Annotated in this window: 51 protein-coding genes, 1 rRNA gene and 1 pseudogene (1 of these 53 cut by a window edge); 26 read left to right on the top strand and 27 right to left on the bottom strand. The window is 70.2% G+C overall.

Annotation, left to right across the window (positions count from 1 at the left end; genetic code table 11):
• Window positions 1-378: the 3' portion of a hypothetical protein gene (locus ACZ4N5_RS27010; protein ID WP_467759630.1), read on the top strand. The gene continues 222 nt to the left of window position 1, outside the view; the window shows 378 of its 600 coding nt (coding positions 223-600); its start codon lies off the left edge, out of view; its stop codon occupies window positions 376-378.
• 327 nt (window positions 379-705) lie between these two features.
• The gene (locus tag ACZ4N5_RS27005; protein WP_467759629.1) at window positions 706-1404 is read left to right on the top strand and encodes a class F sortase; all 699 of its coding nucleotides are present in this window, start codon (window positions 706-708) and stop codon (window positions 1402-1404) included.
• Between the two features lie 21 nt (window positions 1405-1425).
• Here ACZ4N5_RS27005 and ACZ4N5_RS27000 read toward each other — a convergent pair whose 3' ends face one another.
• Both ACZ4N5_RS27000 and ACZ4N5_RS26995 read right to left on the bottom strand, forming a co-directional pair.
• A complete protein-coding gene (locus ACZ4N5_RS27000; protein ID WP_467759628.1) occupies window positions 1426-1932 on the bottom strand; it encodes a GNAT family N-acetyltransferase in 507 nt (168 codons plus the stop codon).
• Window positions 1933-2119: 187 nt separating this feature from the next.
• Window positions 2120-2365: pseudogene (locus ACZ4N5_RS26995) on the bottom strand (winged helix-turn-helix domain-containing protein); the annotation flags it as partial.
• 225 nt (window positions 2366-2590) lie between these two features.
• On the opposite strand from ACZ4N5_RS26995, the gene ACZ4N5_RS26990 reads away from it, so the two are divergent.
• The 5 genes from ACZ4N5_RS26990 (at window position 2591) to ACZ4N5_RS26970 (ending at window position 10769) form a co-directional block, all read left to right on the top strand.
• A complete protein-coding gene (locus ACZ4N5_RS26990) occupies window positions 2591-4567 on the top strand; it encodes an APC family permease (RefSeq protein WP_467759777.1) in 1977 nt (658 codons plus the stop codon).
• Window positions 4568-4762: 195 nt separating this feature from the next.
• Window positions 4763-6322 (top strand): Na+/H+ antiporter, encoded by a 1560-nt coding sequence (locus ACZ4N5_RS26985; protein ID WP_467759627.1) that lies wholly within the window; start codon window positions 4763-4765, stop codon window positions 6320-6322.
• 184 nt (window positions 6323-6506) lie between these two features.
• Window positions 6507-8465, top strand: coding sequence for an APC family permease (locus ACZ4N5_RS26980; protein WP_467759626.1), 1959 nt, complete (start codon window positions 6507-6509; stop codon window positions 8463-8465).
• A 120-nt stretch (window positions 8466-8585) separates the two neighbouring features.
• Window positions 8586-9308: a response regulator transcription factor gene (locus ACZ4N5_RS26975; protein WP_467759625.1), complete on the top strand. Its 723-nt coding sequence runs from the start codon at window positions 8586-8588 to the stop codon at window positions 9306-9308.
• On the top strand, window positions 9309-10769 hold the full coding sequence (locus tag ACZ4N5_RS26970; RefSeq protein ID WP_467759624.1) for a HAMP domain-containing sensor histidine kinase: 1461 nt from the start codon (window positions 9309-9311) through the stop codon (window positions 10767-10769).
• A gap of 161 nt (window positions 10770-10930) precedes the next feature.
• On the opposite strand, the gene ACZ4N5_RS26965 is transcribed toward ACZ4N5_RS26970, so the two are convergent.
• Window positions 10931-11677, bottom strand: coding sequence for an FMN reductase (locus tag ACZ4N5_RS26965; protein WP_467759623.1), 747 nt, complete (start codon window positions 11675-11677; stop codon window positions 10931-10933).
• Window positions 11674-12765, bottom strand: coding sequence for an LLM class flavin-dependent oxidoreductase (locus tag ACZ4N5_RS26960; RefSeq protein ID WP_467759622.1), 1092 nt, complete (start codon window positions 12763-12765; stop codon window positions 11674-11676). Before ACZ4N5_RS26960 ends, ACZ4N5_RS26965 begins: the two co-directional genes overlap by 4 nt.
• 103 nt (window positions 12766-12868) lie before the next feature.
• Here ACZ4N5_RS26960 and ACZ4N5_RS26955 point away from each other — a divergent pair, with 103 nt between their 5' ends.
• Window positions 12869-13684 (top strand): DUF6597 domain-containing transcriptional factor, encoded by an 816-nt coding sequence (locus ACZ4N5_RS26955; RefSeq protein ID WP_467759621.1) that lies wholly within the window; start codon window positions 12869-12871, stop codon window positions 13682-13684.
• Window positions 13685-13786: 102 nt separating this feature from the next.
• Complete coding sequence (locus tag ACZ4N5_RS26950; RefSeq protein ID WP_467759620.1) at window positions 13787-15172, top strand: MFS transporter; 1386 nt, start codon at window positions 13787-13789, stop codon at window positions 15170-15172.
• A gap of 13 nt (window positions 15173-15185) precedes the next feature.
• On the opposite strand, the gene ACZ4N5_RS26945 is transcribed toward ACZ4N5_RS26950, so the two are convergent.
• Window positions 15186-16076, bottom strand: a complete 891-nt coding sequence (locus ACZ4N5_RS26945) for an NADP-dependent oxidoreductase (protein ID WP_467759619.1) — start codon at window positions 16074-16076, stop codon at window positions 15186-15188.
• Between the two features lie 122 nt (window positions 16077-16198).
• Between ACZ4N5_RS26945 and ACZ4N5_RS26940 the strand changes: the two genes are divergently transcribed.
• Window positions 16199-16612, top strand: coding sequence for a winged helix-turn-helix transcriptional regulator (locus tag ACZ4N5_RS26940; protein WP_467759618.1), 414 nt, complete (start codon window positions 16199-16201; stop codon window positions 16610-16612).
• Here the strand turns inward: ACZ4N5_RS26940 and ACZ4N5_RS26935 are convergent.
• Entirely contained in the window at window positions 16585-17088 is a 504-nt protein-coding gene (locus ACZ4N5_RS26935; protein ID WP_467759617.1) for a MarR family winged helix-turn-helix transcriptional regulator, read from the bottom strand. The genes ACZ4N5_RS26940 and ACZ4N5_RS26935 overlap by 28 nt on opposite strands.
• Window positions 17089-17475: 387 nt before the next feature.
• Between ACZ4N5_RS26935 and ACZ4N5_RS26930 the strand changes: the two genes are divergently transcribed.
• The 4 genes from ACZ4N5_RS26930 to ACZ4N5_RS26915 all read left to right on the top strand — a co-directional run bounded on the left by ACZ4N5_RS26930 (window position 17476) and on the right by ACZ4N5_RS26915 (window position 20679).
• The gene (locus ACZ4N5_RS26930; RefSeq protein ID WP_467759616.1) at window positions 17476-17814 is read left to right on the top strand and encodes a YnfA family protein; all 339 of its coding nucleotides are present in this window, start codon (window positions 17476-17478) and stop codon (window positions 17812-17814) included.
• A 97-nt stretch (window positions 17815-17911) separates the two neighbouring features.
• The gene (locus ACZ4N5_RS26925) at window positions 17912-18679 is read left to right on the top strand and encodes an SDR family NAD(P)-dependent oxidoreductase (protein ID WP_467759615.1); all 768 of its coding nucleotides are present in this window, start codon (window positions 17912-17914) and stop codon (window positions 18677-18679) included.
• Window positions 18679-18849 (top strand): hypothetical protein, encoded by a 171-nt coding sequence (locus tag ACZ4N5_RS26920; protein WP_467759614.1) that lies wholly within the window; start codon window positions 18679-18681, stop codon window positions 18847-18849. The genes ACZ4N5_RS26925 and ACZ4N5_RS26920 overlap by 1 nt, the downstream gene beginning before the upstream one ends.
• Before the next feature lie 321 nt (window positions 18850-19170).
• Entirely contained in the window at window positions 19171-20679 is a 1509-nt protein-coding gene (locus tag ACZ4N5_RS26915) for a recombinase family protein (protein WP_467759613.1), read from the top strand.
• 96 nt (window positions 20680-20775) lie between these two features.
• Here the strand turns inward: ACZ4N5_RS26915 and ACZ4N5_RS26910 are convergent, their stop codons facing one another.
• Window positions 20776-21969 carry an RtcB family protein gene (locus ACZ4N5_RS26910; protein WP_467759612.1) on the bottom strand — a complete coding sequence of 398 codons (1194 nt, stop codon included), beginning with the start codon at window positions 21967-21969 and terminating at the stop codon, window positions 20776-20778.
• A gap of 201 nt (window positions 21970-22170) precedes the next feature.
• Between ACZ4N5_RS26910 and ACZ4N5_RS26905 the strand changes: the two genes are divergently transcribed.
• From ACZ4N5_RS26905 to ACZ4N5_RS26895, 3 genes are all read left to right on the top strand, one after another.
• Window positions 22171-23031, top strand: coding sequence for a DUF3558 domain-containing protein (locus ACZ4N5_RS26905; RefSeq protein ID WP_467759611.1), 861 nt, complete (start codon window positions 22171-22173; stop codon window positions 23029-23031).
• A gap of 146 nt (window positions 23032-23177) precedes the next feature.
• Window positions 23178-24083 carry a DUF3558 family protein gene (locus ACZ4N5_RS26900; RefSeq protein ID WP_467759610.1) on the top strand — a complete coding sequence of 302 codons (906 nt, stop codon included), beginning with the start codon at window positions 23178-23180 and terminating at the stop codon, window positions 24081-24083.
• A gap of 163 nt (window positions 24084-24246) precedes the next feature.
• The gene (locus tag ACZ4N5_RS26895) at window positions 24247-25653 is read left to right on the top strand and encodes a DUF2637 domain-containing protein (RefSeq protein ID WP_467759609.1); all 1407 of its coding nucleotides are present in this window, start codon (window positions 24247-24249) and stop codon (window positions 25651-25653) included.
• Between the two features lie 93 nt (window positions 25654-25746).
• Here the strand turns inward: ACZ4N5_RS26895 and lysS are convergent, their stop codons facing one another.
• Window positions 25747-27513 carry a lysine--tRNA ligase gene (gene lysS / locus ACZ4N5_RS26890; protein ID WP_467759776.1) on the bottom strand — a complete coding sequence of 589 codons (1767 nt, stop codon included), beginning with the start codon at window positions 27511-27513 and terminating at the stop codon, window positions 25747-25749.
• 157 nt (window positions 27514-27670) lie between these two features.
• Here lysS and argS point away from each other — a divergent pair, with 157 nt between their 5' ends.
• Complete coding sequence (gene argS, locus ACZ4N5_RS26885; protein WP_467759608.1) at window positions 27671-29440, top strand: arginine--tRNA ligase; 1770 nt, start codon at window positions 27671-27673, stop codon at window positions 29438-29440.
• Between the two features lie 142 nt (window positions 29441-29582).
• Complete coding sequence (locus ACZ4N5_RS26880; protein ID WP_467759607.1) at window positions 29583-30461, top strand: DUF4253 domain-containing protein; 879 nt, start codon at window positions 29583-29585, stop codon at window positions 30459-30461.
• 69 nt (window positions 30462-30530) lie between these two features.
• Here ACZ4N5_RS26880 and ACZ4N5_RS26875 read toward each other — a convergent pair whose 3' ends face one another.
• Both ACZ4N5_RS26875 and ACZ4N5_RS26870 read right to left on the bottom strand, forming a co-directional pair.
• Window positions 30531-31739, bottom strand: a complete 1209-nt coding sequence (locus ACZ4N5_RS26875; RefSeq protein ID WP_467759606.1) for an aminotransferase-like domain-containing protein — start codon at window positions 31737-31739, stop codon at window positions 30531-30533.
• A gap of 140 nt (window positions 31740-31879) precedes the next feature.
• Window positions 31880-32782, bottom strand: coding sequence for an SAM-dependent methyltransferase (locus tag ACZ4N5_RS26870; protein WP_467759605.1), 903 nt, complete (start codon window positions 32780-32782; stop codon window positions 31880-31882).
• A 283-nt stretch (window positions 32783-33065) separates the two neighbouring features.
• Here ACZ4N5_RS26870 and ACZ4N5_RS26865 point away from each other — a divergent pair, with 283 nt between their 5' ends.
• From ACZ4N5_RS26865 to ACZ4N5_RS26855, 3 genes are read left to right on the top strand one after another with little or no spacing between them, the layout of a single operon-like run.
• On the top strand, window positions 33066-33941 hold the full coding sequence (locus ACZ4N5_RS26865) for a heavy metal-binding domain-containing protein (protein WP_467759604.1): 876 nt from the start codon (window positions 33066-33068) through the stop codon (window positions 33939-33941).
• 1 nt (window position 33942) lies between these two features.
• The gene (locus ACZ4N5_RS26860; protein WP_467759603.1) at window positions 33943-34806 is read left to right on the top strand and encodes a heavy metal-binding domain-containing protein; all 864 of its coding nucleotides are present in this window, start codon (window positions 33943-33945) and stop codon (window positions 34804-34806) included.
• Window positions 34799-35191: a hypothetical protein gene (locus ACZ4N5_RS26855; protein ID WP_467759602.1), complete on the top strand. Its 393-nt coding sequence runs from the start codon at window positions 34799-34801 to the stop codon at window positions 35189-35191. The genes ACZ4N5_RS26860 and ACZ4N5_RS26855 overlap by 8 nt, the downstream gene beginning before the upstream one ends.
• 99 nt (window positions 35192-35290) lie before the next feature.
• Here ACZ4N5_RS26855 and hemB read toward each other — a convergent pair whose 3' ends face one another.
• Window positions 35291-36283 (bottom strand): porphobilinogen synthase, encoded by a 993-nt coding sequence (gene hemB / locus ACZ4N5_RS26850; RefSeq protein WP_467759601.1) that lies wholly within the window; start codon window positions 36281-36283, stop codon window positions 35291-35293.
• Window positions 36284-36522: 239 nt separating this feature from the next.
• On the bottom strand, window positions 36523-37401 hold the full coding sequence (locus tag ACZ4N5_RS26845) for a helix-turn-helix domain-containing protein (RefSeq protein WP_467759600.1): 879 nt from the start codon (window positions 37399-37401) through the stop codon (window positions 36523-36525).
• A gap of 314 nt (window positions 37402-37715) precedes the next feature.
• Here ACZ4N5_RS26845 and ACZ4N5_RS26840 point away from each other — a divergent pair, with 314 nt between their 5' ends.
• Entirely contained in the window at window positions 37716-37940 is a 225-nt protein-coding gene (locus tag ACZ4N5_RS26840) for a DUF397 domain-containing protein (protein ID WP_467759775.1), read from the top strand.
• A 91-nt stretch (window positions 37941-38031) separates the two neighbouring features.
• On the opposite strand, the gene ACZ4N5_RS26835 is transcribed toward ACZ4N5_RS26840, so the two are convergent.
• From ACZ4N5_RS26835 to ACZ4N5_RS26815, 5 genes are all read right to left on the bottom strand, one after another.
• Window positions 38032-39735 (bottom strand): bifunctional uroporphyrinogen-III C-methyltransferase/uroporphyrinogen-III synthase, encoded by a 1704-nt coding sequence (locus ACZ4N5_RS26835; RefSeq protein WP_467759599.1) that lies wholly within the window; start codon window positions 39733-39735, stop codon window positions 38032-38034.
• Complete coding sequence (gene hemC, locus ACZ4N5_RS26830; protein WP_467759598.1) at window positions 39732-40691, bottom strand: hydroxymethylbilane synthase; 960 nt, start codon at window positions 40689-40691, stop codon at window positions 39732-39734. The genes ACZ4N5_RS26835 and hemC overlap by 4 nt, the downstream gene beginning before the upstream one ends.
• A complete protein-coding gene (locus tag ACZ4N5_RS26825) occupies window positions 40688-42403 on the bottom strand; it encodes a glutamyl-tRNA reductase (protein WP_467759597.1) in 1716 nt (571 codons plus the stop codon). Before ACZ4N5_RS26825 ends, hemC begins: the two co-directional genes overlap by 4 nt.
• Window positions 42400-43158, bottom strand: coding sequence for a redox-sensing transcriptional repressor Rex (locus ACZ4N5_RS26820; RefSeq protein WP_467759596.1), 759 nt, complete (start codon window positions 43156-43158; stop codon window positions 42400-42402). Before ACZ4N5_RS26820 ends, ACZ4N5_RS26825 begins: the two co-directional genes overlap by 4 nt.
• Before the next feature lie 341 nt (window positions 43159-43499).
• Entirely contained in the window at window positions 43500-43799 is a 300-nt protein-coding gene (locus ACZ4N5_RS26815) for a glutaredoxin family protein (RefSeq protein WP_467759595.1), read from the bottom strand.
• Between the two features lie 186 nt (window positions 43800-43985).
• On the opposite strand from ACZ4N5_RS26815, the gene ACZ4N5_RS26810 reads away from it, so the two are divergent.
• The 3 genes from ACZ4N5_RS26810 to ACZ4N5_RS26800 all read left to right on the top strand — a co-directional run bounded on the left by ACZ4N5_RS26810 (window position 43986) and on the right by ACZ4N5_RS26800 (window position 47693).
• Window positions 43986-44927 carry an HAD family hydrolase gene (locus ACZ4N5_RS26810; RefSeq protein WP_467759594.1) on the top strand — a complete coding sequence of 314 codons (942 nt, stop codon included), beginning with the start codon at window positions 43986-43988 and terminating at the stop codon, window positions 44925-44927.
• 511 nt (window positions 44928-45438) lie between these two features.
• Window positions 45439-46209, top strand: a complete 771-nt coding sequence (locus ACZ4N5_RS26805) for an ECF subfamily RNA polymerase sigma factor, BldN family (RefSeq protein ID WP_037627370.1) — start codon at window positions 45439-45441, stop codon at window positions 46207-46209.
• Between the two features lie 254 nt (window positions 46210-46463).
• Window positions 46464-47693: a DUF5667 domain-containing protein gene (locus ACZ4N5_RS26800; protein ID WP_467759593.1), complete on the top strand. Its 1230-nt coding sequence runs from the start codon at window positions 46464-46466 to the stop codon at window positions 47691-47693.
• 104 nt (window positions 47694-47797) lie between these two features.
• On the opposite strand, the gene ACZ4N5_RS26795 is transcribed toward ACZ4N5_RS26800, so the two are convergent.
• The 10 genes from ACZ4N5_RS26795 to rrf form a co-directional block, all read right to left on the bottom strand.
• Window positions 47798-48850, bottom strand: coding sequence for a lysophospholipid acyltransferase family protein (locus ACZ4N5_RS26795; RefSeq protein WP_467759592.1), 1053 nt, complete (start codon window positions 48848-48850; stop codon window positions 47798-47800).
• Window positions 48851-48864: 14 nt separating this feature from the next.
• Window positions 48865-49926, bottom strand: coding sequence for an NAD-dependent epimerase/dehydratase family protein (locus ACZ4N5_RS26790; protein WP_261704804.1), 1062 nt, complete (start codon window positions 49924-49926; stop codon window positions 48865-48867).
• A 436-nt stretch (window positions 49927-50362) separates the two neighbouring features.
• Window positions 50363-50461, bottom strand: coding sequence for a 30S ribosomal protein bS22 (locus ACZ4N5_RS26785; RefSeq protein WP_003948845.1), 99 nt, complete (start codon window positions 50459-50461; stop codon window positions 50363-50365).
• Window positions 50462-50603: 142 nt separating this feature from the next.
• Window positions 50604-50813, bottom strand: coding sequence for a helix-turn-helix domain-containing protein (locus ACZ4N5_RS26780; protein WP_093781815.1), 210 nt, complete (start codon window positions 50811-50813; stop codon window positions 50604-50606).
• Between the two features lie 129 nt (window positions 50814-50942).
• Complete coding sequence (locus tag ACZ4N5_RS26775) at window positions 50943-51758, bottom strand: phosphatase (RefSeq protein WP_467759591.1); 816 nt, start codon at window positions 51756-51758, stop codon at window positions 50943-50945.
• Window positions 51759-52012: 254 nt separating this feature from the next.
• Entirely contained in the window at window positions 52013-53185 is a 1173-nt protein-coding gene (locus ACZ4N5_RS26770) for an acetoin utilization protein AcuC (RefSeq protein ID WP_467759590.1), read from the bottom strand.
• Window positions 53136-54359: an MFS transporter gene (locus ACZ4N5_RS26765; RefSeq protein WP_467759589.1), complete on the bottom strand. Its 1224-nt coding sequence runs from the start codon at window positions 54357-54359 to the stop codon at window positions 53136-53138. The genes ACZ4N5_RS26770 and ACZ4N5_RS26765 overlap by 50 nt, the downstream gene beginning before the upstream one ends.
• Before the next feature lie 83 nt (window positions 54360-54442).
• The gene (locus ACZ4N5_RS26760; protein WP_467759588.1) at window positions 54443-55186 is read right to left on the bottom strand and encodes a VC0807 family protein; all 744 of its coding nucleotides are present in this window, start codon (window positions 55184-55186) and stop codon (window positions 54443-54445) included.
• 134 nt (window positions 55187-55320) lie between these two features.
• Window positions 55321-55965: an HAD family hydrolase gene (locus tag ACZ4N5_RS26755; protein WP_467759587.1), complete on the bottom strand. Its 645-nt coding sequence runs from the start codon at window positions 55963-55965 to the stop codon at window positions 55321-55323.
• 68 nt (window positions 55966-56033) lie between these two features.
• Window positions 56034-56125: ribosomal RNA gene (gene rrf / locus ACZ4N5_RS26750) — 5S ribosomal RNA — on the bottom strand; the annotation flags it as partial.

Here is a 56125-nt window from a genome sequence, read left to right as displayed (position 1 = left end):
AAGGACAGCGACCACGACAAGGGCTCCTGGAGCCACGAGAAGCCGGAAGGCGGCATGCACACCGGCGGCGGTGCGCTGACGTCCATCAAGACGGACGACTCGTCCAAGGGCGACAAGAAGTACGACCCGGAGACCTACAAGGACAAGGGCTCCTCCAGCTCCGACAGCGGCAGCGGTTCCTGGGACTCCGGGCAGGACAAGGGCTCATGGGACTCGAGCAGCAAGGAGGAGGACAAGCCGCACGGCGGCATGCACACCGGTGGCGGCGGTCTCGCCACGTCGTCGGGCGTCACGGCCGGCGGAGTCGGGGTCCTGGGCCTCGCGGCCGCGGGCGTGTACATGCTGCGCCGTAGAAGCGCGCAGGGCGGTGTGGCCTGACCATGCCTGACGACATAGCGGTCCGGGCCGCCACCCACTCACCCCCTGGCGGCCCGGCCGGTCTCCCTCTCCCACCCCGGCCCGATCCCTCTCTCCCACCCCGGCCCGATCTCCCTCTCCCGACCCCCGTTCCAGTCGCCGACCCGCCTCCTACGGCTCCTGCTCGTCCCGCCTCGGCTTCTCCCACCGCTTCTGACGCTTCTCCTGCTTTCGCTGCTTTCGCTGCTTTCGCTGCTCTTACTGCTTTTGCTGCTCTTACTGGTCTTGCTGTTCCCGCTGTTTCCGCCCAGTCCGCTCTGCTGCCCCGACCCGATGAGGTGGTGCCCGATGGCAGCCCGGTTGTCCTCTCCTGCCGAGACCCCGTACCCGTCGCCCGAGCGGAACTTCCGGCGTCGTATGACGTGGGTCGTGTGGTGCGCCGGTGTCGCGGTTCTGCTGGCCACGAACATGCTCCACCGCGACGACGAACCGTCCGGCCCCTCCCCCACTTCCCGTGCCGCCGCGGCCCCCGCGCCCTCGCACTCGGCCGCGTCCTCCGCCTCGCCCTCGAACGATCGCCCGGCCGGGAAGCATCTCCCGCGGTCCGAGCCGACCCGGCTGCTCATCCCGAAGATCTCGGTGGACGCGCCCTTCACCGAACTCGCCATCGACGACACGGGCAAACTCCAGCCCCCGCCCGCGGGCGACACGAACCTGGTCGGCTGGTACGCCAAGGGCGTCTCTCCCGGTGAGACGGGTGCGGCGATCATCGCCGGGCACGTCGACACGACGACCTCCGCCGCCGTGTTCGCCGGTCTCGGCGAGCTGAAGAAGGGCGACAAGTTCAGCGTCGAGCGGTCCGACGGCAGGACGGCGTCCTTCGTCGTCGACAGCGCGGAGACCTTCGCGAAGGACGACTTCCCCGACGACCGGGTGTACGCCGACACACCCGACGCCGAGGTCCGCCTCATCACGTGCGCCGGCACCTACGACCGCAGCGTCAGGGACTACACCGACAACCTGGTGGTCTTCGCCCACCTCGTCTGACCGGACGGGCGCGGGGGCCGCTCACGGGCTCCCGAGGCCGATCCAGAAACGGTCCTCACCCTGCGAACGGCCGTCGGGGACACCCCCGTTGGCCAGAATCACGCGACGGGAGCTCTCGTTGTCGGCGGCGCAGGTCAGCAGCACGCTGTCGAGTCCGAGGCGGCGGCATTCGCCGAGGCCCGCCGCGAGCATCCGGGTGGCGTGGCCCTGACGGCGCCACGGGGTGACCACGTGGTAGCCGACATGGCCGCCGACCTCGGCCAGTTCCGGGGTGAGGTCGTGCCGGACGACGAGGCCGCCGAGGTAGTGCGCGCCGGAGACGTACCAGAACAGGGTGGACGGAACGCCCCAGCGGGTCCGCACACCACGCCGTTGCTCGACGAAGGCCGCGAAGTCGTCGGCTGCGGGGCCGATCCACTCCGTGCTCCTGCCCTCGGCCGCGCAGTCGGCCCGCTCACCGGCCAGATACGAGTCCCGCACCGCCGTCGTGGGCTGGACGAGGCGGGGTGGCGTCATGAGTTCGGTCATGCGCCCGAGTCTCCAACCACCCCGGCCGCGGCACCTCCCCTTTTTTTCCCGAGGCCCGCACCACCGAGGCCCGCACCACCGACGCCCGCACCACCGACGCCCGCACCACCGAGGCCCGCTCCCTCGACGCCCTCACCCTCGCCCGCCCTCCGCCGCCGCCCAACCCCGGCCCGCCCCGCCCCGACCCTCACGCCTCGAAGCGGTAGCCCATGCCGGGCTCGGTGATCAGATGGCGCGGGTGGGACGGGTCCGCCTCCAGCTTCCGTCTGAGCTGGGCCATGTACACCCGCAGGTAATTGGTCCTGTTGCCGGCCGAGACACCCCACACCTCCTGGAGGAGCCGGCGCTGAGTGATGAGCCGGCCCGGGTTGCAGACCAGGATCTCCAGCAGTTGCCACTCGGTGGGCGTCAGGCGGATGTCGCACCCGGCGCGGGGACGAGGACGCCCGGGTCTCCGCGCTGCGCGGCTCCCTCGCCTGCGGGGAGACGGCGCTGCGCCGCGTCTCGGAGCGGATCGACCGTGAGACGGCGCGGACGGTGTTCAAGGTGTCGGGACTGGACTGAGTGTCGGGGCTGTCCGCACCCCCCTTCCCGGGCATAGCCTCCGCCCGTGCTCAACGTGACGGAGATCCTCAAGCGCCTGGTGATCGGCCGCGCGATGCGCAGCGAGGAACTGCACGAGACACTGCTGCCCAAACGGCTGGCGCTGCCGATCTTCGCCTCCGACCCGCTGTCGTCCGTGGCGTACGCGACGCAGGAGATCCTGCTCGTCCTCACCCTCGGCGGACTGGCGTATCTGCACTTCACGCCATGGATCGCGGGCGCGGTGGTGGCACTGATGGCCATCGTGGTGCTGTCGTACCGGCAGGTGGTGCACGCCTATCCGAGCGGCGGCGGCTCCTTCGAGGTCGCGTCGACGAACCTGGGCCCCTCGACCGGTCTCGTCGTCGCCGCCTCGCTCCTGGTCGACTACGTCATGACGGTCGCCGTCTCGGTCGCCTCAGGCGTCGACAACATCATCTCGGCGATCCCCGGGCTCGCCCACGAACGCGTCCCGATGGCGCTCGTCTTCGTGGCCCTCCTCGCGGCCGTCAACCTGCGGGGGGTGCGCGAGTCGGGGCGGGCCTTCGCCGCGCCGACGTACCTGTTCATCGGCGGTGTGCTGGTCATGGTGGTCACCGGCCTGATCCGGTACGCCCTCGGGGACGCGCCGGTCGCCGAGAGCGCCGCCTACGGTGTCACCCCGGACCCCGCCGACGCGCACCTGACGGGCCTGGCCCTGGTGATGCTGGTGCTGCGCGCGTTCTCCTCCGGCTGCACGGCGCTGACCGGCGTGGAGGCGATCTCCAACGGCGTCCCGGCGTTCCGCAAGCCCAAGGCAACCAACGCGGCCACCACGCTGGCGGCGATGGGCAGCCTCGCGATCGTCATGTTCGTCGGCGTCACCGCGCTGGCGCTGATCTCGAAAGTGCACATCACCGACGACGCGTGCCGGCTCACCGGGCTGAGCGGCGACTGCGCCTCCTACACCCAGCGCACGGTCATCGCACAGGTCGCGGCGGCCGTGTTCGGCGGGGAGCACAGCTTCGGCTTCTACTTCATCCAGGCGGCGACGGCTCTCGTTCTGGTCCTGGCCGCGAACACGGCCTTCAACGGCTTTCCTTCACTGTCCTCGATCCTCGCCCAACACCGTTATCTGCCACGCCAGTTGCACAACCGGGGCGACCGACTGGCCTTCTCCAACGGCATCCTGGCCCTCGCGATCGTCGCGGGCCTGCTGCTGTGGGGCTACAAGGCCAACGTCACCAGCCTCATCCACCTCTACATCCTCGGCGTGTTCACCGCTTTCACGCTCTCCCAGCTCGGCATGGTGCGGCACTGGAACCGCGAACTGCGCGGCGAGCCCGACGTGGCCACGCGCCGGCGCCACCACACGGCGCGCGTGATCAACGCGGTGGGCGCGGTCGTCACCGGACTCGTCCTCCTCATCGTCCTGACCACCAAGTTCACCCAGGGCGCGTGGCTGGCCGTCCTCGCGGCGGCCGTGCTGTGGGTGACCATGCGCGCGATCAGGCGCCACTACGACACGACGGCGGCGGAGCTGGCGGTGACCGACCCCCACGGCGAACTCGTACCGCCCAGCCGGGTGTTCGCGATCGTGCTCGTGTCCACACTGCACAAGCCGACGCTGCGGGCCCTCGCCTACGCGCACGCCACCCGCCCCGACCGGTTGGAGGCACTGACGGTCTCCGTCGACCCGGACGAGACGACCGATTTGCGCAGGCGCTGGGAGGAGTACGGCATCGACGTACCGCTGAAGATCGTCGACTCCCCCTACCGCGAGATCACCAAGCCGGTCGTCGGGTACGTCCGCGCGGTGCGCCGCGAAAGCCCGCGCGACATCGTCGCCGTCTTCGTCCCCGAGTACGTCGTCGGCCACTGGTGGGAGAACCTGCTCCACAACCAGTCCGCCCTGTGGCTCAAGAGCCGTCTGCTCTTCACCCCGGGCGTGATGGTGACGAGCGTGCCCTGGCAGCTCAGCTCCTCGGCCCACGCCGACCGGCCGGCGGCCCGGGCGGCGGGGTCCGTCCGCCGGGGGGAGCCGCCGGTGGCGCCGCGGCCACGGAGCAGGTAGGCGCGGGCCCGGTCGAGGGCGAAGGCGTCCATCGCCCCGGCCGGCACCCGCGACACCACCAGGACATTGACACTGCCTTGACGGGCTCCGGGCCGATAGGGTGAAAGAGGTGTGCCGGGAAGTCTGGTCGGCGGGGAGTCACACGGGCTCCCACGGGAATCCCCCCGGGGTTCCCCGAGTGACCAGGGGGACGGCATGCGCAGCGTAGGAACAGTCCTGGCTCTGGTCGTACTCGCCACCCTGGTGGCGACGTTCGCCCGCCGGTGGCGCATCCCCGCCCCCTCCCTGCTCGTCGTCGCGGGCCTCGCCGTCGCCCTGCTGCCCGGCACCCCGCAGATCGAGATCAATCCCGGGATCATCGGGCTCGTCGTCCTGCCGCCGCTGCTCTACGCGAGCGCCGAGGAACTCTCCTGGCGCGAACTGCGCGCCGTGTGGAAGCCGGTCGGAGTCCTGTCCACGGGGCTGGTACTGGCCTCGGCGGCCGCGGTGGCCTGGGTGGCCTCGCTCGTCACACCGCTGCCGTGGCCGACGGCCTTCGTGCTGGGCGCGGTCCTCGCCAGCACCGACCCGGTGGCGGTCACCGCCCTCGGCAGACGGCTCGCGCTGCCGCCCAAGGTGCAGGTCCTCGTCCAGGCGGAGAGCCTCTTCAACGACGCCACGTCGCTGGTGCTCTTCCGGGTGGCGGTGAGCATCGCGGTGGCGACCGCCGCCGTGGGCTGGGGCACCGCGGGCGGGGAGTTCCTGCTGCTCGCGGGCGGTGGCACGGTCATCGGCGCGGCCGTCGCCGGCGTCGTCGCGCTGATCCGGCGGCGTACCGAGGACCCCGTCCTGGAGACGGTGATCGCCCTGGTCACCCCGTACGCGGCGTACGTCCTGGCCGAGGGCGCGCACACCTCGGGCGTCACCTCGGTCGTGGTCGCCGGAGTCGTCCTCGGCGGACGGGGCGACCGCCTCACCAACGCGCGCATCCGCCTCCAGCTGCACGCCGTCTACGGCACCGTCGTCTTCCTCCTGGAGAGCGTCGTCTTCAGTCTCATCGGGCTCGCCCTGCCGGCGCAGGTACGGGCGCTGTCCGACACCGACCGGGCCTGGCCGCTGTACGCGCTCGCGGTGGCGGGCACGCTCGTCGCCGTACGGCTGCTGTGGCTGGTGCCGCTGTCGGCGGTGGTGCAGCGCGAGGGCGGCATCAGCCGCATGAACTGGCGGGTCCCCTTGGTGCTCACCTGGGCGGGCACCCGGGGTGTGGTCCCGCTGGCGGCGGCCCTGTCGGTACCGGAGTCGCTCGCCGGACGTCCTCTGATCCTGGTGCTGACCACCTCGGTCGTGGTCGTCACGCTCGTCGTCCAGGGCTTCAGCCTCGCCTCCGTCGTCCGGCGCTCGGGCATCGCCCTGGAACCCGCCCACACGGAACGCGAGGAAGCCTCGGCGCGCTGCCGGCTGGCCAACGCCGGACTGGACCGACTGGACGAACTGTCGGAACTGGAGGCCGTCCCCGACGTCGTCCTCGACCGGCTGCGCCGCGGCCTGACGGCCCGTCTCGACGATGCCCGCGACCGCCTCGCCGAACCCGACGAGGGCACCGCCACCGGCACCGAGTCCGCCGACGTCGTCTACCGGCAGTTGCGCCGCGACCTGATCGCCGTCGAGGGCGCCGAACTCCAGACCCTGTACGACGAACACAGCATCAGCGACACCACCCGCAGGCGGTTGCGGCGGTCCCTGGACCTGGAGGAGGCCAGGCTGACCGACGCCTGATCCGGAATTCAAGACTCCACCTCTTGGCGCCCCCGTGATGCGCGACCAGCCGGTCTTAACGCAAGCTTGACGCCTGGAGCCCCAGGACGCGTGGGCCCAGGGATCACTCTCTGCATACGCTGATGGGCGCCGTCTCCTCGATGGCCGGAACCGTTCGAAGAGCCGTACGTCAGGAGAGTCACCGATGGCCAGCACCGAGCCCGCCCCGCCGAGCCGCTTGCGGGCGTGGATGCTGGAAGGCCTGTCCGACATGGGCAAGACCAAGGGCCGCCAACTGCCGCGCCCGGCCGAGCCCGCGCCCGTGCACAAGGGGCAGCGCTGGTGGCGCGTCATGTGCCTGACCGGCGTCGACTACTTCTCCACCCTCGGCTACCAGCCCGGCATCGCCGCCCTCGCGGCCGGACTGCTGTCCCCCGTGGCGACCGTCGTGCTCGTCATCGTCACCCTGGCGGGCGCACTGCCCGTCTACCGCCGCGTCGCCGAGGAGAGCCCGCACGGTGAGGGCTCCATCGCGATGCTGGAACGCCTGCTCTCCTTCTGGAAGGGCAAGCTGTTCGTCCTCACCCTGCTGGGCTTCGCCGCCACCGACTTCCTGATCACCATCACCCTCTCGGCGGCCGACGCCTCCACCCACCTGGTGGAGAACCCCCATCTGAACGACGCGCTGCACGACAAGCAGATGGTGATCACCCTGTTCCTGGTGGCCCTGCTGGGCGCGGTCTTCCTCAAGGGCTTCCTGGAGGCGATCGGCGTCGCGGTGGTGCTGGTGGGCATCTACCTCGCGCTCAACGTCGTGGTCGCCGTCTCGGGACTCTGGGAGGTGATCACCCACGAGCACCTCGTCACGGACTGGACCACCGCGCTGACCGCCGAACACGGGAACGTCCTGGCCATGATCGGGGTGTCCCTGCTGGTCTTCCCGAAACTCGCGCTCGGCCTGTCCGGCTTCGAGACCGGAGTCGCGGTCATGCCGCACGTGGAGGGCGAGGCCAGCGACACCGAGCAGAAGCCGACCGGGCGGATCCGCGGCGCGAAGAAACTGCTGACCACCGCCGCCGTGATCATGAGCATCTTCCTGATCGTCACCAGCTTCATCACCACCGTGCTGATCCCGCCGAAGGAGTTCCAGCCGGGCGGCCAGGCCAACGGCCGCGCCCTCGCCTATCTGGCCCACGAGTACCTCGGCAACGCCTTCGGCACGGTCTACGACGTCTCCACGATCTGCATCCTGTGGTTCGCCGGCGCCTCCGCCATGGCCGGGCTGCTCAACCTCATGCCACGCTATCTCCCGCGCTACGGCATGGCCCCGCACTGGGCCCGCGCCGTCCGCCCCATGGTGATCGTCTTCACTCTGATCGCGTTCCTGGTCACCTGGATCTTCGACGCCGACGTCGACGCACAGGGCGGCGCGTACGCGACCGGTGTCCTCGTCCTGATCAGCTCCGCCGCCATCGCCGTCACCATCGCCGCCCACAAGGCCGGCCAGAAGCACTGGACCGTCGGCTTCGCCGTCATCTCGGCCGTCTTCCTCTACACGACCGTCGTCAACGTCATCGAACGCCCCGACGGTGTGAAGATCGGCGCCTGCTTCATCGCCGGCATCATCCTCGTCTCCCTGCTCTCCCGGCTCGCCCGCGCCTTCGAACTGCGGGTGACCGGTATGAGCATGGACGACATGTCCGAACGGTTCGTACGCGACATCGCGAGCCGGCGGATCCGGTTCGTCGCCAACGAACCCGACAAGCGCGACGTCACCGAGTACCGCGAGAAGATCGAGCAGATCCGCGCCGACCACGACCTCCCGCCCCAGGAGGACTTCGTCTTCCTGGAGGTCACCGTGGGCGACCCCTCGGAGTTCGAGTCGGTCATGAACGTACGCGGCGAAGTGCTGCACGGCCGCTACCGCGTCCTCACGCTGGAGTCCGCCTCCATCCCCAACGCCCTCGCCGCCCTGCTGCTGTACGTCCGCGACACCACGGGCCGCATCCCGCACATCTACTTCGAGTGGACCGAGGGCAACCCCTTCACCAACTTCCTGCGCTTCTTCCTCTTCGGCCAGGGCGAGGTCGCCCCGGTCACCCGGGAAGTCCTGCGCGAGGCCGAGCCCGACCGCGCACGACGGCCGAGGGTGCACGTCGGCTGAGACCCGGGACCTTTCCGGGCACGTCCGACACACCGGAAAGGGGTGAGAGGCCGGTAAGAAGGCCGGTCGCGGACCCGTTCACCAGGTCGCATGCCACCTACGGCTTGGCAGACTGGTCGGGTGCCCCAGAATGTACTGCTCGCCGAGGACGACCGCGCCATCCGCCATGCCCTGGAAAGGGCACTGACACTGGAGGGCTACGAGGTGACGGCCGTGGCCGACGGGGTGGAAGCGCTGGCCCAGGCCCACCGCACCCCACCGGACGTCCTCGTCCTCGACGTCATGATGCCCGGCATCGACGGCCTCCAGGTGTGCCGCGTGCTGCGCGCCGAGGGCGACCGCACCCCGATCCTGATGCTCACCGCGCTCGTCGAGACCGCCGACCGCATCGCCGGCCTCGACGCGGGCGCCGACGACTACGTGGTCAAGCCGTTCGACGTCGAGGAGGTCTTCGCCCGGCTGCGCGCCCTGCTGCGCCGCACCGGGAACGGCGCCTTCGACGACGTACCGGCGACCGCGCCCCGGGAACCCCAGACGTCCAGCGCGCAGATCTCCGCGGCCGGGCTGCGCATGGACATCCAGGCGCGCCGGGCCTGGCGCGGGCAGCGCGAACTCGAACTGACCCGGACCGAGTTCGAGCTCCTCGAACTGCTCGTCCGCAACGCCGGCATCGTCCTCGACCACTCCACCATCTACGACCGGATCTGGGGCTACGACTTCGGCCCCGGCTCCAAGAACCTCGCCGTGTACGTGGGCTATCTGCGGCGCAAGCTCGACGAGCCGGGCGGACCGGCGCTGATCCACACCGTGCGAGGCGTGGGGTACGTCCTGAGGGAGGACTGAGTGCAACGACGGCTGCGGCAGGTGTCCTCCCTGCGGGCCACCTTCACCGTGTCCTTCGCGGCCGTCGCCGCCGCCGTCACGGTCCTGGTCGGGTTCCTGAGCTACGACGCCGCCGCCCGGCTGGTGCGGGTCGACCAGCAGACGGTCTTCGCAGAAGTGGTGCAGGACCTGCGCGACCAGGTGCGCGAGCACGCGCTGCACACGAACGACTTCGCCTCCTCCGACCCCGACCACGACGGACCCCTCGACGACATCATCCGGCCCAGCCGCACCGACGTTCAGGTGCTCGGGCCCAAGGGCGTGGTCGTCGACCACGGCGTTCCTCCCCTGCCCGTGGACAGCCACGACCGGGCGATCGCCGACGACGGCACGGCGGGCAGGCTGGAGCAGCACAAGGACGTCAACGTGGCCGGCGACCGCTACCGGCTGGCGACCGTCGCGCTCGGCAGCGGACGGGGCGCGGTGCAGGTCGCCCAGCAGTTCAGCGACACGGAGGATCTGCTCCGGGAGCTCCAGCAGCGGACCGTCCTGCTCGTCGGGGCCGTCGTGATCGCCGCCGGGCTCTTCGGCTGGTGGCTGGCCCGGCGCATCACCCGACGCCTGGTGCGGCTCGCCGGGGCCGCCGAGGACGTGGCGCGCACCGGTCGCCTCGGCATCCAGGTGCCGGTCACCGGGTACGACGAAGTGGCCCGGCTCGGCCGGTCCTTCGACCGGATGCTCGGCCGCCTCGCCCAGTCCGAGGAGGACCAGCGCCGCCTGGTCCAGGACGCGGGACACGAGCTCCGTACGCCGCTGACCTCGCTGCGTACGAACATCTCCATGCTCCGCCGGATCGACGAACTGCCGCCCGACGCCCGTGAGGAACTCGTCGCCGACCTGGCCCTGGAGTCCCGGGAACTGACCGACCTGGTCAACGAACTGGTCGCCCTCGCGGCCGGCCAGTCGGACACCGAGCCCGTACGGCCACTCGACTTCGCCGAACTCGCCGAGGACGTCGCGATCGTCGCGCGCCGCCGCACCGGCCGGGACATCACCGTCCGGGCCACCGGCGACACCTCGGTCGACGGCCGCCCGAGCGCCCTCCAGCGCGCGGTCTCCAACCTCGTGGAGAACGCCACCAAGTTCGACCGGGGCGGAACGGCGCCGATCGAGGTCGTCGTGACGGGCCCCGCCCCGCAGTCCGGCGGCGGGCACTCCGGTGACTCCGGCGTCGGCGCGAGCTCGGGGGGCCACCGCGGGCCGGTCCGCGTCGAGGTGCTCGACCGAGGCCCCGGCATCGACGACGACGACCTCGTACGCGTCTTCGACCGCTTCTACCGCGCCGCCGACGCCCGCAGCCTCCCCGGCTCGGGCCTCGGCCTGTCGATCGTCCGCGAGGTCTCCACAGCCCACGGAGGCACCCCGTTCGCCTACCCGAGGAAGGGCGGCGGCACGGTGATCGGCTTCACCGTGGAGAGCTAGGCCCGCTCTGCGAATGAGATGCCCGCGATCGCGAGCTCCAGCCCGCCCGACCCACCCTTCGACCACGGGGGCGAAATTCAGCCCCTCCGGCGTTTGAGGAGCGGGGTCTGGGGCGGAGCCCCAGGTACGGGCAGGGCAGGGGCGGAGGGGGCGAAAACCCGCTACACCCGCAGCGCCGCGAGCTGCTCCTCGAACGGGACCACGTGGAAACCGTCCGCACGCAGGGCCACAGGTCGGACCGGAACAGCCGCCTCGGACACGCCCTGGGCAGGGACAGCCGCCCCGGGCTCCGCCTGAGCCGAAGCCGAGGCCGCAGCCGGGACCTCAACCGAGGTCGAGGTCGAGGCCGCAGCCGCAGCCGAGGCCGATGCGCTGGACGCCGAGTGTCCGGTGAGGGCGGTCATCAAGGCCGCCAGTTCGCCCGCCGCCCGCTCGATCCGCTCGGCAAGCCCCTCCGCCCCCCAGTCCTCCGAAGCCGCGTACACCCCGGTAGGGACGATCACCGCCCGCAGATACGCGAACAGCGGCCGCAGCGCGTGTTCGAGGACGAGCGAGTGCCGCCCGGTCCCCCCGGTCGCCGCGATCAGCACGGGCTTGCCCGCCAGCGCGTCCTTGTCGAGCACGTCGAAGAAGGACTTGAACAGGCCGCTGTAGGACGCGGAGAAGACCGGCGTCACGACGATCAGCCCGTCCGCGGAGGTCACATCGTCGATCGCGGCGGACAGCGCCCGCCCGGGGAAGCCGTTGGTGAAGTTGTGGGCGATCTCGACGGCGAGGTCGCGCAGTTCGACGACCCGCAGGTCCACCGCGCCGGACGCCCGGCCGGCGGTCGCCGCCGCCAGCCGGTCGGCCAGCAGCCGCGTAGACGACGGAACGCTCAGCCCCGCCGAGACGACGACGAGCTTCATGCGACGGTCACCTCCTCCTTGGCGGCGGCCACCCTGGCCGCGTGGGTCGGCGCGTCCGGCACCTCGGCCGGCCGCCCCTTGGCGAACTCCTCGCGCAGCACCGGCACGACCTGTTCGCCGAGCAGGTCGAGCTGCTCCAGGACGGTCTTGAGCGGCAGCCCGGCGTGGTCCATCAGGAACAGCTGGCGCTGGTAGTCACCTGCGTACTCGCGGAACGCCAGCGTCTTCTCGATGACCTGCTGCGGCGAGCCGACGGTCAGCGGGGTCTGCTCGGTGAAGTCCTCCAGCGACGGCCCGTGTCCGTAGACCGGCGCGTTGTCGAAGTACGGCCGGAACTCCCGTACGGCGTCCTGCGAGTTGGGCCGCATGAAGACCTGGCCGCCGAGGCCGACGATCGCCTGCTCGGCCGTGCCGTGTCCGTAGTGCGCGTACCGCTCGCGGTAGAGCTCGACCATCTTCTTGGTGTGGTCGGCGGGCCAGAAGATGTTGTTGTGGAAGAAGCCGTCGCCGTAGTACGCGGCCTGCTCGGCGATCTCCGGCGAGCGGATGGAGCCGTGCCACACGAACGGCGCGACACCGTCCAGCGGGCGCGGCGTCGCCGTGAAGGACTGGAGCGGCGTACGGAACTTGCCCTCCCAGGTCACCACGTCCTCGCGCCACAGGCGGTGCAGCAGCGCGTAGTTCTCGACGGCGAGGTTGATGCCCTGCCGGATGTCCTGCCCGAACCAGGGGTAGACGGGCCCGGTGTTGCCGCGGCCCATCATCAGGTCGACCCGGCCGTCCGCGAGATGCTGGAGCATCGCGAAGTCCTCGGCGATCTTCACCGGGTCGTTGGTGGTGATCAGGGTCGTGGACGTGGACAGGACGAGCTTCTCGGTGCGCGCCGCGATGTAGCCGAGCATGGTGGTCGGGGACGACGGCACGAACGGCGGGTTGTGGTGCTCGCCGGTCGCGAAGACGTCGAGGCCGACCTCCTCGGCCTTCAGCGCGATGGCGACCATGGCCTTGATGCGCTCGTGCTCGCTCGGCTCCCGGCCCGTGGTCGGATCCGGAGTCACATCGCCGACGCTGAAGATCCCGAACTGCATGGTCGCTCATCCTCCATGTTGTTGACTATTCAACTATACCTCCGAACCACCACCTCTTCCCAGGTATTCCGCGACTGTCAGTACCGCGTCCTACGATCCCCTCATGGCCGCCCCACGCCGTGACACCCGAGGCATCGTCGACGCCGCGGAGCTCTTCGCGCGCGTCCGCTTCCGCCGCCATGAGCCCGCCGAGCCGCTGCGCCCCTACCTGGAGCACTACTGGCTGATCGACTGGGACCTCACCCAGCCCTACGCCTCGCACGTGGTCCCGCACCCGTCGGCCAACATCGTCTTCCAGCGGTACGCGGGACAGGACCCCTTCGGCGAGGTCGCCGGCATCGGACTCGACCTGTTCACCCAGAAACTGGAGGGCCGGGGCAGGGTCTGCGGGATCCAGTTCCGCCCCGGCGGCTTCCGCCCCTTCGCGCCGGACCGCTCCCTGTCGACCCTCACCGGACGGCGGCTCCGCCTCCCGGAGGTCCTCCCCGGCTCCGGGCGCGCGGTCGCGGCCGTCCTCGACCCGGACGACGAGCAAGCCCGGGTGGCCGCCCTCGACGCCTTCCTCCTGGACCTGGACCCGCGGCCGGACCCGCAGGCCACCCTCGCGATCTCCCTGGTCGAGCGCATCCGCACCGACCGCACGATCCGTCACGTCGGCGAGTTCGCCGAGGCGCACGGCATGACGGTCCGCGCCGTGCAACGACTCTTCTCCGCGTACGTCGGCGTCGGGCCGAAGTGGATCATCCTGCGCTACCGCATCCACGAGGCACTGGAGCGCGCCGAGACCTCCGAGCCGGTGAACTGGGCCGCCCTCGCCGCCGACCTCGGCTACGCCGACCAGGCCCATCTGGTCCGGGACTTCACGGCCACGGTCGGCGTCCCGCCCACGGCCTACGCGAGCAGCCACCAGCCCTCCTGATCACCCCGGCCCCTCTGCCCCGGTAATCCCACTTGACCGCACCGCACTCCATGCCCGACATTTATCTGCGTGACACAGACACTGCATGACACACACGAAACGTTGCACCCTCCCGCCCGCACCCGCTGGGCGATCCTCGGCGTCGTCCTCGCCGCCGACGTCCTGGACCTCCTCGACGGCACCATCACGAACATCGCCGCCCCGACCATCAGCCACGACCTCGGCGGCGGCACCGCCCTCATCCAGTGGCTCGGCGCGTCCTACGCCCTCGCGCTCGGCGTCCTGCTCGTCCTCGGCGGACGGCTCGGCGACAAATACGGCCGCCGCAGGCTCTTCCTGACCGGCCTCGCCGGCTTCACCGCCGCCTCGGCCCTCTGCGGCCTCGCCCCGACGCCGGGCACCCTCGTCGCCGCCCGCCTCGCCCAGGGCGCGTTCGGCGCGCTCGTCATCCCCCAGGGCTTCGGCATCCTCGGCGCGACCTGGCCCCGGGACCAGATCGGCAAGGCGTACAGCCTGTTCGGACCGGTGATGGGCCTGTCCGCCGTCGGCGGCCCGATCCTCGCCGGACTCCTCATCGACGCCGACGTCGCCGGCCTCGGCTGGCGCCCGATGTTCCTCATCAACATCGCCCTCGGCGGCGCCCCGCTCCTCGCCGCCGCCCGCCTGCTCCCCCGCGACACCGGCGACCGGACGACCACCGTGGACATCCCCGGTTCCGCCCTCCTCGGCGCCACCATGCTCGCGCTCCTCACCGGCCTCATCGAGGGCTCGGCCCACGGCTGGAGCGCGCTCCCCGTCCTCCTCCTGCTCGCCGGCCTCGCCCTCTTCGCGGCGTTCTGCCACCGCCAGCGCACCGCGCCCGACCCCCTGATCCGTCCCTCCCTCCTGCACAACCGCGGCTTCACCTCGGGGCTGGTGATCGGCATCGTCTTCTTCGCCGCGGTCGCCGGCCTCCTCTACGTCGTCTCCCTCTTCCTCCAGCAGGGCCTCGGCCGCTCCCCCGCGGCCGCCGCGCTCGCCCTGATGCCCCTGTCCGCGGGCATCGTCATCGCCTCGATCGCCTGCTACCGCCTGATCGCCCGCCTGGGCCGCCGTCTCGTCCTCATCGGCTTCCTCGTCACGCTCGCCGGAACGGCCCATCTCCTGATCCTGGTCGCCGTCTCCGGCACGGACACCGGAAGCTGGGCCCTGGTCCCCCCACTGCTCGTCATCGGCCTCGGCATGGGCGCCTGCTTCGGCTCGCTCTACGACGTCACCATCGGCGACATCGCACCCGCGGAGGCCGGCAGCGCGGGCGGCTCACTGGCCGCGGTCCAGCAGCTCGCCAACGCGATCGGAGCCGCCGCCGTCACCACCGTCTACTTCCGCGCCGGCGGCGGCCAGACCCACGCCACCACCGTGAGCCTCGCCGTCGTGGCCGCCATCACCCTCCTGTGCTGCCCCCTCGTACGCCTGCTGCCGCTCAAAGCACCGGAGCAGCACCACTAGGACTGCGGGGCCGCTAGGGAACGAGGACCAGCCGGCCCCGCAGCCCGCCCTGCGCAAGCCGCGCGTGCGCCTTGACGGCCTCGTCGAGCGCGTACGTCTCGGCGACCCGGGTCGTCAGCACCCCCGCGTCGACGAGCGCCACCAGCTCCGCGAGCCGCGCCCCGTCCGCGGCGACCTCGACAGCGTCGGTCCGCACCCCGCGCACGGACGCCGGATGGGCTCCCGGAATGACCCCCATGAAGGCGCCCCCGTCCCGCACCCACTCCAGCGCGTCCGCGCCCAGGATCGCCGCGTCCAGCACCGCGTCCACGCTTCCCGGAGCCACTCCGTCCGACACGAACCGGTCCGCCCCCAGGGACCGTACGAGCTCCTCGTCGCCCTCCCGGGCCAGCGCGGTCACGTGCACGCCGAGCCGGGCGGCGAGCTGCACGGCGAACCCGCCGAGCGCCCCCGCGGCCCCGGTGACCAGCAGGCTCTGCCCCGGCTCCAGGGCCAGCCCGTCCAGTGCGCGGTCCGCGGCCAGGGCGTTGAGCGGCAGACTCGCCGCATGCACCGCGTCGACCGAGCGGGGCGCCGCGGCCACCGCCTCGGCGTCGACCACCACGTGGTCGGCGTGCGTACCGAGAGACTTGACCGGCCCGTACGCCAGCGCCACCACCTCGTCGCCCACGTTCCACCCCGAGGCGGCCCCCGCCGCGTCCACGACCCCGGCCACGTCCCAGCCGAGCCCCAGCCGCTGCCCCGCGCCCCCGAAGACGCCCGCCCGCACTCCGGCGTCCACGGGATTGACCCCCGCGGCCGCCACCTTGATCCGCACCTGCCGGTCCCCCGGCTCCGGCACGGCGACCTCGACGATCTCGACAGCTTCCGGACCGCCGAACTCCGTCACCACCGCAGCACGCATAGCAGCTCACTCCATCAGTAGGTCGTTCACGGGTCTCTTTCCCGCTGCAACAACCCTAGGAAGAGTTACTATCCATTGGTAAGTAGGCACCTGAAGGTGCGTACGTCACCCGGAGGTGCGTCATGGCGACCACGACGGCGGCCGAGCGGCGCCAGCAGGCCCGCGTCGAGTACGACGCGTTCCTCAAGAACTGCCCCACCAACCAGCTCCTGGACCGCATCAGCGACAAATGGGTCAGCCTGATCGTGAGCGCGCTCGCCGACGCGGGCGGCCCGATGCGGTACAGCGGCCTGGGCCGCAAGATCGCCGGAGTCAGCCCCAAGATGCTGACGCAGACCCTGCGTTCACTGGAGCGCGACGGCATCGTCTCCCGCACGGTCACCCCGTCCGTGCCGGTCCGCGTCGACTACGAACTCACGCCGCTGGGCGCGAACTTGAGCTGCCTGCTCACCGCCGTCAAGGACTGGGCAGAGCACCACATCGAGGAGGTCGCCGAAGCCCGCGAGCGTTACGACGCCTCGCCCGAGGCCTCCTGAAGCTCCCCGGACCGCAGCCGCGCGACCTGCTCGGCACTGAAGTCGACCGTGCGCCGCATGTGCCCGATGATCAGCGCGACCTCGGCGTCGTCGAGCCCGTCGAACAGGGCGTACCAGCCGCCGCCCAGCCGCTCCCACATCCGCCCGAACTCGGCGATCTTCTCCGGCACGGTCGCCACCAGGACGCGCCGCCGGTCGACCACATCGCGCTCCCGCACGACATAGCCGGCCTTCTCCAGCCGGTCCACCAGCCGCGTGGCCGATCCGGTCGTCAGCCCCGTCATCTCGGCGATCCGCCCGGTGGTCACCGGCCCCGCCTCCAGGCTGAGCAGATTCACACACTGCACATCCGTCGGATGCAGCCCGACATGGTCGGCGAGGGCCTGGTTGAACAGCGCGTACGAGGCCATGTACCGCCGCGACACGACCGCCAGCTCCGCCAGCAGCCGCTCCCGCGCTTCCCCAGCCGTGGCCATACGGCCCCCTTCCACCAGCCCAGCCAAATCGTACGTCGCACCGCCCCCACCCCCGGAAACCGGCGTCCGCCCCACAAGCGTCCTTCGCCCCCACCGCCCCTGCCCGACCCGTACCTGGAGCTCCGCCCCGGACCCCGCTCCGCAAACGCCGGAGGGGCTGAAACCTTCCCCGGCCGGGGCTGAAATAGGGACCGGCCACCACGACGCACCCGCGCCCGGCCTCGCGCAGGAGGGGACGTGCCGGTACATCAAATGCCCGCGGGCCGGACGGATCAGCACCCACCCGCACCTCGAAACGCCGGGGGGATCCGTTCGGATGCGGGCGGATGTACCGGCGCGGCCCCGACCCACCCACCGGCCCGAACCGCGTCCTGACACAGTGACCGCATGCTGATCGCCCGCTCCGCGCTTCTCTTCGCCCTCGCCGCACTCCTGGAGATCGGCGGCGCCTGGCTCGTCTGGCAAGGCGTGCGCGAACACCGAGGCGCCCTCTGGATCGGAGCAGGCGTGATGACGCTGGGCCTGTACGGCTTCGTGGCCACCTTGCAGCCGGACGCCGAGTTCGGCCGTGTCCTCGCCGCGTACGGCGGAGTCTTCGTGGCCGGCTCCCTCGCCTGGGGCGTGGTCGCGGACGGCTACCGCCCCGACCGCTGGGACATCACCGGCGCCCTGATCTGCCTGGCCGGAGCGGCCGTGATCATGTACGCACCCCGGGGCGGCAGCTGACCCGCCACCGGCCACCCCGCCGCCGCCCGCCGTCCCACCCACCTGGCCCCCGCCTATCCTGGCCGGAGACACCCAGACACCGCCAAGGAGCAGCCGTATGACCCCCGCCGCCGCGTCCCGTATCGCCGTCATCACCGGTGCAAGCAGCGGAATCGGCGCCGCGACGGCCCGGCAGCTCGCCGCCGAGGGCTACCGCGTCGTCCTCACCGCCCGCCGCAAGGACCGCATCGAGGCGCTGGCGGAGGAGATCACCGCGGCGGGCGGCCAGGCGACCGCGTACGCCCTGGACGTCACGGACCGCACCGCGGTCGACGAGTTCGCGACGGCGTTCAAGACGATCGGCGTGCTGGTCAACAACGCGGGCGGCGCGCTCGGCGCCGACCCGATCGCCACGGCCGACCCGGCCCAGTGGCGCCAGATGTACGAGACGAACGTCATCGGCACCCTGAACGTCACCCAGGCCCTCCTCCCGGCGCTGACCGCCAGCGGCGACGGAACGGTCGTCGTCCTCTCCTCCACGGCGGGCCACAGCACGTACGAGGGCGGCGGTGGCTACGTGGCCGCCAAGCACGCCGAGCACGTCCTCGCGGAGACGCTGCGCCTGGAGATCGTCGGCACGCCGGTCCGGGTCGTCGAGATCGCCCCCGGCATGGTCAAGACCGACGAGTTCGCCCTGACCCGCTTCGGCGGCGACACCGAGAAGGCCGCCAAGGTCTACGCGGGCGTCGCCCAGCCGCTCACCGCCGACGACGTGGCCGAGACCATCACGTGGGCGGTCACCCGCCCCAGCCACGTGAACATCGACCTCCTCGTCGTCCGCCCCCGCGCCCAGGCGTCCAACACGAAGGTCCACAGGGAGCTGTGATGACCGATCCGGCGTCACCCACGCAGCCGACTCCCCCCGACGGCGAGCAGGCCCGCCTGGCCCTGGAGAAGAAGCGCGAACGCTACGTCTGGTACTACCTCGCGTACTTCCTCTTCGGCATCCACATCGTGGCCTTCGTCATGATCTACGCAGTCCTGCACGCGAAGTGACCCACCCGGTCGAGGGCAACGCCACACCCAGCAGCCCCGCAGATAACTCACAAGGGTGAACCAACTCGATCACCCGCACGTCCACCGAACTCCCGACCTAGGCTCGCGCCACAACATCAAACACGACGGCCCCCGGCCGGGACTGCCATCCCTGCCGAGGGCCTGACCACCCAGGAAGATCGGACCTTCCCCGTGGCTGACCGTGACACTAGCGCGCGCTCGAAAACACCTACCAAGCAACGTACGAGAACGAGGCCTCCGGCCTCGGATGTAGCCCTCCTGCTCAACAACCTCCGTGGCATTCCTCAAGGCACCCCGCCGGTGCCGGAGGTGCTGGCTCTCAGGGAAGCCGGGCGACGCACGGTTGTCTTCTACTGTCGCATCTCCTTCGACCGGCACAGAGGAGATGGCCATGGCGTCGAGGACCAAGCACGGCACTGCGCACGCATCGCGGCGCAACATCACATGATCGCCGTCCATCACTACATCGACAACGACAAGACTGCTTCCAAGATCGGTGTCCAGCGACCTGAATTCGAGGCAATGCTCGCCGCCTTGGAGAGCGGAGCAACGACCGAGGGATACCCGGTCGATGGGGTCGTGTGCGTCTCCGACGACCGGCTCTATCGGGATGTGCACACCTTCGAGCGCTTCCTCAAATCATTCACCGCCCACCCCGCCCGTACATATGCCGACGAGCTCGGCGCGTACGACTTCTACGGCGAAGCCGGAACCCAGCGCGCCCTATTGGGGGCCGCCGCGTCGTGTGCCGAGAGCAAGAAGCAGCAACAGCGCGCGAAATTGAACCATCGCGCCCGCGCGGAGCGGGGAGAGTCGGTCGCATCACGTCGCCCCTTCGGGTGGAACAGCGACAAAATCACGTTGCACCCCAGCGAGTCAGAAGTGGTTCGACATGGGGTGCGAAGCCTTCTGGCCGGGAAAACCCTCACGGCCGTCACACAGGATTTCGTCGCATCAGGCCACACCAGCTCGCTGGGCAACCCATGGCAGCGTCAGACCGTCAAGCAGATTCTCCGCAATCCGCGCATTTGCGGATATCGCAAGCTCCACGGGGAGTTGATCTGTGGTCCCGACGGCAGCGCCGTAGTGGGCCAGTGGGATCCCATCGTGCATCCGGACGAGTGGCGAGCCGTAACGGACCTGCTGGACGGAAAACGTCACCCCGGCGGATGGAACAGGACTGGCGGACATGCGCAGGGCCCCGGCAGGTATCTGCTCACAGGACTCGCTCGATGCGGCAGGCTGCTTGCTGGCGGGCTGCGGTGTGACACGCCGATGCAGGGCCATCCCACCAGCACGTCTTACGTCTATCACTGCCGCCCCGCAGTGGACGGAGGCTGCGGTCGCGTGAGCCGACAGGGGCCCGCAGTGGACGAACTGATCGTTGAGTACGTCCTCAAAGCAATGGCCCGACAGACCGTTCCTCGTGCACTCCAACCCGACACATGGCCAGGCGAAACGAGGCTGGAGGCCCTTCAGCAGCGAAAGGCGTCACTTCAGGAACGGTGGCATGCAGAGGAGATCAGCGACTCGCTGTACTTCTCGGAACTGGTCTCGGATGAGGCCGAGTTCAAGCAGCTCGTCAACGACCGGAAAGCCTGGGCCGTCAGACAACAGTCCGAGGTACAGCGACACATCGATGTACGAACCGTCTGGGACGCAGCAAGTCCGGACGAGAAGCGCGGAATCCTCTTCAGCCTGCTCAAGTCCGTGATCATTCTCCCGGGCACGAAGGGGTCACATCGCTTCGACCCCTCCACGGTTGTCCCCGTCTGGCAAGCAGCCGAGACGACGTTGCCGGGCAAGTGACAGCAGCGACACCGCGAACAGAGAGGGCCCCGATGCGCTACGCCTCGGGGCCCTCTCCAAACGCTGACGCAGGGCCTTTGCGCCTGACTCCACGCTTCAGCCCTTCACGCAGACGACCTGCTTCAGCTTCGCCACGACCTCCACGAGGTCGCGCTGCTGCTCGATGACCTGCTCGATCGGCTTGTAGGCACCCGGGATCTCGTCCACGACGCCGGAGTCCTTGCGGCACTCCACGCCCTGCGTCTGGTCCTCCAGGTCCTTCGTCGAGAAGCGCCGTTTCGCCGCGTTGCGGCTCATGCGCCGACCCGCCCCGTGCGAGGCCGAGTTGAAGGACATCTCGTTGCCGAGGCCCTTCACGATGTACGACCCGGTTCCCATCGAGCCCGGAATGATGCCGAACTCTCCGGCCCGCGCGCTGATGGCCCCCTTGCGCGTGACGAGCAGGTCCATGCCGTCGTAGCGCTCGATGTTGACGTAGTTGTGATGGCAGCTGACCTCCGGCTCGAAGGTCGGCTTCGCCTTCTTGAACTCCTTGCGGACCACGTCCTTCAGGAGCGCCATCATGAGCGTGCGGTTGTGCTTCGCGTACTCCTGGGCCCAGAACAGGTCGTTGCGGTACGCCGCCATCTGGGGCGTGTCCGCGATGAAGACGGCGAGGTCACGGTCGACCAGGCCCTGGTTGTGCGGGAGCTTCTGGGCGACACCGATGTGGTGCTCGGCCAGTTCCTTGCCGATGTTCCGCGACCCGGAGTGCAGCATCAGCCAGATGGAACCGGTCGTATCCGTGCAAACTTCGACAAAATGATTCCCCCCGCCGAGCGTTCCCATCTGCTTGACTGCCCGATCCTGACGGAACTTGACCGCTTCAGCGACCCCGTCGAACCGTCCCCAGAAGTCGTCCCACCCGGCGGTGGCCAGGCCGTGGAAGCCGTTCGGGGTGACCGGGGAGTCGTGCATCCCCCGGCCCACCGGGATCGCCTCCTCGATCTTCGAGCGGAGTCGCGAGAGGTCGCCCGGCAGGTCGTTGGCGGTCAGCGAGGTCCGGACCGCGGACATTCCGCAGCCGATGTCGACGCCGACCGCCGCCGGGCACACCGCGTCCCGCATCGCGATGACGGAGCCGACCGTCGCGCCCTTGCCGTAATGGACGTCCGGCATGACGGCGAGCCCCTTGATCCAGGGCAGGGTCGCCACGTTCTGGAGCTGGCGGAGTGCGACATCCTCGACCGACGCCGGGTCGGTCCACATGCGGATGGGAACCTTCGCCCCCGGCACCTCTACGTACGACATATCGCCCTCTATCCCCAGAAAAACAACAGAAGTCTTAAATCGCAAAACCGGCGCCTAGGTCGACGTATGGGACAACGGACCGGCGTCCACGGCTGTGCGTGCGATACACATTGTCTCCAGGGGTCGCCCCCGTGCGGCAACCGAATAACCACAGGACACCCGGGCCGAAGCGCCGTCGGGACCGTCGAGAGGAGCCTGACCGTGCAGCGGAAGGCGTACGTATCTGGCGCCGCCGTGCTCCTCGCGGCATTGCTGGCGGGCTGCACGGGCGGTTCGGGCGTGGGGAGTTCGGCTCCGGACTCCAAGGGCGGCGACACCGGCACCACGGCCCCGGCCGCCCAGCCGGGCAAGTACCGCACCCTCCCGGAGGCGTGCGGCGCGGCCGATCACGACACGCTCGACTCGCTGCTGCCCGGCATCCAGCAGATCACCGACGAGACGCAGCAGGAGAAGGAGTACGAGGGCGACGCCACGCTCACGTACGACACGGACCGGCGCGACGGCTGCAACTGGAAGGTGGAGTCCGCCTCCGGCACCGATCACCTCTTCGTCGACTTCGAGCGCGTGGTCTCGTACGACAACGCGGTGAGCGACGACAGCAAGGCCGAGGAGCTCTACGCGGCCAAGCAGACGGCGGCCGACCTTCCGGAGCCGGCCACGTCCGCGTCAGCGCCCGCTTCCGGCGACGCGAGTCCGAGTCCGAGCGGCAGCGCCACCACCCCGGCCGACGACAACACCGGTGCTGGCGGCGACAACGGCGACGCCTCCGGCGCCCCTTCGGCGCCCACCGCCTCCGCGTCCGTCTCGGAGACCCCGGCCGCTCTCCAGCCGCGCGTTCTCGACGACCTCGGCGACGAGGCGTTCATCGACGACAAGCTGAGCACCGGCTCGTCGACGACCCAGCAGCGCACGGTGACTGTGGTGTTCCGCACGTCGAACGTGATCGTGACGATCGAATACGCCGAGCAGCCGACGGCTTCCGCGAACACCCCGGACAGCAAGGAAATGCAGGACAGGGCGCGGAAACTGGCCGGGAAGCTGGCCGACAAGCTCAACGGCTAGCGGCCCCGCGGCACCTGGGGCACCCCGGCGCAAACCCCCCGAACGGGAACCGCCCAGGCGCCCCACCGCGTACCGTGGCCCCTCGGACCCGACCGGTCGCACGCCCCATGTGCGGCCGTACCACGAGCGCCACGAGTGAAGGAACCATGCACCGACCAGTACAGCGAGTAGGCCGAGAAGCGCGACTCACCCGCATCCTTGTCAGCGCAGCAGCCGTCCCGGTGATGCTCGTCGCCGCGGGCTGTTCCTCGGACTCCGGCTCCGGCGACGACGCGCAGAAGAGCGCGAGCGCGGCCCCGGGAGCGACGGCGCCGGCGAGCTCATCGGCCCCTGCCGTCCAGCCCGCCGCGTACGCGACGCTTCCCAAGCCGTGCTCGGTGCTGCCGAAGAAGACACTGGGCGAACTGGTCCCGAAGGGCTCCAAGTCGGGCAAGTCCGGCAAGTTGGACGACCCGGCGCAGCGCGGCAACTGCAACTGGAGCAGCCTCGACAACAACGGGGTCAAGGGGTCTCAGTTCCGCTGGCTGAACGTGTCGCTGCTGCGTTTCGATTCGGACGCGCGCGGCACGGGCAACGAGCAGGCGCACGATTACTTCCAGAAGCAGGTCGCGGGCGCGCAGTCGGTGACGGGCGCGCTGGGCACCAAGGCGGAGCAGGTCGCCGGGACGGGCGACGAGGCGACGGCCGTGCGGTACGGCCTGAAGAAGAAGGAAGGCTCCTTCAAGCAGCAGACGATCGTGGCGCGCGTGGAGAACGTGGTCGTCACGGTCGACTACAACGGTGCCGGTCTCGCGGGTGAGAAGACCCCGGACGCGGCCGGCCTGCTGAAGGCCGCCGAGAAGGCCACGAAGGAGGCGGTGGCCGCGGTGTCCGCCGCGAACGGCGACGGCGGCGCGAAGAGCACGGCCTCGCCGGATCCGGCCTCGTCGTCGAAGGCGCCGTCCGCCTCCAAGACCCCGTCGGCCTCGCCGTCCAAGAGCGCCGCCAAGAGCTCGTCCAAGACCGCCTCCGAAAGCGCCTCGCCGTCGCAGTCGGCGGCAACGAAGAACTGACCCGGTTTCGACCGGGTCCGGGGCTCAAGTCACGGCTCCGGCAGGACAGTTAAGGGGGCCCGGTTCCTTCGGGGACCGGGCTCCGCCCATACCGCGCATCCGTACGCCACACACATGTGCCACTCTGTTGCGCGCAACAACACGCAAGGGGAGGGGAGTACAGGTGGCCGCGCCCATACAGCTGACACGGATGCACAAAATTCTCATCGGCGTGGTCGTCGCCGGTGCGCTCGTCATCGCCGGGATCGGCTTCGCCGGTTCGTACGCGGCGGTCCGTGAGCTGGCGATCAAGAAGGGCTTCGGGAACTTCTCCTACGTCTTCCCGATCGGCATCGACGCGGGTATCTGCGTCCTGCTCGCTCTGGACCTGCTGCTGACCTGGATCCGCATCCCGTTCCCCCTGCTGCGCCAGACCGCGTGGGTGCTGACGGTGGCGACGATCGCCTTCAACGGCGCGGCGGCCTGGCCGGACCCGCTGGGTGTCGGCATGCACGCCGTCATCCCGGTCCTGTTCGTGGTCTCGGTCGAGGCGGCCCGCCACGCGACCGGCCGAATAGCCGACATCACCGCCGACAAGCACATGGAGGGCGTCCGCCTCACCCGCTGGCTGCTCTCCCCGCTCCCCACGTTCCTGCTGTGGCGCCGGATGAAGCTGTGGGAGCTGCGCTCCTACGAACAGGTCATCAAGCTGGAGCAGGACCGACTCGTCTACCAGGCCCGCCTGCACTCCCGTTTCGGCCGCGCCTGGCGCCGCAAGGCCCCCGTCGAGTCGCTGATGCCGCTGCGCCTGGCACGCTACGGCGTCCCCCTCTCGGAGACGGCCCCGTCGGGTCTGGCGGCCGCGGGCATCGAGCCCGCGCTGCTGCCGCCGGCGCCCGCGCCCGCCCTGGCGCCGGCCGACGGGTCCGCGAACGGTCGCATCCCCGAGCCCGCGGCGGCCCCTCAGCTCCAGCCCGTCGAGCAGCGCCCCGCTCCCCAGGGCAGCGAACGCCCCGCGTCGCCGGACTACGCCGAGCCACAGAATCCGTGGCTCCAGGCGCGGGACCCCCAGTCCATCGCATACCAGGGCGGCTACGACCCGGACGCGGCGTACCAGCAGTGGTTCGAGGAGCAGCAGCAGGCCGAGCTTTTTCAGGAACAGCAACAGCAACAGTTCCAGGAACAACAGCAGTTCCCGTCCCGGCAGCAGTTCCAAGACGAACAACGGTTCGAGGAGCAGCAGAGGTTCGAGGAGCAGCGGCGGTTCGGGCAGCAGTACGAGGAGCCGCCGGCCCCCGCACCCGAGCCCGCCCCGGAGCCCTCTCCGGAGGACACCGGTACCTTCCCGATCCCGTCCGGCCCGGGCCGTACCCGTGGGCTGGGTGTGGGCGGCAGCACGGAGCCGACCGAGGAGGACTACTACCTGGTCTTCAAGAAGTCGATAGACGGCAGCTACCCGACCTCGGGCCAGTTCAGGGGTGACGTGGAGGCGACGTACCGCATCACGCTTCCGCAGCGCGAGGCCGACCGCATGGTCCACCGCTTCACCAACCGCCACACGGCGGAACTCCAGGAGGACCACATCGCCTAGGCACGTCGGCGCGCGAGCGTGTCGGCGAGTACGAGGAAGGGGCGCCCGGTGGTCACCGGGCGCCCCTTCCTCGTACTCCGTACGGCTGTGCGGTTACGCGCTGAGCAGCTTGCGCACCCGGTCCTGTCCGACGGCGAGCAGCAGCGTGGGCAGGCGCGGCCCGGTGTCGCGGCCGACGAGCAGGTGGTAGAGCCGGGCGAAGAAGGTGCGCTGGGCGACCTTGATCTCGGCGGGGAGTTCCTTGGCGGTGGCGTCGGCGGGGAAGCCCGCCTGGACCTTGGGAACGCCGTAGACGAGGTGGGTGAGGCCGTCCAGGGACCAGTTCCGCTCCAGTCCGTCGAGGAGCAGGCGCAGCGACTCGCGGCCCTGGTCGTCGAGGGACTTCAGGAGCTCGACGTCGGGCTCGTCGCGGACGACGGTGCGCTCCTCGGCCGGTACCTGGGTGTTGATCCAGGTCTCGGCCTTGTCGAGCCGGGGCCGGACCTCGTCCAGAGACGTGAGCGGGTTCTCGGGGTCGAGCTCGCTCAGGATGCGCAGGGTCTGGTCCTCGGCGCCGGCGGTGATGTCGGCGACGGAGGCGAGGGTGCGGTACGCCATCGGGCGGGGGGTCCTGGGCAGTTCCCCGGCGGCGGTGCCGACGGCGCGGGCGTACGCGGCGGCGTCGGCCGGAAGGGCCGAACCGTCGGCGACCTTGCCGGCGAGCTTGTCCCACTCGTCGTAGAGCCGCTGGATCTCCTGGTCGAAGGCGATCTTGAAGGACTGGTTGGGGCGGCGGCGGGCGTACAGCCAGCGCAGCAGCTGCGGCTCCATGATCTGGAGCGCGTCGGCCGGGGTGGGGACCCCGCCCTTGCTGCTGGACATCTTGGCCATGCCGGAGATGCCGACGAAGGCGTACATCGGTCCGATGGGCTGCTTGCCGCCGAAGATCCCGACGATCTGCCCGCCGACCTGGAAGGACGATCCCGGGGAGGAGTGGTCGACGCCGCTCGGCTCGAAGACGACGCCTTCGTAGGCCCAGCGCATGGGCCAGTCGACCTTCCAGACCAGCTTGCCGCGGTTGAACTCGCTGAGCAGGACGGTCTCGGTGAAGCCGCAGGCGGAGCAGGTGTACGACAGCTCCGTCGTCGCGTCGTCGTAGGCCGTGACGGTGGTCAGGTCCTTCTCGCACTGCCCGCAGTAGGGCTTGTACGGGTAGTACCCGGAGGTGGAGCTGCCGTCGTCCTCGGCGGCGGCGCCGGATCCCTCGGCGGCTTCGAGCTCGGCCTCGTCGACCGGCTTCTGGCCCTGCTGCTTCTTGGCGGGGGCCTTCTTGGTCCGGTACTGGTCGAGGATCGCGTCGATGTCACCGCGGTGCTTCATCGCGAACAGGATCTGCTCGCGGTAGGTGCCCGCGGTGTACTGCTCGGTCTGGCTGATCCCGTCGTACTCGACGCCGAGCTCGTCCAGCGCCGCCGTCATGGCGGCCTTGAAGTGCTCGGCCCAGTTCGGGTAGGCCGAACCGGCGGGGGCCGGGACGGAGGTCAGCGGCTTGCCGATGTGCTCGGCCCAGGAGTCGTCGACGCCCGGGATGCCGAGCGGAACCTTGCGGTAGCGGTCGTAGTCGTCCCAGGAGATCAGGTGGCGCACGGTGTACCCGCGGCGGCGGATCTCGTCGGCGACGAGGTGCGGGGTCATGACCTCGCGGAGGTTGCCCAGGTGGATCGGGCCGGAGGGGGAGAGCCCGGACGCGACGACGACAACCGGTGCGGCGGCACCCGAGTGTTTCGCGCCCGGGGCCCGACGCTCCGACTCTTCGATGACCTCATCCGCGAAACGGGAGACCCAGTCGGTGGTCTCGGTGCTCTGAGCCACGATCGGCACGTCCTTCTTTCTCATACGCGAGTACGGCTGACGCGACCATTCTCCCAGCTCGGGCCTCAACCGCGAAAACGGCTTTTCACCGCGTGGGATACTGGCTTTCCTTGTACTCACCTTGTAGTCAGAAACTCCGGAACCCGAGCAGAACGGCAGCCACTCCATGGCCTCGGTCACGTCCCTCACCGCTTCCGTCCATCAGCGCCTCGCGGACGCCCTCTCGGCAGCCCTGCCGGAGGCCGGTTCCGCTGACCCGCTGCTGCGCCGAAGCGACCGGGCCGACTTCCAGGCCAACGGGATCCTGGCCCTCGCCAAGAAGGCGAAGGCGAACCCGCGCGAGCTGGCGACGCAGGTCGTGTCCCGGGTCGAGTCGGGTGACGTGATCAAGGACATCGAGGTCTCCGGGCCCGGCTTCCTGAACATCACGATCACCGACCGGGCGATCGTCGCGAACCTGGCGGAGCGGTACGCGGACGGCGCGCGCCTCGGCGTGCCCCTCGCGGAGCACCCGGGCACGACGGTGATCGACTACGCGCAGCCGAACGTCGCGAAGGAGATGCACGTCGGTCATCTGCGGTCCGCGGTCATCGGTGACGCGGTCGTGCAGATCCTGGAGTTCACCGGCGAGTCCGTCGTGCGCCGGCACCACATCGGCGACTGGGGCACCCAGTTCGGCATGCTCATCCAGTACCTGATCGAGCACCCGCACGAGCTGGACCACAAGGGCGGCGAGGTCTCCGGCGAGGAGGCCATGTCGAACCTGAACCGGCTCTACAAGGCGGCGCGGACCGTCTTCGACTCCGACGAGGAGTTCAAGACGCGGGCGCGGCGCCGGGTGGTGGACCTCCAGGCGGGTGAACCCGAGACGCTGGCCATGTGGCAGAAGTTCGTGGACGAGTCGAAGATCTACTTCTACTCGGTCTTCGACAAGCTGGACATGGAGATCCACGACGCCGACGTGGTGGGCGAGTCCGGCTACAACGACATGCTGGACGAGACGTGCCGCATCCTGGAGGAGTCGGGCGTGGCGGTCCGCTCGGACGGCGCGCTCTGCGTGTTCTTCGACGATGTGAAGGGTCCGGACGGCAACCCGGTCCCGCTGATCGTGAAGAAGTCGGACGGCGGCTACGGCTACGCGGCCACCGACCTGTCGGCGATCAGGGACCGTGTCTTCAACCTGAAGGCCGACAGCCTCATCTACGTGGTGGACGCCCGGCAGTCCCTGCACTTCAAGATGGTCTTCGAGACCGCGCGCCGGGCCGGCTGGCTGAACGACGACGTCAAGGCCCACCAGCTCGCCTTCGGCACGGTGCTGGGCAAGGACGGCAAGCCGTTCAAGACGCGTGAGGGCGAGACGGTCCGGCTGGTCGACCTGCTCGACGAGGCGATCGACCGGGCGACGGCCGTCGTGCGGGAGAAGGCCGAGAAGGTGGGCCTGAGCGAGCGGGAGATCGAGGAGAACGGCCGGTACGTCGGCATCGGCGCCGTGAAGTACGCGGACCTCTCCACCTCCGCCGTCCGGGACTACAAGTTCGACCTGGACCAGATGGTCTCGCTCAACGGTGACACGTCCGTGTACCTCCAGTACGCGTACGCCCGTATCCGGTCGATCTTCGGCAAGGCCGGCGAGCGTACGCCGGTGGCGCACCCGGAGCTCGAACTGGCCCCGGCGGAGCGGGCGCTCGGTCTGCACCTGGACCGGTTCGGCGAGACGCTGGACGAGGTCGCCGCCGAGTACGCCCCGCACAAGCTGGCGGCGTACCTGTACCAACTGGCCTCGCTCTACACGACGTTCTACGACCAGTGCCCGGTCATCAAGCCGGCCCCGGCGCAGGAGGTCGCGGAGAACCGTCTGTTCCTCTGCGACCTGACGGCCCGCACGCTCCACCAGGGCATGACCCTCCTGGGCATCAGGACGCCCGAGCGGCTCTGACCTAGGATCCACGGCTCCACGAAGAGCCCCACTGTCCGGGCGCCCCCGGACGGTGGGGCTCTTCGCTGTCCGGGGGAGGTTCTGCCGCCCGCCGGGCACCGCGCCCCGGCCGTTGTCAGTGGCGGGTCCTACAGTCACCGGCATGGCGACTCTTCCCAATCCGCTGCCGCGGCTGGCGGCAGACCCGAGTGGGCGCACGCTCGGGCTTCAGCTCCCCGCCGGGAGACTCATCGACACGACCCACGACGGGACGTGGCACGAGCCGCTGCTGTGGCATGCCGGGGAGCGGCCCGCCACAGGGGACTGGACCGCGTTGAGCCCCGCACGGGCGTCGGGCCTGCTGCCCGTGCTGCTGGACGTCGGTGGCGCGCAGAAGGGTCCCGAGGAATGGGAGTTGATGCCCGACGAGATGTCGTACCCCGGGGATCACGACGCCGACGAGGTGCTGGCCGAGTTCTGGGAGCAGTACGCGGCGGACGAACTGGACGGCGACAAGGAGTACGCGAGCAAGGAGGTCGTGGAGAGTCTCTTCGGCAAGCCGGACCCCTATGACGCGACCGTCGCGCCGTACGGCCCCACATGGCCGGGGCCGGCCGCCGCCACGCCGCTGGAGGCCGATCCGGACGCCCGCGCCGCGGAGATCTCCGACGCCCTCGCGGACAGCGGCTCGTGGCTGAAGGAGCCGCGCCTCGCGCTCGTTCCGGCGCGCCGCAGCGCCGACATCCCGGCGGCGCTGGGCTGGGCGGGCCCGCTGAACTACGAGAACGACGTGGCGCGTCTGTGCGCCGTCCTCCGCTCGTGGGAGGACCGTTTCGGGATACGGGTGGTGGCCCTGACCTTCGACCAGTTGGTGCTGTCCGTCGCGGCGCCCCCGACGACCATGACGGAGGCCGAGGCGGTCGCAGCCGAGCACTTCGCCTTCTGCCCGGACAACATCACCCAGGGCCACCACACGACCCTGCGCGAGTACGCCGAGCAGGAGGTGCTGAACGAACGGGTGTGGTCCTTCTGGTGGGACTGAGCCCTTCCCCCGTCCGACGGAGCGGCTCCCCCGTCCGGCTGAGCCGCTCCGTCGTCGGGACGGGACCGCCTAGCCCCGCAGCCCTGTCCCCAGCCGGCGCAGCCCCTCCGCGATCTCGTCCGGGGCCTGTGTGACGAAGCACAGGCGCAGCGTCGACGTCTCAGGCGTGCCCGCGTAGAAGGGCGCGCCGGGCACGTACGCCACCCCCTGGTCCACCACTCGACGGAGCAGCGCCGTGGTGTCGTACGGCTCGGGCAGGCGGGCCCAGAGGAACATGCCGCCTTCCGGGCGGGTCCAGGTCGACCCGGCCGGGAGGGCGTCGCCGATTCCGGCGAGCATGGCGTCGCGGCGGTCGCGGTAGACGGCCGCGACCCGTGCCACGTGGACGTCCAGGTCCCGGTCGGCCAAGTACCGTACGGCGGCCAGCTGGTTGACGGTCGGGGTGTGCAGATCGGCGGCCTGCTTGGCGACGGCGCACGCGCGCCGCAGTGCCGCGGGCGCCCGCAGCCAGCCCAGGCGCATGCCGGGCGCCATCACCTTGGAGAAGGACCCGAGGAGCACGGTCCGGTCCCCGGCACCCTCGTGGGAGGCGATCCACGGGACCCGCTCGCCTTCGAAGCGCAGCTCTCCGTACGGGTCGTCCTCGACGATCCACAGCCCGCGGGCGGCGGCGACACGGGCGATGGCGGCCCGCCGCTCGGCCGGCAGGGTGCGCCCGGTCGGATTCTGGAAGGTGGGCACGGTGTAGAGCAGCTTGGGGCGTTCCCGGGCCACCAGTTCGTCGAGCGCCTCGGGGTCGATGCCGTCGCCGTCGCCCGGCACGGCCAGCACCCGCGCCCCCGCGAAGGCGAACGCCTGAAGTGCCGCCAGATAGCAGGGGCTTTCGACGAGGACGGTGTCGCCGGGTTCCAGCAGGGCGGTGGCGAGCAGCGACAGCGCCTGCTGCGAGCCGGTGGTGACGAGGACGTCGTCCGGCCCGGTCGGCAGTCCGCGCGCGCTCGTCCGCCCGGCGAGGGCCGCCCGCAGCGCCGGTTCGCCCTCGGTCGTCGAGTACTGCAGGGCCCGTCGGGGCTCCTCGGCGAGGACGTCGCGGTACGCGGCCGCGATGCCGTCCGCGTCGAACAGTTCCGGGGCGGGCAGGCCGCCCGCGAAGTTGATGACCTCGGGGCGGGCCGTGACCGCGAGAATGTCCCGTACCGGCGAACCGCCGATCGCGGTGGCCCTGGCTGCGAGCGGGGGCACGGGGGCGGTCGCGGCTGCGGGATCGGTGACGGTCACGGTGACGGCTCCTTGTCCTTGCGGGCGGCCCCGTCGCGCCGGGGCGGGCTCGTGCCCGCACCCTAGGCCGGTACCTGTCGCCCACACCCGTCAATTCCGCGATACGGACATACGGACGGACAGCAACTCACCGACAGCGTCTAGGGTTTGACGCCCGTCGCGACGTACACGTTGATGTCCGCGTCCGTGACGTCGTTGATGTCGCGGTAGCGGACCTTCTCGATGTCGTCGAGCGTGGCCAGGAAGGCGGGGTCGGCGACCTCTGGAGCCGGGGCGTTGCCGTCGGGGCGCCAGTGGTGGGCGGGGACGACGCCGGGCTCGTCCAGTACCAGGCCGTTCTCGGTGAAGAAGCGCTCGACCTCCGCCTTCGAGCGCAGGACGAAGGTGAACCCCCGCTCGGTGAACGTCCGTTGGACCGCGCGGATGTTCTCCGCGTTCAGGTCCTCGGTGAGGTGGCTGAGGACGAGCCGGCTGCCGGACGGCAGCGCGTCGACGAGTCCCCGCACGATCGGGTACGCCTCCGCGTCCTCGACGAAGTGCAGAACCGCGACCAGCGCCAGGGCGACCGGCTGGTCGAAGTCGATGGTCTTGGCGGCCTGTTCGAGGATCTGCCCGGGCTCCTTGAGGTCCGCGTCGATGTAGTCGGTACGACCCTCGGGCCCGCTGGTGAGCAGGGCGCGCGCGTGGGCGAGGACCACCGGGTCGTTGTCGACGTACACGACCCGCGCGTCCGGGGTGATCCGCTGGGCGATCTGGTGGACGTTCTCCTGCGTGGGCAGTCCGGTGCCGATGTCCAGGAACTGCCGGATGCCGTCCTCGGCGGTCAGCGTGGTCACGGCGCGGCGCAGGAAGTCGCGGTTGTGCCGGACGTCGAGGTAGCCCCGCGGGTTGGCGGCGAGCGCGGCGGCGGCCGCGTTCCGGTCGACCGGGTAGTTGTCCTTGCCGCCGAGGAAGACGTCGTAGACCCGGGCGGGGTGCGCCTTGGTGGTGTCGATCCTCCTTCTCAGCTCCGCGGGGTCCTGGCTGAGGGCGTCACCGGACATGGGGCATCTCCCTGGGGGGTCGCGTCATTCAACGGCCAACAACCTAACTGCTGGCGGGACTTGATGGTGTCCCGATCAGCCGATGGGAACCGATTCCCATCGCGTCCTCCCAAGGGACGGCCGTACGCCCCCAGCGACAGGGTCCTCACTCCCAAAGGCCTGCACGAGCATGGTCGTTGATGCCTATGATCGCCGTTTCGCCGATCTCTTCCATGGCATACGCTGCAAAACGGCGACGCGTTGATCCGTACGGTGAGCCGAGAGGGCGATGACACAGGAACCGATGTCACACCGACGAGACGGCGGTCCGGCCGGTGCTCCCGGCGACGGGTCGGCCGGTCCTCGCCCCGGTGACACGTGGACCTCGGGACTGTCGGCGGAGGAGTTCGCCGCGATCAAGGGTGCCGGGTTCGAGCCGGTCGGACAGGTGCTCGGCACGGCCGTCTTCAACATCGGATACACCGGCGTCTGGGGCTGTCCGGGCGCGTGGTCGGTCACCGACGGCCGGCCCGTACCGTCCTCACCGTGGTCGTCCTCGTTCGCGCCGTTGGTGAGGACGATGTACGCGGCGCGCAGGCTGGCAGTGTCCCGGGCGGTGGCCGAGTGCCGCGCGCTCGGCGGCGACGGAATCGTCGCGGTGCGACTGCGGATCGACGAATTCCCTGCGGGGGGACTGGAGTTCACCGTGCTGGGCACCGCGGTCCGGGCCCGCTCGCGGATCCGCCCGCGTCTGCCGTTCACGTCGCATCTGAGCGGCCAGGACTTCGCCAAGCTCATCCACAGCGGATGGGTTCCCGCCGGACTCGCCTTCGGAATCGCGCTCGCCACCCGGCACGACGACTGGGGCACCTCACGCCGGATCTCCTGGACCGCGGGGAACCAGGAGGTCGACGGCTACACCCAGTTGATCGGCCACGTCCGCCAGGAGGCCCGGAGTCAGCTGGCCCTCGACGCGGCGAAGCAGGGCGGCGACGGGGTGGTCGTCGACGGGATGGAGCTGCAGGTGAGTGAGAGGGAGTGCACCACCACCTACGGGAAGTCCCGCGACCTCGACGCGGAGGCGGTCTTCGTCGGCACCTCCGTCGTCCGGTTCGACCGCCCGCGGCGATCCACCGGGCCCCGGCCCCTGACCATCATGAGACTGGAGCGCGAGCGCTGACATGACCGAGCGAACAGGGCGGCACCTGACGGGAGAAGCCGCACAACCGGCCGCCGAGGGCCTGTCCGAGGACGCGATGCGGCGACTTGCCCAGCTCACGCCCGGGGAGAAGGGCTCGCTCTTCACCTCGGACCTGACCGTGAACGAGTTCCTGCTGGTCCGCGAGGCCGGCTTCCGTCCGCTCGGACTGGTCCTCGGCTCCTCGGTCTACCACGTGGGCATCCAGCTCGGCCGGTGGTCCAGCAACCAGGAGCTGACCAAGCTGTCCCAGGCCATGTACAGCGCGCGTGAGCTGGCGATGAGCCGGATGGAGGCGGAGGCGAGCGCGCTGGGAGCGGACGGGATCGTGGGCGTCCGCCTGGACATCGAGTTCAAGGAGTTCGGCTCGGACATCGCCGAGTTCATCGCGATCGGCACGGCGGTGAAGGCCGACGGCGCGGACCCGGGACCGGCCGGGACCTGGCTCAACAACAAGGGCAAGCCCTTCACCTCGGACCTGTCCGGCCAGGATTTCTGGACACTGATCCGGGCCGGATACGCGCCGCTGGACATGGTCATGGGGTCATGCGTCTACCACGTGGCCCACCAGCGCTTCGGCCAGGTACTCGGCACCGCGGGCCGCAATGTCGAGATCGAGCAGTTCACCCAGGCTCTCTACGACGCACGCGAGCTGGCGATGAGCCGTATGCAGGCGGAGGGTCAGGCCCTGGAGGCCGAGGGGATCGTGGCCGTCCAACTGACCCAGCACTCGCACACCTGGGGATCGCACACCACCGAGTTCTTCGCCATCGGGACGGCGGTGCGCCCGCTCCGCGAGGACCACGTCATCGAACGTCCGACGATGGTGCTGAGCCTCGATGCCTGAGATGGACGTGGAACTGCTCGCCGCGGCGCTGCGCCGGGACAGCGCGGACCTGAACCTGTACGCCCGGGTCCTGTCCGAGGCCCTGGCGGACTCGCTGCCGCCCGGCGCCGTGCGGGTGGGGCGCAGGCGTTCCGTCGCCGACCGGCTGGCCGGTCGCGAGGGTACGGTCGCCGAGCTGGACATCGCGTTCGGGGAGCAGCGGCTCTCGCTGCGGACGGACCGGGGTCCGGTGACCGGGGAGATCCGCCACGAGGTACGGGGCATCGTGCTCTCGCGGCGCACGGTGGGCCTGGACGAGTGGGTCGACGCTCTGGCCCGGTCGCTGGCCGACGCCGCGGCCTCGAACGCCCGCGCCCGCGCGGCCGTCGAACGCTTCCTGGGCTGACCGGCCCGGCCACCGCACACCCGGCGGCCGGTTCGACATCACCGCCGGGCCGACTGCCGGGACCGGCACCGGCACCGGCGATCAGCCCGGGCCGCGGCGCTAGCGCAGCTTCAGCGCGGCCTCGGTCGCCCAGTACGTGAGGATGTTCTGGGCGCCGGCGCGCTTGATGCCGGTCAGGGTCTCCATGATCGCCTTGTCCCGGTCGATCCAGCCCTTCTCGGCGGCGGCCTCGATCATCGAGTACTCGCCGGAGATCTGGTAGGCGGCGACCGGCACGTCCACCGCGTCGGCGACCCGGGCGAGGATGTCGAGGTAGGGGCCCGCGGGCTTCACCATCACCATGTCGGCGCCCTCCTCCAGATCGAGCGCCAACTCCCGCAGGGACTCCCGCGCGTTGGCCGGGTCCTGCTGGTACGTCTTGCGGTCGCCCTTGAGCGAGGAGGCGACGGCCTCCCGGAAGGGGCCGAAGAAGGCGGAGGAGTACTTCACGGTGTAGGCCAGGATGGCCACGTCCTCGCGGCCGATCTGGTCGAGGGCGTCACGGATGACGCCGATCTGCCCGTCCATCATCCCGCTGGGGCCCACGACATGGGCGCCCGCGTCGGCCTGCACCTGGGCCATCTCGGCGTACCGCTCCAGGGTCGCGTCGTTGTCGACCCGGCCCTGGTCGTCGAGCACACCGCAGTGCCCGTGGTCGGTGGTCTCGTCCAGGCACAGGTCGGACATCACGAGCAGTTCGTCGCCGACCTCGGCGCGCACGTCGCGCAGGGCGACCTGCAGAATCCCGTCGGGGTCGGTGCCGGGCGTCCCGACGGCGTCCTTCTTCGCCTCGTCGGGGACTCCGAACAGCATGATCCCGGAGACCCCGGCCTCCAGCGCCTCCACGGCGGCCTTCTTCAGGCTGTCCCGCGTGTGCTGCACGACCCCGGGCATCGAGCTGATCGGCACCGGCTCGCTCACACCCTCGCGGACGAACGCGGGGAGGATGAAGTCGGCCGGGTGCAGCCGGGTCTCGGCGACCATCCGGCGCATGGCGGGCGTGGTGCGCAGCCGCCGCGGACGCGTACCGGGGAAGGATCCGTACTTCGTCATGCCGTCTACGCTACGCCCGTCACGGGGGCCCCTTTACCGACTCGGCGTCGGAGCCCGACGGGCCCGGCGGGGTCGGGAGACTCAGGCGAGGGCATGGGCGGATGCCGGAGCCACGGGACCTTCCCCGGGCCTGGCGGCACGGCAGTCACGGCACCACGCTCCCCGGAACGGCGCCCTGAAGGCCCGGTTGCAGCCGCCTTCACAGTCCGCCATGGCGGATGAACGGGGCAGCGGCTGACTCAGGAGCGGCCCGCCCTCCCCGGCCCCGGAGACGACGGCAGCGCCGGTGGAAGCGAATCCAACAGGCGGTTACGAAGAAAGCCGGCCGGATTCCGCACGTGGAGGGGAAGGCCATCGGTCAGGGCGTAGATCACCGACGCTCTGCCGAGACCGTTCTCGAACCAGGCCACGACCAGGGGAGCCAGACGCCGCACCTCCCGCCCGGACAGCGTCAACCGGATGTCGGTCCGACGCAGCCCGGCGAGGAGCGCTTCGGCCTTGTCGCGGTGTTCGCTGCCGGGCGCCTCCCACTCGGCGGGGGCGGAGGTCGGCTCGGCGAGCTCGGCCTCGGTGACCGAACCGCCTACGTGTGCGACGTCGGCTGCCACGACCGGCTCGGGCACGGCGGCGGAGGGCAAAGCGCCGGAGGCGGTGAGGTCCACAACCGCGAGGTCCGGGGCCGGCACAGCCGTGGTCGTCGGAAATGCCTCCCGCGCCGGGGCGGCCGTTTCGGGCTCTCCCTCCCGCCGGGCCCGGGTGAGCGCGGGGGCGTGGTAGGCGTAGGTGCGCGTGACCAGCTGCCCGGAGGGGAGCCGTTCCCGGACCCGCTCGACATAGCCGCGTACCTCCAACTCCCGCAGCGCGCAGCCGGTTCGGGCCCGCCCCTCGGGGAACCGATCGGCGAGGCTGCGGATGTCGACCCGCGCGCCCTCGGGCAGCGACAGGATGTGCACGGCGATCCCGATCGCGGTCGCGGAGAGCCCTCGGTGCTGGGCGAGGTGGTTGCCGACGATCGTGTACCGGTCGGGCTGGTACTCACGTACGTGCGTAACGCCGGAGTGGGTGGCGTTGCGCCGTACTCCCTGCTTCGGGAGCAGCGCATCGATAAGCTTGGTCACAGCCATGGGGAAGGGGCTCTGTCTTCCTCGTTGGTCAGGCCCTCGCACTGGGATTGCCGTCCCGGCGGGGGCCGAAGCATGTGTGGGGGTGTGGAGTTGTCGGAGTTACCTGCGGCGAGAGTGCACGCCCGAACCGCCCACGCGCCACCCGAACCGACCGGTTTCACCCGCTCGTGTGACATGAGCGGGGTTTGGTCGGTTGGAGGGTTTTCTCCCCAGGTCCTTTGGTCTTTTACCGCCCGCCGCCCCGGCCCTCGCGCCGCCGGAGCCCGGCTCGCCGGGCTCCGGTACGAGCGCCACCGGCAAGGCCCGAGATCGAGTTCCGCCCGCACCGTCAGCGGGACTCGGCCGGCCCCGGCGACGGCCCACGCCCGGACGGGCCATCGTTCAAGAGCAGCTGCGGCTCGGCTGACGGCCCCGACTGCGTCGAGGTGGCCGCCGTCCCGGACCACATCCTCGTCCGTGACTCCAAGAACCCCGAAGGCCCCCGCCTCACCCTCACCCCGACCACCTGGGCGGCCTTCTTGCCGTCCGCCTGACCGGCCGCACAACGAAGCACGCCCCGCCGTCTCCCAATAAGAGACAGCGGGGCGTGTGCGCTTCAAGCGCGCGAGGCGGGTGCCACCGGCGTCAGGTGGTCCGACGCCTCCGCGAGCCGGGACGGCGCTCGCTCGGCCGGGTCACCGGGTCACCGGCGTCCAGGGCGGCGGCGCGGCGCCGCAGACCGAAGTCCGCCAGCGCCTCCGCCAGTTTGTGCACCGAGGGCTCCGGAGCCATCACGTCGACCCGCAGCCCGTGCTCCTCGGCCGTCTTGGCCGTCGCGGGACCGATACAGGCGATCACCGTCACGTTGTGCGGCTTGCCGGCGATACCGACCAGGTTCCGCACGGTCGACGACGAGGTGAAGAGCACCGCGTCGAAGCCGCCGCCCTTGATCGCCTCCCGGGTGTCCGCCGGCGGCGGCGAGGCGCGCACGGTGCGGTACGCCGTGACGTCGTCGACCTCCCAGCCCAGCTCGATGAGCCCGGCCACCAGCGTCTCGGTGGCGATGTCCGCACGCGGCAGGAACACCCGGTCGATCGGGTCGAAGACCGGGTCGTAGGGCGGCCAGTCCTCCAGCAGGCCCGCGGCCGACTGCTCGCCGCTCGGCACCAGGTCCGGCTTCACGCCGAAGGCGATGAGCGCCTTCGCGGTCGACTCGCCGACCGCCGCGACCTTGATGCCCGCGAAGGCACGGGCGTCGAGCCCGTACTCCTCGAACTTCTCCCGCACGGCCTTGACCGCGTTCACCGAGGTGAAGGCGATCCACTCGTAGCGGCCCGTCACCAGGCCCTTGACCGCGCGCTCCATCTGCTGGGGCGTGCGCGGAGGTTCGACGGCGATCGTCGGCACCTCGTACGGCACGGCCCCGTACGACCGCAGCTGGTCGGAGAGCGACGCCGCCTGCTCCTTCGTACGCGGCACGAGCACCTTCCAGCCGAACAGCGGCTTGGACTCGAACCACGACAACTGGTCGCGCTGGGCGGCGGCGGAACGCTCACCGACCACGGCTATCACCGGGCGGCCACCGTCCGGGGACGGCAGCACCTTCGCCTGCTTCAGCGTCTGCGCGATCGTGCCGAGGGTCGCCGACCAGGTGCGCTGACGGGTCGTCGTACCGGCGATCGTCACCGACATCGGGGTGTCGGGCTTGCGGCCGGAGGCCACCAGCTCACCCGCCGCCGCGGCCACCGAGTCGAGCGTCGCCGACACCACGACGGTGCCGTCGGAGGCGCCGACCTCGGTCCAGCAGCGGTTCGACGCGGTCCGTGCGTCGACGAACCGTACGTCCGCGCCCTGCGCGTCCCGCAGCGGCACACCCGCGTACGCGGGCACACCGACGGCGGCCGCGATGCCGGGCACCACCTCGAACGGAACGCCCGCGGCGGCGCAGGCCAGCATCTCCTCGGCGGCGTAGGTGTCGAGTCCGGGGTCACCGGTCACCGCACGCACGACCCGCTTGCCGCCCCGCGCGGCCGCCATGACAAGATTGGCAGCGTCCCTCGACGCGGGGTCACCAACGGTCGTTGACGTGCCGTCAACAACCGTCAGCTGAGGCGTGCCTGTGCCCGGGTACGGAACCGGCGAAGTGTCCGGATCCGTGTTCAGAACGGCGACGCCTTGTCTGGCATGAACACGTACCACGTCGAGCACATCGTGCTCGGCGACGAGGACGTCCGCGTTCGCCAGCGCCTCGACGGCGCGCAGTGTCAGCAGCCCTGGATCTCCGGGTCCGGCACCCAGGAAGGTGACGTGCCCGTGGACCGGACCGGCGGGAAAGTTGGTGGGGCTCAAAGTGCTCGCTCCCCCATCAGACCGGCCGCGCCCTTGGCAAGCATCTCGGCGGCGAGTTCACGGCCGAGCGACATCGCCTGGTCGTGTGTCTCGGGCACGGGACCGGTGGTGGACAGCTGCACCAGCGTCGAGCCGTCGGTCATGCCGACGACGCCGCGCAGGCGCATCTCCTTGACAACCTGCCCGTCGGCCAGGAGGTCGGCGAACGCGCCCACGGGTGCGCTGCAGCCGGCCTCCAGGGCGGCAAGCAGGGATCGCTCGGCGGTCACGGCGACCCGGGTGAACGGGTCGTCGAGCTCTCCGAGCGCGGCGACGAGGTCCGCGTTGTCCGCGGCACACTCGATCGCCAGGGCCCCCTGGCCGGGGGCGGGCAAAACGGTGTCGACCGACAGGAAGTCGGTGACCTCGTCGATACGGCCGATCCGGTTGAGTCCGGCGGCGGCGAGCACGACGGCGTCGAGCTCCCCGGCGTGGACGTACCCGATGCGGGTGTCGACGTTCCCTCGGATGGCGACCGTCTCGATCGTCATGCCGTGGCTGCGCGCGTACGCGTTCAGCTGGGCCATACGGCGCGGCGAGCCGGTGCCGACGCGCGCGCCGTCCGGCAGCTCCGCGAAGGTCAGTCCGTCACGGGCGACAAGCACGTCGCGCACGTCCTCGCGGACCGGCACGGCGGCCAGCGCGAGGCCCTCGGGTTGCGCGGTCGGAAGATCCTTGAGGGAGTGCACGGCGAAGTCGACCTCCCCGCGCACCAGTGCCTCCCGCAGCGCGGTCACGAAGACGCCCGTGCCGCCGATCTGCGCGAGGTTCTCGCGGGAAACGTCGCCGTACGTCGTGATCTCAACGAGCTCGACCGGCCGTCCGGTCACTTGGCTCACGGCGTCCGCCACCTGCCCGGACTGGGCCATGGCGAGTTTGCTGCGCCTGGTCCCGAGCCTCAAAGCCTGCTCACTCATGCTCGCCCTCGGTTCTTGGCGTTCTCGGTGTTGTTCTCGGCCCGCGAGACGGCGGCGACCGTCTCCGGGTCCAGGTCGAACAGGGTCCGCAGCGCGTCCGCGTACCCGGCACCGCCGGGCTCGGCGGCGAGTTGCTTGACCCGTACGGTCGGCGCGTGCAGCAGCTTGTCGACGACGCGCCGCACGGTCTGGGTGATCTCGCCGCGCTGCTTGTCGTCGAGGTCCGGCAGCCGTCCGTCCAGCCGGGCGATCTCGTTCGCGACGACGTCGGCGGCCATGGCGCGCAGCGCCACGACGGTGGGGGTGATGTGCGCGGCCCGCTGGGCGGCGCCGAACGCGGCCACCTCGTCGGAGACGATCCGGCGGACCTGGTCCACGTCGGCGGCCATCGGCGCGTCCGCGGAGGCCTCGGCCAGCGACTCCAGGTCGACGAGCCGCACACCGAGCAGCCGGTGCACGGCCGCGTCGATGTCACGGGGCATCGCGAGGTCGAGCAGCGCGAGCACCGGCGCGGGGCGGGGGGCCTCGACGACGGGTGCGGGCCTGCGACGCTCGGGGATGCGGCCGACCGTGGCGACGGTGGCGGCCAGCGCGGTGATGAGGTCGGCGTCGGCGACGGCATCCTCGTCGGGCGTACGACGGCTGTCGCGGCGCTCGACGGTTCCGGTGCCCTTGTCCACCCAGGCCGCGTGCTGCTCCAGGGTGGCGGCGTCCATGCCGGCGACGGCCGCCTCGCCCATCACGGAGAAGCCGGTGGCGCCCTGCACGGCGGACAGGTCCAGCGGGCAGGCGTCCTCGGTGCCGGCACCTGCGGGCGCGAGGTGACCGGCCGGGCCGTCCGACGTCCGGCGCAGCGCCGCGGGTGTTCCCGTACGTCCTTCGACGGCGGCCGCGACGGTCTCGGCCGTCAGGACGATCCCGGTCGCTCCGGTGCAGGACACGGCGATGTCGGCACGTGTCAGCTCGACCGGAACCGAGTCCATCGGTACCGCGCGGGCCAGCACGTCCGTGTCGTCGCCGCCGGTGAGGATCTCGGCGAGGCGCTCGGCGCGGTCGGGGGTGCGGTTGGCGATCACGATCTCGCCGACGCCGACACGCGCGAGCGTCGCGGCGGCCAGCGAGGACATCGAGCCCGCGCCGATGACGAGGGCCTTCTTGCCCTTGGCCCAGGCCTCGACGGCCCGTCCGGCGGACAGCTGCTCCAGGCCGAAGGTGACCAGGGACTGTCCGGCGCGGTCGATGCCGGTCTCGGAGTGGGCGCGCTTACCGACCCGCAGGGCCTGCTGGAACAGATCGTTGAGGAGACGGCCCGCGGTGTGCAGTTCCTGCGCGGTGGCGAGCGCGTCCTTGATCTGGCCGAGGATCTGGCCCTCGCCGACGACCATCGAGTCCAGGCCGCAGGCCACCGAGAAGAGGTGGTGGACGGCCCGGTCCTCGTAGTGCACGTACAGATGGGGAGTGAGCTCTTCCAGGCCGACCCCGCTGTGCTGGGCGAGCAGCGTGGACAGCTCGGCGACGCCCGCGTGGAACTTGTCCACGTCGGCGTACAGCTCGATGCGGTTGCAGGTGGCGAGCACCGCACCCTCGGCGGCCGGCTCGGCGGCGAGGGTGTCCTGGAGCAGCTTGACCTGGGCGTCCGCGGAGAGCGCGGCCCTCTCGAGGACGCTGACCGGAGCGCTGCGGTGGCTCAGTCCGACGACGAGGAGACTCATGCCGGCATCACGGCGGGAACATCCCCGTCGGGTCCTTTGCCGTTGTTCTCCTGCACGGCCGGGGCGGCGGCACCGGCCTGCGCCTCGGCCTCCTCGCCGGCCTTGCGCTGCTCGTGGAAGGCGAGGATCTGCAGCTCGATGGAGAGGTCGACCTTGCGCACGTCGACGCCGTCCGGGACGGACAGGACGGTCGGCGCGAAGTTCAGGATGGAGGTGACTCCGGCGGCCACCAGGCGGTCGCAGACCTGCTGGGCGGCTCCGGCCGGGGTGGCGATGACACCGATCGAGACACCGTTCTCGTCGATGATCTTTTCCAGGTCGTCCGTGTGCTGGACCGGGATCCCGGCGACGGGCTTGCCGGCCATCGCGGGATCGGCGTCGATGAGCGCCGCCACGCGGAATCCGCGGGAGGCGAACCCTCCGTAATTGGCCAGTGCCGCACCGAGGTTGCCGATACCGACGATCACGACCGGCCAGTCCTGGGTCAGGCCCAGTTCGCGGGAGATCTGGTACACGAGATACTCGACGTCGTACCCCACACCGCGCGTCCCGTAGGAGCCGAGGTAGGAGAAGTCCTTGCGCAGCTTCGCGGAGTTGACCCCCGCCGCGGCCGCGAGCTCCTCGGAGGAGACCGTGGGTACCGAGCGCTCCGACAGTGCGGTGAGGGCTCGGAGGTACAGCGGAAGCCGGGCGACGGTGGCCTCGGGAATTCCTCGGCTGCGGGTCGCCGGTCGGTGAGTTCGGCCAGTTGCCACGGTGCTCCTGCGGGTAGAGCGGGGCTGCAGGCGGTCACACGTACCTAGACCGCCCCGTCGCATGCAGGCTATGTCTTTGTGAACGCGTGCACAAAGATGATGTCCGATTTGCCCGGCCAACGTGACCGGGGTCACGCATGCCCGGCGCGCCCGCATGGAACCGGCGCGTGGACCGCTTCGTTCCGCACTTGAAGGGGGCAAAACCGCACACTCTCCTCAACGAATCCCGCCCCCGAGACCAATCGCCGTCGATCCTAGGCGACTTTCCCGACCTCTTGGACTGCTCGGTCAGGTCACAAGTCGGGACACATCACGGGCGCGGTGGGCTTCCCGCACACAACTCACTGTGTGAGGGCTTTGCGAAGGCGTTCCTCGTTCACGCGCCAGAAGGTGTGCTGCGCGCCGTCCACCAGCACGACCGGGATCTGCTCCCAGTACTGGCGGTGCAGCTCCTCGTCCTCGGTGATGTCCTTCCCCTCCCAGGGAACCCCGAGATCGGCACACACCTTCTCGATGACTTCCTGTGCGTCATCACACAGATGGCACCCGGGCTTCCTGATCAACGTGACCAGACGCTCCTCGGGCGCCTTCCTCTCCGTACGGCGGTCGCTGCGCCGGAACATGGGACTCATACGCGCCATTCTCCCGCCCCGGACGCCCGGGTGGGCGCGCTCCGCGCTTTACGCGACAACAGGCCCTCGCACGGGGCCGACGCGCCGCGGCGACGGCGAATCGGACCGGTGCTTTAACGGCATGGTCGCGGAGAGTTCACAGCGCCGAATCCTCTCGACTCCGGAAGCACCGAACAGACTGGCTATGCTCACGACATGGCCGCTCTCGGATGGCTCACTCCCCGTAGGCGCTCCGCCACCGCGCGGAGTGTGTTGGCAGGCGAGGCCTCGGCAGAGGCAGCGCGCAAGTCCTCGCAGGAACTGCAGGAACTGGAAGAACTGGCGCCCCCGGACGCCGCGGAGGAACCCGACTTCCCGGTGCTCGGCGACGACAGGGCCGCCGCGTTCTTCGATCTGGACAACACCGTGATGCAAGGTGCTGCCCTCTTCCACTTCGGACGGGGGCTGTACAAGCGGAAGTTCTTCGAGACCCGTGACCTCGCACGGTTCGCCTGGCAGCAGGCGTGGTTCAGGCTGGCCGGCGTCGAGGACCCGGAGCACATGCAGGAAGCGCGTGACTCCGCGCTGTCGATCGTGAAGGGTCACCGCGTCTCCGAGCTGATGTCGATCGGCGAGGAGATCTACGACGAGTACATGGCCGAACGGATCTGGCCCGGCACCCGCGCGCTCGCCCAGGCGCACCTGGACGCCGGCCAGAAGGTGTGGCTCGTCACGGCGGCGCCGGTGGAGATCGCCACGGTGATCGCACGGCGGCTCGGCCTCACGGGAGCCCTGGGCACGGTCGCGGAATCGGTGGACGGGATCTACACCGGCAAGCTGGTCGGCGAACCCCTGCACGGTCCGGCGAAGGCGGAGGCCGTACGGGCGCTGGCGTCCGCGGAGAACCTGGACCTGTCCCGCTGCGCGGCGTACAGCGACTCGCACAACGACATCCCGATGCTCTCGCTGGTCGGGCACCCGTACGCGATCAACCCGGACTCGAAACTGCGCAAGCACGCGCGGGACTTCGACTGGCGGCTGCGGGACTACCGCACGGCGCGCAAGGCCGCGAAGGTCGGGATTCCCGCCGCGGCCGGGGTGGGTGCGGTGGCCGGCGGAACGGCCGCCGCGATCGCGCTGCACCGTCGCCGCCGCTGACCGTCGGTTCCCGCGGGTTCGTCGTGGGTCGGGGCCGTGTCGGTACATCACAGATGTACCGACACGGCCCTTCCGTGCGTTCGCGGCAGAATCCCGGCCCCTCCGGCCCTTGAGGAGCCGGGTCCGGGGCTGAGCCGCAGGTACGGGAAGGACAGGGGCGGAGGGGGCGAAAACCTGTCCGGACCTGGGACGGGAGCTCTGTTCCAGGGGGCAATCATCGTGTCCTACCCACGCCGTGGGCGAGCCAGTCATGTCCGCCGCAGGCGGGCACAACACGCTCTGCACTCAGACGGAACCTGAACCGATCCGATCAACAAGCGGTCACTGTCCGGTACTTGAACAGACATCGATTCGCATCGGAAGCGACGTAATCGATGATTTTAGCAACTGGGTGTAGTGCTGCCTGTACGAAGCGTTATTCTCCTCAGACGCAAACCGGTACCCCTCCGTCGCCACGACGGGTGAAAGGTCCCGCACTGCACGTGATGGAAGCTCTGCCTCTGGGAGTCCCGTGTACTCACACGTCGGGGTTGACGCCTCGGGCCTGGCTACGCTGCGCGCAACGGTCCTGGACCGTCTGCGCGGCTTCGTCCCCACCGCGTACGCCGTCCCCGCCTTCGCCCTCCCCGCGCCCGTCGGACCTTGCTATGCCCTGGCCGACGGCAACGCGGCGGTCGGCAGGCGGGGCCGCTCAGGCTCGGCCACCACCGCACGCCGTCCGGCCGCGGACAGTGACAGCGCCCGGATGATGGATCTCGTGGAGCGCGCCCAGGCCGGCGAGGCCGACGCCTTCGGACGGCTCTACGACCAGTACAGCGACACCGTGTACCGCTACATCTACTACCGGGTTGGAGGTAAGGCGACCGCCGAGGACCTCACCAGTGAGACCTTTCTGCGGGCGCTGCGGCGGATCGGCACCTTCACCTGGCAGGGGCGCGACTTCGGCGCCTGGCTCGTGACCATCGCCCGGAATCTGGTGGCCGACCATTTCAAGTCCAGCCGCTTCCGGCTGGAAGTGACCACCGGCGAGATGCTCGACGCCAACGAGGTCGAGCGCTCCCCCGAGGACTCCGTCCTGGAGTCCCTTTCCAACGCCGCGCTCCTTGACGCCGTGCGACGGCTCAACCCTCAGCAGCAGGAGTGTGTGACGCTCCGCTTCCTCCAGGGGCTCTCGGTCGCTGAGACCGCCCGGGTGATGGGCAAGAACGAGGGCGCCATCAAGACCCTCCAGTACCGGGCCGTCCGTACGCTGGCCCGCCTCCTGCCCGACGACGTCCGCTGAACCCGCTTCCGACCGCAGAGATCCCACACGTTCAGCGACGCCCAACTCGCCTTCCGTAAAAGTCTGTTGACTTCGCGGTCCGATCATCCGTCGTCCGTAACCCAAGTGCCGTCACGCTCGTTGTGCGGGATACAGGCTCCCTGCGGTCACGCCTTGGCCATCGCCGATCACCCGATCGTGTGGATACGGCCAGGGGGTGCAACCCTCAGGACCCCCTGGGGAGTCGACCGTCATGACGAGAGGAGGTGCCGCCAGTGATCGCGAACGTATCGGCACACCGGCGGGCGGACGCCTTCGCCCAGGCCCTGGAGGAGTTCGACCAGGGCACGGCGGCCGAGCAGCCCGATGGGTCGGCACCGTCCCGGGCTGCTGCGGAACAGACCGGGCAAGGGCTGCTGTTGGCCCTCGCCGCCGGTCTCGGCGAGCTGCCCAAACCGGAGCTGGACCCCGAGGTCAAGATCGTGCAGCGAGCCCAGCTCGTCGCCGCGATGGAGGCCATGCTGCTGGAAGGCACCGCCGCCGGAGGCGAGGGTCCGGACCGTGCTCTGCCCGAGCAGCGGTCCCGGGCCAAGGGGTCGCACCGGGCGACCGGACTGGGGAAGCTGCGGCCCCGGTCCCGGCTGTCCAAGGGGCTCGCGGCGGGCGGGCTCACCGTCGGCGTCGCCGCCGGAGCCTTCGGCGGTGTGGCCGCCGCGAGCTCCGACGCCCTGCCCGGCGACTCGCTCTACGGACTCAAGCGCGGCATGGAGGACATCAAGCTCGATCTCGCCCAGGGTGACAGCGACCGGGGCGAGCTCTATCTCGACCAGGCCTCGACCCGGATGAGCGAGGCCCGCCGGCTGATGGAGCGGGGCCGCTCGGGACATCTCGACCACGAGTCCCTGGGCGAGGTCCGCCGCGCCCTGTCCGGCATGCAGCACGACGCCTCCGAGGGCCACCGGCTGCTGCACGAGGCGTACGAACGGGACGGCTCACTGGGCCCCATCCAGACCCTGTCCGCCTTCGCCCAGTCGCACCGCGAGGCCTGGGGAGCACTGCGCGACCGGCTGCCCGTGCAGCTCGGTGACGTCAGTGACCAGGTCTCGTCGGTCTTCGAGGCCATAGACGAAGAGGTCGACCCGCTGCGCTCGCTGCTGCCCAGGACGCCCGCCCCCGAGGGCACCGGCCGTCACCGGGGCAGGAGCGAGGAGTCCACCGGCTCGCCGGGCACGGACACTCCGGCGCCCAGCGCCACCAGTGGCTCCGCGAGCGGAAGCCACAGCAGCGGCAAGCCCGGGCCGTCCAGTTCGGGCAGCAGCGGCGAGGGCCTGCTCGGCGGCAACACCGGCGGCCTGCTCGACCCGCCGCAGGACGACACCAGCTCCTCCCCGTCGTCCAACAGCAGCGGCAAGGGCAGCGCGACGAGCGAACCCGACGTCACGCTCCCGCCCCTGCTGCCAGGCCTCCTGCCGGGCCTCGGCATCGACACACAGAACAGCGACTAACCGGGCCACCGCGGTACGTCGATGGGGGCGCCCTCCTCGGGAAGGGCGCCCCCATCGACGTACAGGCATATCAGGACATGATCAACAGAACCGTAACTGCATGATCAGAAGAACACGGACCTGCGCTGCACCAGCAGCTTGTACAGGGTGTGCTGGATCTGCTCCCGGACCTGGTCGGTCAGGTTGAACATCAGCATCGGGTCCTCGGCCGCCTCCGGCGGATAGCCGTCCGTGCGGATCGGCTCGCCGAACTGGATCGTCCACTTGGTGGGCAGCGGGATCGCGCCGAGCGGGCCCAGCCAGGGGAAGGTCGGGGTGATCGGGAAGTACGGGAATCCGAGCAGCCGCGCGAGGGTCTTCGCGTTGCCGATCATCGGGTAGATCTCCTCCGCGCCGACGATCGAGCACGGAATGATCGGGGTGCCCGCGCGCAGCGCCGTCGAGACGAAGCCGCCCCGGCCGAACCGCTGGAGCTTGTAGCGCTCGCTGAACGGCTTGCCGATGCCCTTGAAGCCCTCCGGCATCACACCGACCAGTTCGCCGCGCTCCAGCAGCCGCTCGGCGTCCTCGGCGCAGGCCAGGGTGTGACCGGCCTTGCGGGCCAGCTCGTTGACGACCGGCAGCATGAAGACCAGGTCGGCGGCGAGCAGACGGAGGTGACGGTTCTCGGGGTGGTTGTCGTGGACGGCGACCTGCATCATCAGGCCGTCCAGCGGAAGGGTGCCCGAGTGGTTGGCGACGATCAGGGCGCCGCCCTCGGACGGAATGTTCTCGATGCCCTTCACTTCGACGCGGAAGTACTTCTCGTACATCGGCCGGATCAGCGACATCAGGACCTGTTCGGTCAGCTCCTGGTCGTACCCGAACTCGTCGATCTCGTAGTCGCCCGTGAGCCTGCGGCGCAGGAAGGCCAGGCCCCCCGCGATGCGCTGCTCCAGGCTCGTACCGCCCTGCTGGGGCTGTTGGGGCGGCTGTTCCTCGTGCGTCACAGGAACATCATCCTGCGGCAGGATCCGTCCGGGCATGGGCTGGACCTCGCGTACCACCACGGGCTCACCCTTGCGCCGGCTCCCCGCGGCCCGGCGCCGCGGCGGGCGCTGCGCAGCAGCCCCGCGCGAGCGGTCGTCGTCGAACGGAATGACCTTGGCGTCCGCCATCGTTGATGCGCTCCTCAGTTGGCGCTCTGCGTCGGGGGGTGACCGCCACCCGGAAGAGACAGTGCGGCGATCCGGTCCACGACCCCCGCAACGGCCTCCGGGGGCAGAAGTCCGGGCCCCCTGCTGTGGGCGAAGTCCGCGAAGGTCTCCGCCGTCGTGTACTTCGGCTGGTAACCCAGGGTTTCGCGCATCTGGACCGTCGCGACCACTCTGCCGTGCGTGAGCAGCCGCAGCTGCTCCGGCGAGAAGTCCGTCACACCCAGGGTACGCACGGCCGTACCGGCCCAGCTGAGGGCCGGCAGCAGCAGCGGGACCGTGGGCCGGCCCAGCCGCCGCGCGCACTGCGAGAGCAGCAGGACGCCGTCCCCGGCGATGTTGAACGTGCCGCTGTTGAGCGTGCCCCGCTGCGGCTCGTGCGAGGCGAGCCGCAGCACCTCGATGACGTCGCCCTCGTGGACGAACTGGAGCCGGGGGTCGTAGCCGAACACCGTCGGCAGCACCGGCAGCGAGAAGTACGAGGCGAGCGGCGAGTCCGCGCTCGGGCCGAGGATGTTGGCGAACCGCAGTACGCACACGGCGACATCGGGCCTGCGGCGCGCGAAGCCGCGTACGTAGCCCTCGACCTCGACCGTGTCCTTCGCGAAGCCGCCGCTGGGCAGCGACTTGGGCGAGGTGGTCTCCGTGAAGACGGCGGGGTCGCGCGGCGCCGAGCCGTAGACGTTCGTACTGGACTTCACGACGAGCCGCTTGACCGTCGGGGACTTCTGGCAGGCACCGAGCAACTGCATGGTGCCGATGACGTTGGTCTCCTTGACCGTGGTCCGGCTGCCGGAGCCCAGTGCCGTGCCCGTCACATCCATGTGCACGACCGTGTCGACGGAGTACTCGGCGAGCACCCGCGCGATGGTGGGCTGCCGGATGTCGGCCTGTACGAAGTCGGCGCCCCCGATGTGATGCTCGGGCGGCACCGCGTCCACGGCGATCACCCGGTCCACTTGCGGGTCACGCTGGATCCGTCGTACGAACCGGCCCCCCAGCTGCCGGGCCACCCCGGTCACGAGCACGACCTTCCCCAAGATCAGCGCCTTCCTTCCAGAACTGGACGTAGCTCCGCTCGTACCTGCCGCGTTCCCCGTGTGCGGCCAACTTAGCGGGTCGATGTTGCGCTGTGATGACCGCCCGATGCACGAAGTGACGACAGCCGTGGACGTACGACCAGACCCAGCCATTCGGCCCACAGACGTACGCGGCACACATGGCCGAACACGTTCGACATTCGATCGGTCTTTCGGGGTACTTCTTCTCGGCCACCGCCGCGGCCGAGTCCTCCGTCGCCGCTGCGACACCTCGGCCGAGACCTCAGTCGCGGGCCTCCGGCGGACCCTCGGCCGACTCCTCGACTTCCCCGCCGGCTCCTCGGCCGACCCTTCGAGTGGCCTTTTCCCGGCCGGATACGCCTGTGGCCCCCCACCTGCTGGTGAGAGGCCACAGTACGCGTTTCCGCGGCGTCGCTTACTTCTTGTTGCGACGCTGAACGCGAGTGCGCTTGAGCAGCTTGCGGTGCTTCTTCTTCGCCATCCGCTTGCGCCGCTTCTTGATAACAGAGCCCACGACTACCCTCGCTCACTTCTCTTTACTCGGTGCTGGGCTGCATGGGCCCACACGACCTATGAGGGGCCAGCCTACCCGTCCGAGAGCCGAGGTCGTAATCGAGGTGTTTCCGGGAGATCGCGAACGGTCTCCCGGAACGCCGTCAGGCGGTCTCCACCCCCACATAGCTCTCACGGAGGTACTCGTGAACCGCTTGCTCCGGTACCCGGAAGGACCTCCCCACCCGGATGGCCGGCAGATGACCGCTGTGCACCAAGCGGTACACGGTCATCTTCGACACTCGCATCACCGAGGCGACTTCCGCCACGGTAAGGAACTGAACCTCGTTCAGAGGCCTCTCGCCTGCAGCCATGACACACCTGAACCTTCCGCACTCGACGGTCACCGGCTTCCCCTTCCGGTGACTCTTCGTCGTTGCGTGCTCACTCCCCAATGTAGGGGCGGGTGATGCGAGTGGGGAAGAGGGGATGCCATCGGCCGCCTACTGTGACAGACACGCTCGATTGAGTACATAGCGAGTAAGCGGTCGGTAGTAATCAGACCGCACAGCGTCATCAAGCGGAACGACGACGGACACCCGCCCCTCTGCCTCTCCCACGAACAGCGCGGGATCGTCCGTATCGGCCAGACCGATGGCCTCGAACCCCAGCTGACCTGCACCGCAGACCCATCCATGGTCTCCGATGACCAGTTCCGGGAGGGGGCCTCCGGACTCCGCCGCGGCCGCCAGAACGGTCCGAACCGGCAGCGGCGAATGGGTGTGTGCGCCGGTCGCACGACCGGCGGCTCCCGCCTCGGGTTCGCGCACCAGCGCGACACCTTGTACGTAGTCGAGGTTGTACGTGCGTAGACCGAACCGGGTCGTTATGTCGACAGAGTTACCCTGCGCGGGGGTGAGGACGGCACACCCCGCCGCCGACAGCGCGTCCGCGAGTGCGGCGTAGAAGGTGATCAGCCGGTGCGGATGACCCGTGCCGAGAAGCACAGGGTGACGATGGCGGGCGGCTTCGCCGAGCCGTTCCGCGAAGGCGTCGAGAGCCGCCAGGGTCAGCTCCGGGTCGATCACATCATGCCCCGAAGTGTGCGCGGGGTCGGCCGAAACTCCACATTTGTCGGCCATCAACTCGATCAAATCCCGCTGGCCCCAGGTCCATTCGGGATCGAGTCCGAGCATCAGCCGGGGGTCGCGGGCGGCGAAGAGCCGATAGCTGCGCAGGCTCTCCTCGCGCGAGGTGGCCACGGGCCCCGCCAGCCGGGCGGCCAGCAGATGTGCACGCAAAGCTCCGGTGCTCAACACGTCAGCGATGCTGACGCATCCGGCGATACTGTATGCGCAAAATGGGGAATATGCCCCACAGTTGGCCTAATACTCCACCGTGCCGCAGGTGACAAAGCGACACTTGAGAGGCCCACCGTCGTCGTCGGGGGCCATGGTTCCGCACCATGCGGGATCCGAGGGCCGGTCGACCTCGGCGTCGGCCATCGCCGGGCCGCCGCCCAGGGGAACACGACCGAGGCGCCGACGCGGGAGGTCCGCCGCCGCCGTTGGGTCTACGCCAGCAGCCCCCGCAGCGGGAACACCGCCCGGCGCGTGGCCACGATCGCCTGGTCGAGGCGGTCCGCCGGGTCGTACCCCGACTCCCAGGCCTTCCAGGACACCGGCCAGCGCCCGTCCGTCATCCGCATCGGCGCCAACTGCCGGGTTCGGGCGAAGGCCTGCTGCCGCCAGCTCTCCGGGATCACCGTCTCGGGCTCGATGGGACGACCCGCCGCCACGGCCACGAGATGCGTCCACGAACGCGGCACCACCTCGACCACCGCGTACCCGCCGCCCCCCAGCGCGACCCAGCGCCCGTCGGCGTACTCGTGCGCCAGGTCGTGACAGGCGACCTGCACGGCCCGCTGCGCGTCGAGCGAGACGGCGAGGTGGGCGAGCGGGTCCTCGAAGTGGGTGTCCGCGCCGTGCTGCGTGACCAGCACCTGCGGCCGGAAGTCGGCGATCAGCTCGGGCACCACGGAGTGGAAGGCCCGCAGCCAGCCCGCGTCCCCGGTACCGGCCGGCAGCGCCACATTGACGGCCGTGCCCTCGGCGCTGTCGGCGCCCGTCTCCTCGGGCCACCCGGTCTGCGGGAACAGCGTCCGCGGATGCTCGTGCAGCGAGATCGTCAGGACCCGCGGGTCCTCCCAGAAGGCCGCCTGGACGCCGTCACCGTGATGCACGTCGACATCGATGTACGCGACCCGCTCCGCGCCCAGCTCCAGCAGGCGGGCGATGGCCAGCGCCGCGTCGTTGTAGATGCAGAACCCGGAGGCGCCGCCGGGCATCGCGTGGTGCAGCCCGCCCGCGAAGTTCACCGCGTGCAGCGCCTCCCCGCGCCACACCGCCTCCGCGGCCCCCACGGACTGCCCGGCGATCATGGCGGACACCTCGTGCATCCCGGCGAACGCGGGATCGTCCATGGTTCCGAGGCCGTACGACGGATCCGCCGACTCGGGATCGGCGGACGCGGCCCTGACCGCCTCCACATAGTCCTCGCGGTGCACCAGCCGCAGGGTCGAATCCCCCGCGGGCTTCGCCGAGACGACGTCGACGTCCCGGTCCAGCCCGAAGGCGTCGACGAGCCCCCGGGTCAGGGCGAGCCGGACCGGATCCATCGGATGGTCCGGACCGAAGTCATATCCCGTTACTGCCTCGTCCCACATCAGCTGTGCGCGGCCGCTCATGCACGTCACCGTATCGGTCCGGTTCGGGAGCGAACGAGCGGGCGTACCCCAGGGTCGCCAGGACCAGCACCATCGGTACGAGCATGGCCCCGCGGTAGTTCCACGCGTCACCCAGCGCGCCCACCAGCGGGGACCCGATCAGGAACCCGACGTAGTTGAAGATGTTCAGCCGCGCGATCGCCGTGTCCGACGCCCCCGGGAAGAGCCTCCCGGCGGCCGCGAAGGTCTGCGGCACGATCACACACAGCCCGAGGCCCAGAAGCGTGAACCCCAGCATGCCCACCCCGGCCCCCGGCGCGATCGCCACCACACCGAACCCGAGCGCGGCGACCACGGCACCCAGCCGCACCACCGCGACGGCTCCGAACCGCCGCACGCCGAAGTCCCCGACAGCCCGCCCCACCAGCGTCATCACCATGTAGACGTTGTACGGAACGGTCGCCATCTGCTCCGAACTGCCCAGCACGTCCTTCAGGTACTTCGCGCTCCAGTTGGAGACCGTCGAGTCACCGATGTACGCGAACGTCATCACCAGGCACAGCGGCAGCAGCAGCTTGAAGACGAGCGGACCGGCGCCGGCACCGACCACCGCGTCCTCCTTGCCGTCCGGGGCCCCGCCGCCGTCGACGTACCACCGGCTCCCCAGCAGAGCGAGCGGCAGCAGCACCAGCACGACAGGCAGATACGACACGAACAGCGGCAGATGCCAGTGCGCCCCGGCCCACGCCAGCGAGGCACCCACGATCCCGCCCAGGCTGTACGCGGCATGGAAACCGAGCATGATGCTGCGCCCGTACGACCGCTGGAGGCTCACCCCGAGCATGTTCATCGAGGCGTCAAGACCGCCGACCGCGAGGCCGAAGGCGCCGAGGGCCACCGCCACCTCGACGAGCTGGTCACCGGCGCCGACACCGAGCAGGGCCAGCAGCACGACCGGCTGCGACCACCGCAGGATGCGGCTGGGGCGTATGCGCTTGACCAGGTGCTCGGTGGTGACGCTGCCCAGCCCGGCGAGGACCGGGACGGCCGCCAGGAACGCCGGCAGCAGGGCATCGGAGATCCCGTAGCGGTCCTGGATGGCCGGGATACGCGTCACGAGCAGCGCGAAGGCGGCACCCTGAGCGAAAAAGCTGAACGCCAAAGAGGCCCTACCGCGCCGCAGCACATCTGTCATGGCGGCGAGCGTAGGGCCCCGGCTTACCGGTGGGTAGATCAAGCCGAAGATGAATTTTGCTCAGCTCTTCGGAGAAGGGCCGTTCAGCTGTCCGTCCGGGCCCCGGCGGCGAGCTCGCGCTCCAGCATCTTCTCCATCGGGACGACCGCGAAGCGCCCGCTGATCAGGAAGGCGAGGACCATCGAGGCGACCATGACGACCGTGCCGAGCCAGACCATGGTGTCGACCGGCAGCGTGTAGGCGCCCACGACCCGCGCGACGCACTCACCGAGCAGCACCGTGCCCCACACCAGCGAGAAGGTCCGCTCGGCCTTCCGGAACCGCTCGGAACCGGCCGCCAGCCGGTCCCAGGCCGCGGCCCTCGCCGCGTCCCCCTTCACGAGGAACGGCTTCATCCCCTGCGTCATCATCGGCCGCCCGAGCTTCACGGACAGCAGGACACTGATCCCGATCGCGCTGCTGACCCCGCTGTCCTTCGCCAGCATCAGCCGCGGGTCACCGGCGACCAGGCTGAGGGCGAGCCCGACCATGTTGACGAACAGGATCAGCCCGGCCAGGGCGTTGACCCTGCGCTCCTTCACCACGCTCCACACGGTCCGCACGGCCGGCACGACGCTGCTCCAGCCGAGCGCCGCCATGGTGCTCATCCCGAACCCGTTCTTGAGCAGGTAGTACGACCCGACGGGCACCGCCACGTCCACGATCAGCGGCAGGAAACTCGGCCGGGAAGCGGCGGCCTGCGCCGGTCCGGCGGTGGCCTTCGTGGTGACCGTCGCGGCAGCGACGGCGGTCTCTCCGTTGCTGATCCCGGTGGCGGTGATGCTCATGATCGGGTCCCTCCGTCGTCACTGTGTACGTCCCGTTCCGATGTACTCAGCTTCGCGGTCGGACCCCGCCCGCCGACAGAAGCGATCGTCCGGAGCTCGGCATGACAAATGTCAGCGCCCGCCGATGGGTGCCGTCATACCAGCAGGTCAGCCAACTGCCCCATGTCGGACAAGAGTTGGGTGGCGCCGGCCAGCCTGTCGGCCGGCGTCATGGCTGTGAACCCGTACACGTCCATCCCGGCCGCGTTGGCCGCCCGCACTCCCAGCGGACTGTCCTCGACGACGGCACACTTCTCCGGTCGTACGCCCATGCGCTCGGCCGCGTGGAGGAACAGATCGGGTGCCGGCTTGCCGCGCCCGACGTCCTGCGAGCTGAAGATCCGACGGTCGTCGAACCAGCGGTCGAGCCCGGTCGTCCGGTGTCCGACCCGGATCCGCTCATGGCTCCCGGAGGAGGCCACGCAGTACGGCACGCCGTCCGCGGCCAGCTTCTCCAGTACCTGCCCGGCGCCGGGAACCGGCTTCAGCTCCCGCTCGAAGGCGGCGAAGACCCGCGCGTGGAACACATCGTCGAAGTCGTCCGGCAGTCGCCGGCCGGTGCGTTCGAGGACCAGGTCGTGGATGCGGTGCATGGCGGAGCCCATGTAGTCACGCAGGGAGTCCTCGTACGAGGTGGGGTGTCCCAGCTCGGTGAGATATGCGGCCAGAAGAGTGTTGGAGATCGGCTCACTGTCCACCAGGACACCGTCATTGTCGAAAATAATCAGTTCGTAGCGCATAACAAAGAGCCTAAACGCAGAAAACCCCCGTGACCGGTTTCCCGGTACGGGGGTTTTCTTCAAAATTTGTTCGGCGGCGTCCTACTCTCCCACAGGGTCCCCCCTGCAGTACCATCGGCGCTGTGAGGCTTAGCTTCCGGGTTCGGAATGTAACCGGGCG

Source organism: Streptomyces sp. NPDC026500, assembly GCF_055567635.1.
Note: the sequence above shows the minus strand (reverse complement) of the source record. Positions and strands in the feature narration are given on the sequence as shown.

What these genes read in the sequence shown, in the direction of transcription:
- ACZ4N5_RS27005 (WP_467759629.1), top strand. Translation starts at nt 706, where the DNA reads ATGGCAGCCCGGTTGTCCTCTCCTGCCGAGACCCCGTACCCGTCGCCC.
- ACZ4N5_RS27000 (WP_467759628.1), bottom strand. Translation starts at nt 1,932, where the DNA reads ATGACCGAACTCATGACGCCACCCCGCCTCGTCCAGCCCACGACGGCG.
- ACZ4N5_RS26990 (WP_467759777.1), top strand. Translation starts at nt 2,591, where the DNA reads ATGCGCAGCGAGGAACTGCACGAGACACTGCTGCCCAAACGGCTGGCG.
- ACZ4N5_RS26985 (WP_467759627.1), top strand. Translation starts at nt 4,763, where the DNA reads ATGCGCAGCGTAGGAACAGTCCTGGCTCTGGTCGTACTCGCCACCCTG.
- ACZ4N5_RS26980 (WP_467759626.1), top strand. Translation starts at nt 6,507, where the DNA reads ATGGCCAGCACCGAGCCCGCCCCGCCGAGCCGCTTGCGGGCGTGGATG.
- ACZ4N5_RS26965 (WP_467759623.1), bottom strand. Translation starts at nt 11,677, where the DNA reads ATGAAGCTCGTCGTCGTCTCGGCGGGGCTGAGCGTTCCGTCGTCTACG.
- ACZ4N5_RS26960 (WP_467759622.1), bottom strand. Translation starts at nt 12,765, where the DNA reads ATGCAGTTCGGGATCTTCAGCGTCGGCGATGTGACTCCGGATCCGACC.
- ACZ4N5_RS26955 (WP_467759621.1), top strand. Translation starts at nt 12,869, where the DNA reads ATGGCCGCCCCACGCCGTGACACCCGAGGCATCGTCGACGCCGCGGAG.
- ACZ4N5_RS26945 (WP_467759619.1), bottom strand. Translation starts at nt 16,076, where the DNA reads ATGCGTGCTGCGGTGGTGACGGAGTTCGGCGGTCCGGAAGCTGTCGAG.
- ACZ4N5_RS26940 (WP_467759618.1), top strand. Translation starts at nt 16,199, where the DNA reads ATGGCGACCACGACGGCGGCCGAGCGGCGCCAGCAGGCCCGCGTCGAG.
- ACZ4N5_RS26935 (WP_467759617.1), bottom strand. Translation starts at nt 17,088, where the DNA reads ATGGCCACGGCTGGGGAAGCGCGGGAGCGGCTGCTGGCGGAGCTGGCG.
- ACZ4N5_RS26930 (WP_467759616.1), top strand. Translation starts at nt 17,476, where the DNA reads ATGCTGATCGCCCGCTCCGCGCTTCTCTTCGCCCTCGCCGCACTCCTG.
- ACZ4N5_RS26925 (WP_467759615.1), top strand. Translation starts at nt 17,912, where the DNA reads ATGACCCCCGCCGCCGCGTCCCGTATCGCCGTCATCACCGGTGCAAGC.
- ACZ4N5_RS26920 (WP_467759614.1), top strand. Translation starts at nt 18,679, where the DNA reads ATGACCGATCCGGCGTCACCCACGCAGCCGACTCCCCCCGACGGCGAG.
- ACZ4N5_RS26910 (WP_467759612.1), bottom strand. Translation starts at nt 21,969, where the DNA reads ATGTCGTACGTAGAGGTGCCGGGGGCGAAGGTTCCCATCCGCATGTGG.
- ACZ4N5_RS26900 (WP_467759610.1), top strand. Translation starts at nt 23,178, where the DNA reads ATGCACCGACCAGTACAGCGAGTAGGCCGAGAAGCGCGACTCACCCGC.
- argS (WP_467759608.1), top strand. Translation starts at nt 27,671, where the DNA reads ATGGCCTCGGTCACGTCCCTCACCGCTTCCGTCCATCAGCGCCTCGCG.
- ACZ4N5_RS26880 (WP_467759607.1), top strand. Translation starts at nt 29,583, where the DNA reads ATGGCGACTCTTCCCAATCCGCTGCCGCGGCTGGCGGCAGACCCGAGT.
- ACZ4N5_RS26870 (WP_467759605.1), bottom strand. Translation starts at nt 32,782, where the DNA reads ATGTCCGGTGACGCCCTCAGCCAGGACCCCGCGGAGCTGAGAAGGAGG.
- ACZ4N5_RS26865 (WP_467759604.1), top strand. Translation starts at nt 33,066, where the DNA reads ATGTCACACCGACGAGACGGCGGTCCGGCCGGTGCTCCCGGCGACGGG.
- ACZ4N5_RS26860 (WP_467759603.1), top strand. Translation starts at nt 33,943, where the DNA reads ATGACCGAGCGAACAGGGCGGCACCTGACGGGAGAAGCCGCACAACCG.
- ACZ4N5_RS26855 (WP_467759602.1), top strand. Translation starts at nt 34,799, where the DNA reads ATGCCTGAGATGGACGTGGAACTGCTCGCCGCGGCGCTGCGCCGGGAC.
- hemB (WP_467759601.1), bottom strand. Translation starts at nt 36,283, where the DNA reads ATGACGAAGTACGGATCCTTCCCCGGTACGCGTCCGCGGCGGCTGCGC.
- hemC (WP_467759598.1), bottom strand. Translation starts at nt 40,691, where the DNA reads ATGAGTGAGCAGGCTTTGAGGCTCGGGACCAGGCGCAGCAAACTCGCC.
- ACZ4N5_RS26825 (WP_467759597.1), bottom strand. Translation starts at nt 42,403, where the DNA reads ATGAGTCTCCTCGTCGTCGGACTGAGCCACCGCAGCGCTCCGGTCAGC.
- ACZ4N5_RS26815 (WP_467759595.1), bottom strand. Translation starts at nt 43,799, where the DNA reads ATGGCGCGTATGAGTCCCATGTTCCGGCGCAGCGACCGCCGTACGGAG.
- ACZ4N5_RS26810 (WP_467759594.1), top strand. Translation starts at nt 43,986, where the DNA reads ATGGCCGCTCTCGGATGGCTCACTCCCCGTAGGCGCTCCGCCACCGCG.
- ACZ4N5_RS26795 (WP_467759592.1), bottom strand. Translation starts at nt 48,850, where the DNA reads ATGGCGGACGCCAAGGTCATTCCGTTCGACGACGACCGCTCGCGCGGG.
- ACZ4N5_RS26780 (WP_093781815.1), bottom strand. Translation starts at nt 50,813, where the DNA reads ATGGCTGCAGGCGAGAGGCCTCTGAACGAGGTTCAGTTCCTTACCGTG.
- ACZ4N5_RS26770 (WP_467759590.1), bottom strand. Translation starts at nt 53,185, where the DNA reads ATGAGCGGCCGCGCACAGCTGATGTGGGACGAGGCAGTAACGGGATAT.
- ACZ4N5_RS26765 (WP_467759589.1), bottom strand. Translation starts at nt 54,359, where the DNA reads ATGACAGATGTGCTGCGGCGCGGTAGGGCCTCTTTGGCGTTCAGCTTT.
- ACZ4N5_RS26760 (WP_467759588.1), bottom strand. Translation starts at nt 55,186, where the DNA reads ATGAGCATCACCGCCACCGGGATCAGCAACGGAGAGACCGCCGTCGCT.
- ACZ4N5_RS26755 (WP_467759587.1), bottom strand. Translation starts at nt 55,965, where the DNA reads ATGCGCTACGAACTGATTATTTTCGACAATGACGGTGTCCTGGTGGAC.